This window comes from Salipiger sp., from assembly GCF_048261495.1.
Lineage (GTDB): Bacteria > Pseudomonadota > Alphaproteobacteria > Rhodobacterales > Rhodobacteraceae > Salipiger.
The window spans coordinates 1-50,029 of record NZ_JBLXFX010000020.1 but is presented as its reverse complement, the minus strand read 5'-3'; the positions used below and the strand labels follow the sequence as shown (position 1 = coordinate 50,029).

General features: G+C 65.1%; 63 protein-coding genes, 1 tRNA gene and 1 pseudogene. 19 read left to right on the top strand and 46 right to left on the bottom strand.

Annotated elements, in window-relative coordinates; all coding sequences use genetic code 11:
• The first annotated feature begins 180 nt into the window (after positions 1 to 180).
• The 6 genes from ACN0RJ_RS22520 (at position 181) to ACN0RJ_RS22495 (ending at position 5,397) form a co-directional block, all read left to right on the top strand.
• On the top strand, positions 181 to 807 hold the full coding sequence (locus ACN0RJ_RS22520; RefSeq protein ID WP_417725737.1) for a hypothetical protein: 627 nt from the start codon (positions 181 to 183) through the stop codon (positions 805 to 807).
• Positions 808 to 902: 95 nt separating this feature from the next.
• Positions 903 to 1,253 carry a helix-turn-helix transcriptional regulator gene (locus ACN0RJ_RS22515; protein ID WP_417725736.1) on the top strand — a complete coding sequence of 117 codons (351 nt, stop codon included), beginning with the start codon at positions 903 to 905 and terminating at the stop codon, positions 1,251 to 1,253.
• A 176-nt stretch (positions 1,254 to 1,429) separates the two neighbouring features.
• On the top strand, positions 1,430 to 2,110 hold the full coding sequence (locus ACN0RJ_RS22510; protein WP_417725735.1) for a hypothetical protein: 681 nt from the start codon (positions 1,430 to 1,432) through the stop codon (positions 2,108 to 2,110).
• On the top strand, positions 2,110 to 3,147 hold the full coding sequence (locus tag ACN0RJ_RS22505; protein ID WP_417725734.1) for a hypothetical protein: 1,038 nt from the start codon (positions 2,110 to 2,112) through the stop codon (positions 3,145 to 3,147). Before ACN0RJ_RS22510 ends, ACN0RJ_RS22505 begins: the two co-directional genes overlap by 1 nt.
• Before the next feature lie 566 nt (positions 3,148 to 3,713).
• Positions 3,714 to 3,959 (top strand): hypothetical protein, encoded by a 246-nt coding sequence (locus ACN0RJ_RS22500; protein ID WP_417725733.1) that lies wholly within the window; start codon positions 3,714 to 3,716, stop codon positions 3,957 to 3,959.
• Positions 3,960 to 4,527: 568 nt separating this feature from the next.
• Positions 4,528 to 5,397: a tyrosine-type recombinase/integrase gene (locus ACN0RJ_RS22495; protein ID WP_417725732.1), complete on the top strand. Its 870-nt coding sequence runs from the start codon at positions 4,528 to 4,530 to the stop codon at positions 5,395 to 5,397.
• A gap of 3 nt (positions 5,398 to 5,400) precedes the next feature.
• Here ACN0RJ_RS22495 and ACN0RJ_RS22490 read toward each other — a convergent pair.
• The 4 genes from ACN0RJ_RS22490 to ACN0RJ_RS22475 form a co-directional block, all read right to left on the bottom strand.
• Positions 5,401 to 5,477 (bottom strand) — tRNA-Arg (locus tag ACN0RJ_RS22490).
• 64 nt (positions 5,478 to 5,541) lie between these two features.
• On the bottom strand, positions 5,542 to 6,924 hold the full coding sequence (locus tag ACN0RJ_RS22485) for a sensor histidine kinase (protein WP_417722209.1): 1,383 nt from the start codon (positions 6,922 to 6,924) through the stop codon (positions 5,542 to 5,544).
• 25 nt (positions 6,925 to 6,949) lie between these two features.
• A complete protein-coding gene (locus ACN0RJ_RS22480; protein WP_417725731.1) occupies positions 6,950 to 8,368 on the bottom strand; it encodes a dihydrolipoyl dehydrogenase family protein in 1,419 nt (472 codons plus the stop codon).
• A complete protein-coding gene (locus tag ACN0RJ_RS22475) occupies positions 8,368 to 9,090 on the bottom strand; it encodes a TVP38/TMEM64 family protein (RefSeq protein ID WP_417722207.1) in 723 nt (240 codons plus the stop codon). The genes ACN0RJ_RS22480 and ACN0RJ_RS22475 overlap by 1 nt, the downstream gene beginning before the upstream one ends.
• Positions 9,091 to 9,413: 323 nt before the next feature.
• Here ACN0RJ_RS22475 and rpmH point away from each other — a divergent pair, with 323 nt between their 5' ends.
• The 11 genes from rpmH (at position 9,414) to ACN0RJ_RS22420 (ending at position 18,428) form a co-directional block, all read left to right on the top strand.
• Positions 9,414 to 9,548, top strand: coding sequence for a 50S ribosomal protein L34 (gene rpmH, locus ACN0RJ_RS22470; protein ID WP_028092427.1), 135 nt, complete (start codon positions 9,414 to 9,416; stop codon positions 9,546 to 9,548).
• A gap of 101 nt (positions 9,549 to 9,649) precedes the next feature.
• On the top strand, positions 9,650 to 9,988 hold the full coding sequence (rnpA, locus tag ACN0RJ_RS22465) for a ribonuclease P protein component (RefSeq protein ID WP_417725730.1): 339 nt from the start codon (positions 9,650 to 9,652) through the stop codon (positions 9,986 to 9,988).
• Positions 9,985 to 10,206 carry a membrane protein insertion efficiency factor YidD gene (yidD, locus tag ACN0RJ_RS22460; protein ID WP_417722205.1) on the top strand — a complete coding sequence of 74 codons (222 nt, stop codon included), beginning with the start codon at positions 9,985 to 9,987 and terminating at the stop codon, positions 10,204 to 10,206. The genes rnpA and yidD overlap by 4 nt, the downstream gene beginning before the upstream one ends.
• Positions 10,207 to 10,243: 37 nt before the next feature.
• A complete protein-coding gene (gene ttcA / locus ACN0RJ_RS22455) occupies positions 10,244 to 11,104 on the top strand; it encodes a tRNA 2-thiocytidine(32) synthetase TtcA (protein ID WP_417725729.1) in 861 nt (286 codons plus the stop codon).
• Between the two features lie 135 nt (positions 11,105 to 11,239).
• A complete protein-coding gene (locus ACN0RJ_RS22450) occupies positions 11,240 to 12,718 on the top strand; it encodes a putative bifunctional diguanylate cyclase/phosphodiesterase (protein WP_417725728.1) in 1,479 nt (492 codons plus the stop codon).
• 317 nt (positions 12,719 to 13,035) lie between these two features.
• Positions 13,036 to 14,862: a membrane protein insertase YidC gene (gene yidC / locus ACN0RJ_RS22445; protein ID WP_417722202.1), complete on the top strand. Its 1,827-nt coding sequence runs from the start codon at positions 13,036 to 13,038 to the stop codon at positions 14,860 to 14,862.
• Entirely contained in the window at positions 14,859 to 15,599 is a 741-nt protein-coding gene (locus tag ACN0RJ_RS22440; protein WP_417725727.1) for an MOSC domain-containing protein, read from the top strand. The genes yidC and ACN0RJ_RS22440 overlap by 4 nt, the downstream gene beginning before the upstream one ends.
• Positions 15,596 to 16,249, top strand: a complete 654-nt coding sequence (yihA, locus tag ACN0RJ_RS22435; RefSeq protein ID WP_417725726.1) for a ribosome biogenesis GTP-binding protein YihA/YsxC — start codon at positions 15,596 to 15,598, stop codon at positions 16,247 to 16,249. Before ACN0RJ_RS22440 ends, yihA begins: the two co-directional genes overlap by 4 nt.
• A gap of 135 nt (positions 16,250 to 16,384) precedes the next feature.
• Entirely contained in the window at positions 16,385 to 17,278 is an 894-nt protein-coding gene (argB, locus tag ACN0RJ_RS22430; protein WP_417725725.1) for an acetylglutamate kinase, read from the top strand.
• The gene (locus tag ACN0RJ_RS22425) at positions 17,275 to 17,940 is read left to right on the top strand and encodes a ferredoxin (protein WP_417725724.1); all 666 of its coding nucleotides are present in this window, start codon (positions 17,275 to 17,277) and stop codon (positions 17,938 to 17,940) included. The genes argB and ACN0RJ_RS22425 overlap by 4 nt, the downstream gene beginning before the upstream one ends.
• The gene (locus ACN0RJ_RS22420) at positions 17,937 to 18,428 is read left to right on the top strand and encodes a SixA phosphatase family protein (RefSeq protein ID WP_417725723.1); all 492 of its coding nucleotides are present in this window, start codon (positions 17,937 to 17,939) and stop codon (positions 18,426 to 18,428) included. Before ACN0RJ_RS22425 ends, ACN0RJ_RS22420 begins: the two co-directional genes overlap by 4 nt.
• 12 nt (positions 18,429 to 18,440) lie before the next feature.
• Here the strand turns inward: ACN0RJ_RS22420 and ACN0RJ_RS22415 are convergent, their stop codons facing one another.
• The 14 genes from ACN0RJ_RS22415 to rpsM all read right to left on the bottom strand — a co-directional run bounded on the left by ACN0RJ_RS22415 (position 18,441) and on the right by rpsM (position 31,493).
• Positions 18,441 to 19,232, bottom strand: coding sequence for an amino acid ABC transporter ATP-binding protein (locus ACN0RJ_RS22415; protein ID WP_417722196.1), 792 nt, complete (start codon positions 19,230 to 19,232; stop codon positions 18,441 to 18,443).
• A gap of 11 nt (positions 19,233 to 19,243) precedes the next feature.
• Positions 19,244 to 20,560: an amino acid ABC transporter permease gene (locus tag ACN0RJ_RS22410; RefSeq protein ID WP_417722195.1), complete on the bottom strand. Its 1,317-nt coding sequence runs from the start codon at positions 20,558 to 20,560 to the stop codon at positions 19,244 to 19,246.
• 28 nt (positions 20,561 to 20,588) lie between these two features.
• Positions 20,589 to 21,821: an amino acid ABC transporter permease gene (locus ACN0RJ_RS22405; protein WP_417725722.1), complete on the bottom strand. Its 1,233-nt coding sequence runs from the start codon at positions 21,819 to 21,821 to the stop codon at positions 20,589 to 20,591.
• A gap of 162 nt (positions 21,822 to 21,983) precedes the next feature.
• Positions 21,984 to 23,003: an amino acid ABC transporter substrate-binding protein gene (locus ACN0RJ_RS22400; protein ID WP_417722193.1), complete on the bottom strand. Its 1,020-nt coding sequence runs from the start codon at positions 23,001 to 23,003 to the stop codon at positions 21,984 to 21,986.
• Between the two features lie 190 nt (positions 23,004 to 23,193).
• Entirely contained in the window at positions 23,194 to 23,904 is a 711-nt protein-coding gene (locus tag ACN0RJ_RS22395; protein WP_417722192.1) for an ATP12 family chaperone protein, read from the bottom strand.
• Positions 23,901 to 24,584: an HAD-IA family hydrolase gene (locus tag ACN0RJ_RS22390; RefSeq protein WP_417725721.1), complete on the bottom strand. Its 684-nt coding sequence runs from the start codon at positions 24,582 to 24,584 to the stop codon at positions 23,901 to 23,903. Before ACN0RJ_RS22390 ends, ACN0RJ_RS22395 begins: the two co-directional genes overlap by 4 nt.
• Positions 24,581 to 25,633 carry an RluA family pseudouridine synthase gene (locus ACN0RJ_RS22385; protein WP_417725720.1) on the bottom strand — a complete coding sequence of 351 codons (1,053 nt, stop codon included), beginning with the start codon at positions 25,631 to 25,633 and terminating at the stop codon, positions 24,581 to 24,583. The genes ACN0RJ_RS22390 and ACN0RJ_RS22385 overlap by 4 nt, the downstream gene beginning before the upstream one ends.
• The gene (gene crcB / locus ACN0RJ_RS22380) at positions 25,630 to 26,007 is read right to left on the bottom strand and encodes a fluoride efflux transporter CrcB (RefSeq protein ID WP_417722189.1); all 378 of its coding nucleotides are present in this window, start codon (positions 26,005 to 26,007) and stop codon (positions 25,630 to 25,632) included. The genes ACN0RJ_RS22385 and crcB overlap by 4 nt, the downstream gene beginning before the upstream one ends.
• Positions 26,008 to 26,109: 102 nt before the next feature.
• Positions 26,110 to 27,426, bottom strand: coding sequence for a replication-associated recombination protein A (locus tag ACN0RJ_RS22375; RefSeq protein ID WP_417725719.1), 1,317 nt, complete (start codon positions 27,424 to 27,426; stop codon positions 26,110 to 26,112).
• 3 nt (positions 27,427 to 27,429) lie between these two features.
• Complete coding sequence (locus ACN0RJ_RS22370) at positions 27,430 to 28,803, bottom strand: trypsin-like peptidase domain-containing protein (RefSeq protein ID WP_417722187.1); 1,374 nt, start codon at positions 28,801 to 28,803, stop codon at positions 27,430 to 27,432.
• 208 nt (positions 28,804 to 29,011) lie between these two features.
• Positions 29,012 to 29,434 carry a 50S ribosomal protein L17 gene (gene rplQ, locus ACN0RJ_RS22365; protein WP_417722186.1) on the bottom strand — a complete coding sequence of 141 codons (423 nt, stop codon included), beginning with the start codon at positions 29,432 to 29,434 and terminating at the stop codon, positions 29,012 to 29,014.
• A 143-nt stretch (positions 29,435 to 29,577) separates the two neighbouring features.
• Positions 29,578 to 30,594 carry a DNA-directed RNA polymerase subunit alpha gene (locus ACN0RJ_RS22360; protein ID WP_417722185.1) on the bottom strand — a complete coding sequence of 339 codons (1,017 nt, stop codon included), beginning with the start codon at positions 30,592 to 30,594 and terminating at the stop codon, positions 29,578 to 29,580.
• Positions 30,595 to 30,713: 119 nt separating this feature from the next.
• Entirely contained in the window at positions 30,714 to 31,109 is a 396-nt protein-coding gene (gene rpsK / locus ACN0RJ_RS22355; protein ID WP_417722184.1) for a 30S ribosomal protein S11, read from the bottom strand.
• Between the two features lie 15 nt (positions 31,110 to 31,124).
• Positions 31,125 to 31,493 carry a 30S ribosomal protein S13 gene (rpsM, locus tag ACN0RJ_RS22350; RefSeq protein WP_417722183.1) on the bottom strand — a complete coding sequence of 123 codons (369 nt, stop codon included), beginning with the start codon at positions 31,491 to 31,493 and terminating at the stop codon, positions 31,125 to 31,127.
• Between the two features lie 292 nt (positions 31,494 to 31,785).
• Here rpsM and ACN0RJ_RS22345 point away from each other — a divergent pair, with 292 nt between their 5' ends.
• Positions 31,786 to 32,187 carry a BLUF domain-containing protein gene (locus ACN0RJ_RS22345; protein ID WP_417722182.1) on the top strand — a complete coding sequence of 134 codons (402 nt, stop codon included), beginning with the start codon at positions 31,786 to 31,788 and terminating at the stop codon, positions 32,185 to 32,187.
• A 95-nt stretch (positions 32,188 to 32,282) separates the two neighbouring features.
• On the opposite strand, the gene ACN0RJ_RS22340 is transcribed toward ACN0RJ_RS22345, so the two are convergent.
• The 3 genes from ACN0RJ_RS22340 to rplO form a co-directional block, all read right to left on the bottom strand.
• On the bottom strand, positions 32,283 to 32,927 hold the full coding sequence (locus tag ACN0RJ_RS22340; RefSeq protein ID WP_417725718.1) for an adenylate kinase: 645 nt from the start codon (positions 32,925 to 32,927) through the stop codon (positions 32,283 to 32,285).
• Positions 32,924 to 34,288: a preprotein translocase subunit SecY gene (gene secY, locus ACN0RJ_RS22335; protein WP_417725717.1), complete on the bottom strand. Its 1,365-nt coding sequence runs from the start codon at positions 34,286 to 34,288 to the stop codon at positions 32,924 to 32,926. The genes ACN0RJ_RS22340 and secY overlap by 4 nt, the downstream gene beginning before the upstream one ends.
• 109 nt (positions 34,289 to 34,397) lie before the next feature.
• Entirely contained in the window at positions 34,398 to 34,862 is a 465-nt protein-coding gene (rplO, locus tag ACN0RJ_RS22330) for a 50S ribosomal protein L15 (protein WP_417722179.1), read from the bottom strand.
• A gap of 454 nt (positions 34,863 to 35,316) precedes the next feature.
• Between rplO and ACN0RJ_RS22325 the strand changes: the two genes are divergently transcribed.
• Complete coding sequence (locus ACN0RJ_RS22325; protein WP_417722178.1) at positions 35,317 to 36,618, top strand: DEAD/DEAH box helicase; 1,302 nt, start codon at positions 35,317 to 35,319, stop codon at positions 36,616 to 36,618.
• 68 nt (positions 36,619 to 36,686) lie between these two features.
• Here the strand turns inward: ACN0RJ_RS22325 and map are convergent, their stop codons facing one another.
• The 25 genes and pseudogenes from map to tuf form a co-directional block, all read right to left on the bottom strand.
• On the bottom strand, positions 36,687 to 37,436 hold the full coding sequence (gene map / locus ACN0RJ_RS22320; protein ID WP_417725716.1) for a type I methionyl aminopeptidase: 750 nt from the start codon (positions 37,434 to 37,436) through the stop codon (positions 36,687 to 36,689).
• A 135-nt stretch (positions 37,437 to 37,571) separates the two neighbouring features.
• Positions 37,572 to 38,351 (bottom strand): MBL fold metallo-hydrolase, encoded by a 780-nt coding sequence (locus tag ACN0RJ_RS22315; protein WP_417722176.1) that lies wholly within the window; start codon positions 38,349 to 38,351, stop codon positions 37,572 to 37,574.
• A 144-nt stretch (positions 38,352 to 38,495) separates the two neighbouring features.
• Positions 38,496 to 38,684, bottom strand: coding sequence for a 50S ribosomal protein L30 (gene rpmD / locus ACN0RJ_RS22310; RefSeq protein ID WP_417722175.1), 189 nt, complete (start codon positions 38,682 to 38,684; stop codon positions 38,496 to 38,498).
• Between the two features lie 2 nt (positions 38,685 to 38,686).
• Complete coding sequence (rpsE, locus tag ACN0RJ_RS22305) at positions 38,687 to 39,271, bottom strand: 30S ribosomal protein S5 (protein WP_417722174.1); 585 nt, start codon at positions 39,269 to 39,271, stop codon at positions 38,687 to 38,689.
• A 183-nt stretch (positions 39,272 to 39,454) separates the two neighbouring features.
• The gene (gene rplR / locus ACN0RJ_RS22300) at positions 39,455 to 39,814 is read right to left on the bottom strand and encodes a 50S ribosomal protein L18 (RefSeq protein ID WP_417722173.1); all 360 of its coding nucleotides are present in this window, start codon (positions 39,812 to 39,814) and stop codon (positions 39,455 to 39,457) included.
• 11 nt (positions 39,815 to 39,825) lie between these two features.
• Positions 39,826 to 40,359 (bottom strand): 50S ribosomal protein L6, encoded by a 534-nt coding sequence (gene rplF, locus ACN0RJ_RS22295; protein WP_417722172.1) that lies wholly within the window; start codon positions 40,357 to 40,359, stop codon positions 39,826 to 39,828.
• 12 nt (positions 40,360 to 40,371) lie between these two features.
• On the bottom strand, positions 40,372 to 40,764 hold the full coding sequence (gene rpsH / locus ACN0RJ_RS22290) for a 30S ribosomal protein S8 (RefSeq protein ID WP_417722171.1): 393 nt from the start codon (positions 40,762 to 40,764) through the stop codon (positions 40,372 to 40,374).
• A gap of 13 nt (positions 40,765 to 40,777) precedes the next feature.
• Positions 40,778 to 41,083, bottom strand: a complete 306-nt coding sequence (rpsN, locus tag ACN0RJ_RS22285; protein ID WP_417722170.1) for a 30S ribosomal protein S14 — start codon at positions 41,081 to 41,083, stop codon at positions 40,778 to 40,780.
• 13 nt (positions 41,084 to 41,096) lie between these two features.
• Positions 41,097 to 41,657 (bottom strand): 50S ribosomal protein L5, encoded by a 561-nt coding sequence (rplE, locus tag ACN0RJ_RS22280; protein ID WP_417722169.1) that lies wholly within the window; start codon positions 41,655 to 41,657, stop codon positions 41,097 to 41,099.
• The gene (gene rplX, locus ACN0RJ_RS22275) at positions 41,650 to 41,961 is read right to left on the bottom strand and encodes a 50S ribosomal protein L24 (RefSeq protein ID WP_417722168.1); all 312 of its coding nucleotides are present in this window, start codon (positions 41,959 to 41,961) and stop codon (positions 41,650 to 41,652) included. Before rplX ends, rplE begins: the two co-directional genes overlap by 8 nt.
• On the bottom strand, positions 41,961 to 42,329 hold the full coding sequence (gene rplN / locus ACN0RJ_RS22270) for a 50S ribosomal protein L14 (protein WP_005854833.1): 369 nt from the start codon (positions 42,327 to 42,329) through the stop codon (positions 41,961 to 41,963). The genes rplX and rplN overlap by 1 nt, the downstream gene beginning before the upstream one ends.
• Before the next feature lie 75 nt (positions 42,330 to 42,404).
• A complete protein-coding gene (gene rpsQ / locus ACN0RJ_RS22265; RefSeq protein WP_417722167.1) occupies positions 42,405 to 42,635 on the bottom strand; it encodes a 30S ribosomal protein S17 in 231 nt (76 codons plus the stop codon).
• Between the two features lie 12 nt (positions 42,636 to 42,647).
• Positions 42,648 to 42,854, bottom strand: coding sequence for a 50S ribosomal protein L29 (gene rpmC, locus ACN0RJ_RS22260; RefSeq protein WP_417722166.1), 207 nt, complete (start codon positions 42,852 to 42,854; stop codon positions 42,648 to 42,650).
• Positions 42,855 to 43,082: 228 nt separating this feature from the next.
• On the bottom strand, positions 43,083 to 43,703 hold the full coding sequence (locus ACN0RJ_RS22255) for a TIGR02466 family protein (protein ID WP_417725715.1): 621 nt from the start codon (positions 43,701 to 43,703) through the stop codon (positions 43,083 to 43,085).
• Positions 43,704 to 43,871: 168 nt separating this feature from the next.
• On the bottom strand, positions 43,872 to 44,285 hold the full coding sequence (gene rplP, locus ACN0RJ_RS22250) for a 50S ribosomal protein L16 (protein ID WP_417722164.1): 414 nt from the start codon (positions 44,283 to 44,285) through the stop codon (positions 43,872 to 43,874).
• A 13-nt stretch (positions 44,286 to 44,298) separates the two neighbouring features.
• The gene (rpsC, locus tag ACN0RJ_RS22245) at positions 44,299 to 45,009 is read right to left on the bottom strand and encodes a 30S ribosomal protein S3 (RefSeq protein WP_417722163.1); all 711 of its coding nucleotides are present in this window, start codon (positions 45,007 to 45,009) and stop codon (positions 44,299 to 44,301) included.
• Entirely contained in the window at positions 45,009 to 45,389 is a 381-nt protein-coding gene (gene rplV, locus ACN0RJ_RS22240) for a 50S ribosomal protein L22 (RefSeq protein WP_417722162.1), read from the bottom strand. Before rplV ends, rpsC begins: the two co-directional genes overlap by 1 nt.
• A gap of 3 nt (positions 45,390 to 45,392) precedes the next feature.
• Positions 45,393 to 45,671, bottom strand: coding sequence for a 30S ribosomal protein S19 (rpsS, locus tag ACN0RJ_RS22235; protein ID WP_417722161.1), 279 nt, complete (start codon positions 45,669 to 45,671; stop codon positions 45,393 to 45,395).
• 3 nt (positions 45,672 to 45,674) lie between these two features.
• Positions 45,675 to 46,517, bottom strand: a complete 843-nt coding sequence (gene rplB / locus ACN0RJ_RS22230; protein ID WP_417725714.1) for a 50S ribosomal protein L2 — start codon at positions 46,515 to 46,517, stop codon at positions 45,675 to 45,677.
• A gap of 232 nt (positions 46,518 to 46,749) precedes the next feature.
• Positions 46,750 to 47,328: a VPLPA-CTERM sorting domain-containing protein gene (locus ACN0RJ_RS22225; protein ID WP_417722159.1), complete on the bottom strand. Its 579-nt coding sequence runs from the start codon at positions 47,326 to 47,328 to the stop codon at positions 46,750 to 46,752.
• A gap of 289 nt (positions 47,329 to 47,617) precedes the next feature.
• Positions 47,618 to 47,914, bottom strand: coding sequence for a 50S ribosomal protein L23 (locus ACN0RJ_RS22220; protein ID WP_417722158.1), 297 nt, complete (start codon positions 47,912 to 47,914; stop codon positions 47,618 to 47,620).
• The gene (gene rplD / locus ACN0RJ_RS22215) at positions 47,911 to 48,528 is read right to left on the bottom strand and encodes a 50S ribosomal protein L4 (protein ID WP_417722157.1); all 618 of its coding nucleotides are present in this window, start codon (positions 48,526 to 48,528) and stop codon (positions 47,911 to 47,913) included. The genes ACN0RJ_RS22220 and rplD overlap by 4 nt, the downstream gene beginning before the upstream one ends.
• Positions 48,525 to 49,388: a 50S ribosomal protein L3 gene (gene rplC / locus ACN0RJ_RS22210; RefSeq protein WP_417722156.1), complete on the bottom strand. Its 864-nt coding sequence runs from the start codon at positions 49,386 to 49,388 to the stop codon at positions 48,525 to 48,527. The genes rplD and rplC overlap by 4 nt, the downstream gene beginning before the upstream one ends.
• 12 nt (positions 49,389 to 49,400) lie before the next feature.
• Entirely contained in the window at positions 49,401 to 49,709 is a 309-nt protein-coding gene (gene rpsJ, locus ACN0RJ_RS22205) for a 30S ribosomal protein S10 (RefSeq protein WP_417722155.1), read from the bottom strand.
• Between the two features lie 181 nt (positions 49,710 to 49,890).
• Positions 49,891 to 50,029 (bottom strand): annotated as a pseudogene (tuf, locus tag ACN0RJ_RS22200) (elongation factor Tu); the annotation flags it as partial.

Sequence of the window (50,029 nt, the reverse complement as noted above, 5' to 3'; positions counted from 1 at the left end):
TGTTCGAGTACATAGAGATGTTCTACAATCCGAAGCGCAAGCACACGAACAACGGCATGCTGTCGCCCGTTGATTTCGAGATCAGACAGCAGAAACCGAAAGAGGCAGGTGTCTAGAAAACTAGGGGCACCTCACACCGTTCTATACCCCAGGGGCATATAGCTCCTCTCCACTGGCAAAATGCTCGAAAACACCAAGATACCGAGCATCATGAACGCCAAAGATCACATCGTTACCCTCATCGAGACCGAAGCCGTAAACTCCAGGCTCCCCTATATCAAGGCGGCGCGCAAGGTCGTGAATGATCCTGCCCGACGCGACCTCTTTCTCGCCGCCATTGGTGGTCACTGGAAGGGCAAGCCTCCATCCGACGCTACGCTCCGTCGTTGGCGCAACCCTGCCAAACTGGCTTTGGCCGGAAGATTTCCAAACATCACCGCACATGAGTACAAAGAGGCTCTGCCCTACATCCCGGTCAAACACCGACATCGCGAACAGAACCCGGTAATGCGTCAAGCGTGCGATCAGGTGTGGAACAAGGGCGTCCCCCGCAAGACCGTCGCCGAGCAGATGGGGATCTCCTTGTCCACAATCTATCGGTGGACCAAAGCGCCCACCAAACGGAAGAAGCTGCCTGACGGCTACCTCGACAAGGCTCGCGAACTCCTTGCAACTGGTGAGCACTCCATCGAGATCGTAGCAAAACTCCTCCGTGTGCCACGCTCAACCCTCTATCGAAACCTCAAGCGACATTTCGATGCTCATTCCCTCACCTTGCAGGAGGCCGAAGTTGGTGCCCCCTGCTGAAGGGTCAATGGAACGAGCCGGGTCTTACTGGACCACCGGAACCTGATCGCATCCCAGCGATCAGGCGACGGTTCCCGTGTCTGGAGCGAAGCACCATGCAGAATCTCAAACACCTCCTGGCCGACCGCGCAGAGTGCCTCGCCAGCGAAGCCATGTCCAACCCCGACCCGATTTGGCGCCTGCTGACCACCCGCGAGCTATCCAAGGTACTGGGCGTCTCGGTCCAGGTCCTCGCCAACTGGCGGGTCCGTGACCTCGGACCGCCGTACCGGCATGCCCGCCCCCGGGAAGGTCACAAGTGCTTCTACAGGATGGATGAGGTCCTCCAGTGGCTCACAGGCCGCCCCGCCTGGGAGTTCAGCCGGTCCTGGCTTGCCCATCGCGGTCTGGCCCCCGCCGACGCGGAGCAGGACTACGTTGAGTGGGCTGAAGGCTGCTTCGGGTAGGCAGACCGACGTAGCTAGGCCTCGGCACCGGACCATGCTCCCAAGCAGAATTTTGGGCATCGGGGCAGCCAAGACACAGGCGGCTCCATCGGGCACAAAAAGCACACCAAACATCTTGCGAAGCACCCCGCATACGGGAGAAGAAATGCCCCTCATACATTGGTCAGGAAGATCGCATGACCGTTTCACAGCTCCCGCCGCGCCTCGACACCGCTACCGAACTCCAGCTGATCCGATGGAAACAGGCCCAGTTCGCCCGGATTTCCGAGCAGGTGGAAGACGCTCTGCCCGACCTCATGGCCGAAATCGAAAGGACGGTCTCCGAGATGTCCTCTCTTGCCGCCGGTAAGGCACAGGTTCGGATCGACCCAGTGTGGAAGACCATCTTTGAACCTTGGGCACACAAGCTTGCCACCAGCGTGGAGGTGCAGTTTAAACAGGAGGTCGGCGAACTGACGGCAGCCCTCACCGAGAAAGGAACCAGCAAGGACGCCTTGCGGGCTGCCCTTCCTGCCCTAGCGACAGCCGGAGTGCTGGCCGCCTCGCTGGCCGCCATCCCCTCTGTCCTCGGCCTGGCAACCGTGACAACGACTTCTTTTTTCGTTTTCTCCAGCGCGAGCATTTCCTGGCCCATCCTTGCAGCGGGAGGTGCGGGCCTTGCCGTGGCGACCTTGACCGGCAGCCGGGTCATCGACCGCTTGGCGGATCGCAACCGTGTCCACCTCGTAACCCGTCTCCAGAGCCGTGTTCGCACCGCCGTCTTTGGGTACGGACTGGCCGCGGGCGAACGTAGCCTCGTTACAGATCTGCAGGCTGCCGCCCTGCGCACCCTTGAAGCCCAACTGGAAATCACTTGATGCCGCTTCTCTATGCCATCCCCGCTGCCCTTCAGGCACTGGTCACGTCCGGTCAGGCTCAGCTGGTCGGAGCAATCATCAAGGATGTCTCGACGGGGCAGATCCTGGGCCACGTTCAACAGACCCGGGGATTCCTGCAGGCCATGGCCCAGGTTGGCGGCACTGCAGCACAGGGCGGTTTTGCGCCCCTTGGCGTGATCAGCGCCATCCAGAACGAACAGATCAAATCCACCCTCGGGCAGCTTCAGCAGGGCATGGCCCTGATGCAGAACCTGCAGTTCGTCAACCTGGCGCTCTCGGGCATCGGCATCGGGGTTTCGGTGGCGGGCTTCGCGATGATGAACATGCGCCTGAACGCCATCGAGCGCCACATCGGGGCGCTGCGGGAAGACGTCCGCGAGATCGGCAAGATGATACGGGAAACGGAGCTTCGCCGGTTGTTCGGCGACATACGCTCGGCGCTCAAGGACCTGGACAGCGTCGCCACCCGCAACGACCACCTGGCTTTGGCCAGCAGCCTGCAACGGCAGCTCTCGACACATGTCAGCGCCCTCTCTGACTTGCTGCGGGAAGCCATGCTCCCCGGCAAGGCCGCCTCGCTATCGATGGAGCACCTCGATCTGATCTGGACCCTGAGTTCCGCGTTGCGCCTATGCGAAGACGCCGAGGTGCGTGCGCTCCTGGTCTCCGAGGACTTGGCCCATGCCCGGGACTACGCCTCAGGATACCAGGTCGAAAACCTGGAGCGGCTGCGTGATCTCAACCCGGACTCGCTGGCGCGCCTAGTGGCTGCCTCTGCATCCGACCTGACCACCTCCGTAGCCCTCAGGCGTGAGGCGGCCCGGAACCTTGACCGGATCGCAGACGGTATCGGAGGCACGGTGGAAAGCCTCGGCCAGCAGGCGGCCCTGGCACAGATGCTGATCGACGGAGGTGTCAGCGGGCGCGAGTTCGTCCATGCCGCTTCGACAGAAACCGACCGCCCCTTCCTCTTCGTCACGCCGGGAGCCCAACCGGACACACCGGCGGAAACGTGACAACCCTCTTGCACTCAGGCGCCCAGGCCACCAGCAGCCACATTTGAAGGCGTGTGGCGCACCGCGAAGCTTGGGAGCCCCTGTCACCGCCCCGTCCGCGTGGACATGCATGACTGTACCTGGGCCGATGGCGTCGGGCACGGGTCTCAGGGCTCGGTCGAGCCTATCCACTGATGAAATCCGGGGAAATTGGCTCTCCACCCCGATTGTGCCTGACTCTATTTAGCGTCAAGTCCTGATCTTCCCTGCAAAAATCGTCTACCCCCCTTGAGCCTGCCTGCGTGGTCCCCTGAGCGCGCGCTCGGCCTCAAGGACCGCGAGGACGGAAAAATCCGGCAGGCCCTCGGCCGGAGGCCCTGGTACCCCGCTCTTCGCCCCTGCCCTCCCCGGAACGCCGCACAACATTTTTTTCTTGCCATCCTCATTTTTGGGATTCACGGCTGATTCGGATCTGTGCTACACACCTCGGCAGTCACCTATACATCCAGTCAGCTTTCACCCTTTGACACCTGGCCCGCGCTCTCGCCGCCAGCGTCCCCTCCCCTGACAAAACCATAGGTGACCCAATGACCAGCCTTCACAACGCCCTGGACCTTATCTCCAAGCTCGCCTGCCACCTCGCGACGGAGCTGGACCTCCACTACGACGACCTGAACGAAGACCATCTCGAAGACGAGTTCCGGCAGATTGAAATCGCCAAGGCGTTCCTCATCGCCGGTGAACACCCTGTCCCCGATGTCGTCGATCACATCCTCTCCCGGCGGGCCGACAATCGTATCTATACCCCTGGGGCATCGGACCTGAAGCACTGATGCAGGGTCCGACGGGCCGCTATGTCAATGTTGTTCCACCACCGGAGACAACGACATGAGCAACACCAACAGGTCCAAGCGCAGGCCTATCACCCCCCAGCACATCGCAGTGGGGGAGAAGACCGAAGATCAGCCGAAACGGACGTTGCAGCATGGCTAACGTCCCCGGTACGCGTACGTCAGGAGCCCCGAAGTGGCTCCAAGAGGCGGCGTTCGTAGCGCGGGCTGCAGGCGTTCCCATCACCATCGAAGTTGGTGCCCGGGTTTACAGAATTGGCCGTGCTACGGAAGCTACTTCATCAGAAAGCGAGGGGAACTCGTGCGACGGGTTATTCGGGGACGCATCCGTTTGAAGCACCTGAACCAATCCGCTCTCTGGCCCAGTGGCAACCCCCGATGGTACTTCCGCCCCAAGGGTCAGAAGGGTAAGCCGCTGCCAGACCTGCCAGCCAACCATCCCGACTGGTTGGACGCATACAACGTGCTCCTGCGAGCCCACGATGGCTCTAAGGCGCCACCGACCGCAAGGCACGCCACAGGAACCATAGGCGCGGCGCTGCGGGCCTACATGGCCTCCGACCACTTCCTGAGCCTCGCACGTTCAACGCGGGCCGTGTGGCGGCGGATGCTTGAGGACATGGAGGCGCGTGGGGGAAAAGGGCGACTTGCCGATCTGCGCTCGCGGCACATCCGCCAGGACCTCGCCCGTTTGCCTCCGCACCCGGCAAACAACCGGCTCAAGGTCTGGCGTGCTTTCGGGCGCTGGTGTGTGGAAGTGGGCTTGATCGACGTAGACCCGGCCCGCGATGTTCGGCGACACAAGACACCGGAAAGCGACGGACACACGGCATGGACTCGGGAGGACGTTGCCGCCTTCCGGGCGCGCTGGCCCCACGACACGGCGCAGCGGCCGGCCTTCGAGCTTATGTACCGGACCTGCGCCAGCATCGGAGACGCATGCCACCTCGGACCAGGCATGGTCAAGGACGGCTGGATAACCTACAAGCGACAGAAGAGCGGAAGCGAGGCAACCTCTCCGGTTACCGCGTCAGCACCGGCGTGGTTCGAAGCTGACGACAACCTCGCACGCTGCCTCGCGCTGGCACCGCGCCACATGACGTACATGGTTACTGCAGCAGGAGCCCCCCGGTCGCGCAAGGCAGCAGCGCAATGGTTCAGCCGGGCATGCACGGAGGCCGGTCTGCCCCATCTGTCTGCTCACGGCATCAGGAAGCACCGGGCCAGCGTGTTCAAGGAAAACGGCGCGACGGCGGAACAGCGCATGGCGGTTCTCGGCCACGAGACCGAGTCGGAGGCAGCGCGCTATAGCAAGTCGGCGGACTTGAAACGGATCATTCGCGGAACAGAAGTTCCAACTGCTCCAGAACCAAGTTCCAAATCTGATGATTTTTCCATTGAAATCAAGGGCACCCGGTGAGGGTGGCGGACCGAGGAGGATTCGAACCCCCGACCCCTTGATTCGTAGTCAAGTACTCTATCCAGCTGAGCTATCGGTCCGTGGAGGCGGGATTTAGACTCACCCGCGCGGCAATGCAAGGGCAATCGGCGAAGAATTTTCGCCTCAGCCGACATCCCCCATCGGCAGGCGGATTTCGAAACAGGTTCCCTCGGGACCGCTGCGTTTCAGGCAGAGGGTGCCGCCGTGATGGCGAACCAGTTCGGCCACGATGGCAAGGCCGAGCCCGGTTCCGCCCTTGCGCGCGCCGCCCTGGAAGGGCTGGAACAGGTGTTCGCGCGCCTTGGGGGGCAGGCCGGGGCCGGTATCGGCCACCTCGATGCGCCATTCGTCCTCTTCCGCCCAGGCGGCGACGCTGATCTCGCCGCCCCCGGCCGTGCCGGTGATGGCCTGACGCGCGTTGCGCACGAGGTTGGCCACGACGCGGTAGATCTGCTCCGGATCGCCGCGCATCTGCATGGAGGCCGGAATGTCTTCGGACAGGCTCACGTCGTGGTCGCCGATGGCGAGGCGCTCGGCCTCGAGCACCTCATTGACGAGATTGGCGAGGTTGAACTGGGTCAGCACCGGGGCCGGTTCCTCTGCCTTGCCGAAGGCGAGCGTGCTTTCGCACAGCGACACCGCGCGGGTGATGGAGCCGACGAGTTTCGGCGCCATGCGCTTGACGGTCGGATCCTCGGACATCTCGATCCGGTCGGTGAACAGTTGCGCCGATGTCAGGATGTTGCGCAGGTCGTGGCTGACGCGCGCCACGGCGCCGCCGAGCTGCGCCAACCGCTCCTTCTGACGCAAACTCTGGGCGAGCTGGGTTTCGAGCGACTTCAGCGCCTCCTCGGCCTCGCGCAGTTCGGTGATCCCGGCGGTGGGGGTGATGATGCGGCGCGCATCCTCGGGCGCCTCGGCAAAGCTCTGCATCTGGGAGACGACGCTCTTGATCGGGCGGACGAGAAAACGGCGGACCGCAAAGAACAGCATGCAGGCGGTGATGACCGAGATGACCGCGGAGAGCAGCAGGATCCGCAGCCCGTAGTCGATCATCGCGACCCGCAGCGGGGCGCTGTCCATGGTGATCTCGATGAGCTGGCCGCCGTCGCGGGTGGGATAGCCGACGACGCGGATGAGGCGCGGCTGCGTGTCGACCAGCCGCACCACCGCGTCGCGGATCAGAACCCATGCCCCGGCGCGGCGCAGATCATAGGTGGTGTCGACCGGACCCGGCATCGGCGAGGACAGCATCAGTTCGCGCGCCGAATTGCGTTGCAGGGCGACGTTGTAGACCCCCGCATTGTCGAGAAGCTCCTGCTCCAGCGCAGGGTCGAGCACCACGTCCGCGAGCAGCGCGAGCGAGGCGATCTGGGCCCGTTCCAGGTGATCCAGAAGGTAATCCTCCCGGTATCGGGCGACGGAGGGCAGGAAGATCAAAACCTCCGCCAGCATCACGAAAACGCTCGTGAGGATGAGGAAACGGCCGGACAGCGAATTCAGCATGACGCCTTTGCAGTACTCTCGGATCTCAGGGCAGCCAGCGTTGCACCAGCCTGACCACGGTCTTCACCGTATTGTTATCGAACAATCTGGGAGAGAAGTAAGTTCCTGCGGCGCGTTTGTTAAGTTCCCCGATTGTCGGATAGGGGGAAACCATACCTGCGATCTGGCCCATCTTGAGACCGGCAGAGAGCGCAAGCGCCCAGGTGTTGACGATCTCCCCGGCCTGCGCCCCGGCGATGGAGGCGCCGACGGGCCGTCCCTTGACCACCATGATCTTCAGCAGACCTTCGGTTTCGCGCTCCGCGATGGCGCGGTCGTTGTGCTCCCAGCCCTGGCGGACCACCTCTACCTTGTCGCCGTGGATCTCGCGGGCCTCGGATTCGGTCAGGCCGACCTGGGCCAGTTCCGGACGGGTGTAGGTCGCGCGGGGGATGATGTCCGGGCGGGTCTTCACCGGCAGCCCGAACAGGGCGTTCCGGATCACCAGCCCGGCGTGATACCCGGCGAGGTGGGTGAACTGCCCCTGCCCCGCCACGTCTCCGACGGCATAGACCCGGCGATTGGTGCTGCGCAGCCCGGCATCGACCTTGATCCCGGCCCTTGTCGTCTCGATTCCCGCCACCTCCAGACCGAGGCCGTCGATGTTGGGCGTCCGGCCGACCGCCACGAGCAGATGCGAGCCGCGATAGGTCGTCCCGCCCTTGGTCTCCACCTCGATGGCGCCGTCGCGGCCGCGGACATGGCTGGCGGCGGTCTCCTCGGCGATCTCGACACCCTCCGCGCGCAGGGCGTCTAGCGCGAAGGCGGCGATCTCCGGGTCCTCGCGGCCCAGCGCCTTGCCGGCCTCGATCACCGTGACCCGCGAACCGAGGCGGCGGTGCGCCTGCGCCATCTCCATCCCGATGGGACCGCCGCCGATGACCAGCAGATGCTCCGGCAGGGTACGCAGATCCCAGAGGGTCTCGTTGGTGAGAAAGGGCGTGTCCGCGAGCCCGGGAATCGGCGGCACGAAGGGCGACGACCCGGTCGCCACGACGATGCGGCGCGCGGTGATCCGGTGGCTGCCCGCCTCGACCTCGGTCGGGGAGACGAAAGTGCCGCTGTCGCGGATCACCCGGACGCCGAAGCCCTCGAACCGTTCCTGGCTGTCGACGGGGACGATGCGGGCGATGGCCCCGGCCACATGCGCCTGCACCGCGGCGTAGTCGACCACGGGGGTGACATCCGCCACGCCGAAGGCCGACGCCCGGGTCATGTCATGCGCCCGGTGCGCCGCCGCGATCAGCGCCTTGGACGGCACGCAGCCGTAGTTGAGGCAGTCGCCGCCCATCAGGTGACGCTCCAGCAGCACCACATCCGCCCCCATCTGCGCCGCTCCCGCCGCGACGGAGAGCCCTCCGGAGCCCGCACCGATGACGAGCAGGTCGGTCTTGATCCGGTCCATCAGATCTCCTTCCGGCCGCGCAGGGCCTTGATGACAAGCGGAAGTGCCGCGAGCGCCGCCAGTCCCAGAAGCGGCAGAAGAACCTCCGGCGACCAGAGCAGCGACAGGTCCGGCTGTTCGCCCCGGTCGAAGACGTCGCCGACCCCGACGCCGATCGAGGTGAAGACCAGCGCACCGGGGATGATTCCCAGCGCCGTGGTCCAGGTGAAGTTCCACAGCCCCACCCCGACCAGTGCCGGCAGGAGATTGGCGACGAAGAACGGCACCGCGGGGATGAGGCGCAGCAGGAACATCACGCTGACCTCGTTTTCCCGCAGACGTTCCCGCAGGCGGCGCAGCGTGCCGTCCGACGAATCGAGCCGCGCGGCCAGGGTGCGCCCCAGCCCGGCGCGGGCGGCGAGAAAGATCGCCACCGCGCCGACCGTTGCCGAGAGCACGTTGAGGGCGGTTCCGGCGGTCAGCCCGAACAGGAACCCCCCGGTGACCGAGGCGACCGCCGCCCCCGGCAGGGAAAACGCGACGATCAGCACGTAGAGCCCCACGAACCCCGCCGCCATCAGGAGGAAATGACTGTCCCGCAGCGCCAGCAGCGACTCGCGATTCTCCCGCAGGGTTTCGAAACTCAGGTAGTCGCGCAGGGTAAAGAACCCGACGGCCGCGACGACGAGAATCGTCAGCAGCGGGATGTGTCGGGCGAGGCCCGGTGTGGCGGCATCTGCCATGGTGGTGGTCCGATCTTGGGTCCGGGGGCGGGGCGATGCCACAGGATGCGCCGGACAGCCCCGCCGCGACAGCCCCCTCACGTTGCCTTGATCCGAGGTGACCGCTACGGGCCCCCTCTGCGGGGATCGGGCGCCGCCTGTAACAATCCGCCTCCGGGGCGCGGCCGGAAATGTTGCAGATTCCCCCGGATAGAGGTTTGACATGGCCCGGTCACCTCCCTATAGACCGGGCTTCGAATAGCCCCGGCCCGGCGAATCCGTCGCTCGTGCCGCACCCCTGACCGCCGGAACCGCTCCGGCGCCCGAGAACGGAGTAGAGCGCGATGAAACGCACCTTCCAGCCTTCGAACCTGGTTCGCAAGCGCCGCCACGGCTTCCGCGCCCGTATGGCGACCAAAGCAGGCCGCAAGGTCCTGAACGCGCGCCGCGCACGCGGCCGCAAGAGCCTGAGCGCCTGAGCCGCGCGCTCTGCCCCATGGCGGAGCGGGTGAGCCGAGATCTCGACAGGGCCGTTTCGGATACGTCCGAAGCGGCCCTTGATCTTGTCCGGGGGTCAGCGGTGATCACCTTGCGCAAGCGCGCCGACTTCCTGGCGGCGGCCCGTGCCCGGCGCCAGCCGGCGGGGGCGATGCTGGTTCAGGCCCGGTTTCGGGACGATGGAGATCCGGCCGTCCGCGTCGGCTTCACCTGCTCGAAGAAGGTCGGCAATGCCGTCGCGCGCAACCGTGCAAAGCGCCGGTTGCGCGAAGTGGCGCGTCTGGCCCTGCCCGACATCGGGCGGCCGGGATGGGATTACGTCCTGATCGGGCGGGCCGAGCAGACCGCCGCCCGGCCGTTCGCCCTGCTGCAGGGGGATTTCGCCGGGGCGCTGCGCAAGCTGCACGGCCCGGATTCGTGAGCCCCCTCGCCCATATCCTTGCCCTGCCGGTGCGGACCTACCGCCTGCTCTGGTCGCCCTGGGTCGGACATGGGTGCCGCTTTCAGCCCACCTGTTCCGCCTATGCGCTCGAAGCGCTCGAGAAACACGGCGCGCTGCGGGGAGGCTGGCTTGCCGCGCGGCGCATTCTGCGCTGTCATCCGATGGGCGGGTCCGGGATCGACAATGTTCCCGACTGATCTTGCCCGAACCACCGTCCTGCCCTAGGCCGATCCCATGCTCGATGATCCCGACGACATCCACCCGCTGTTCTACGGCGCTCCGAAAAGCACCGAATTCAAGAAGTTGCGCAAGCGAATCGTGCAGCATGTCCGCGAGGCAATCGACCAGTACAGGATGGTCGAACCGGGCGGCAAATGGCTGGTCTGCCTTTCGGGCGGCAAGGACAGCTACACGCTTTTGGCGGTCCTGCACGAGCTGAAGTGGCGCGGGCTGCTCCCGGTGGAGCTTCTGGCCTGCAACCTCGATCAGGGTCAGCCGGGGTTTCCCGCGACGGTCCTGCCGGAATTCCTTGAAAAGATGGGCGTTCCGCATCGGATCGAATACCAGGACACCTATTCGATCGTCGTCGACAAGGTTCCGCAGGGCCGGACGTTCTGCGCGCTTTGCTCGCGTCTGCGACGCGGCAATCTCTACCGGGTCGCGCGCGAAGAGGGCTGCACGGCCGTGGTGCTCGGCCATCATCGCGACGATATTCTGGAAACATTTTTCATGAATTTGTTTCACGGTGGCCGGCTCGCCACCATGCCGCCGAAGCTGGTCAACGAGGAGGGCGACCTTTTCGTCTATCGCCCGCTTGCCCACGTCGCCGAGGTCGATTGCGAAAAGTTCGCGACCGCAATGCGTTATCCGATCATTCCCTGCGATCTCTGCGGGTCCCAGGACGGGTTGCAGCGCCAGCAGGTCAAGCAGATCCTCGACGGCTGGGAGCGCAACAGCCCCGGCCGCCGGCAGGTGATGTTCCGCGCGCTGACGAATATCCGGCCCTCGCATATGCTCGACCCGAAGTTGTTCGACTTTTCGGAACTCAGTCTAGGGGCGAGCGATCCCGACGGGGAAATTCCCGTTCTGCGTTAAGTTTCGAGTCATGTCGTTGCTCTAGTCCTGATCGCCATCGGAAACTGCGAACGGGACGGCGCCATGAAATTCCGGCGACTTACGGGGCGTGGCACCCTGCGTGCCTCATTCGGCAAATGGGTGCAGGGACCACATATGCTGGCCTTCCTGCCCGCGCTTTCGCTCGCCGGCTTCTGGCTGGGGGGGGAGGCAGTCCTCGTCGCTGTCGCACTCGGCCTGCCCGCGATCTATTCCGTGGTCTATCCCCATGGCGTGCATCGCGCCGAGCACCTCGCCCGGCTGCCCCTGTCCTCCGACCTTGTCGACATTTCCTCGGCGCAGGCGATGGCAGAGCAGGTGGTCGAGCGCGCCAGAACGGCCAATCTCTCGACCGCCTGTTTCATGATCGAGGCGGAGGGGCTCGACACCATCGGGCGACGCTCCGGCAACGACTCCGTGGAAGTGCTGCGCGACATGATTCTCGGCCGCCTGCGCGGGATGCTCCGGCGCGACGATTCCGCCGTCCGCGTCGGGGATTCGCGATTCATTGTGCTGCTCGGCCCCTCCCTGCGCCACGATCTCGAAACCATGCTGACGCTGGCCGCCCGGTTTCAGCGCGGCCTCGAAGAACCGCTCGAGACCGGGACCGGCACGCATTTCCTGTCGGTCAGCCTCGGCTTTCACGCGGTGCCCGCCTCCGTGACGGATGCGACCGGGTCGCGGCTTGTCGATGCCGCCCAAACCGCCCTGTCGGAGGCGATGGCAAACGGCCCCTCGGCCATCCGCGCCTGGTCCGACAGCATGCGCGCGGAACGCTCCGCCCGACTGTCGCTTCTGGGCGAGATCGACCGCGCCCTTGCCCGCGGCCAGATCCAGCCCTGGTTCCAACCGCAGATCTGCACCTCCACCGGCAAGATCAGCGGCGTGGAGGCGTTGGCTCGCTGGATCCATCCGGAGCGCGGCATCATCCCGCCCGGTCAGTTTCTCGGCGCGCTGGAGGAGGCCGGACAGATGGACCGCCTGGGAGAGGTCGTCCTCCAGCACAGCCTTACCGCCCTGCGCGGATGGGACGAAGCCGGGATCGACATCCCCCGCATCAGCGTGAACTTTTCCGGTACGGAGCTGCGCAACCCCCAACTGGTCGAGCGGATCAAATGGGAACTGGACCGCTTCGGCCTCATGCCCGGCCGATTGGGGATCGAGGTACTGGAAACGGTGATCGCGGATTCGCCCGAAGGCGTGGTTGCGCGCAACATCATGGAACTCTCCGATCTCGGCTGCCATATCGACCTCGACGACTTCGGAACCGGCCACGCCTCAATCACGGCCTTGCGCCGGTTCCCCGTCAACCGGCTGAAGATCGACCGCAGCTTCGTCTCGCATGTCGACCGTGACGAGGAACAGCGCCGCATGCTGGCAGCCATTCTCGGGCTCGCGGATCGGCTCGGCCTCGAGACCCTCGCGGAGGGCGTGGAAAGCGTCGGCGAACATGCCCTGCTGGCGCAGCTCGGCTGCGATCACGTTCAGGGCTTCGGCATCGCCCGCCCGCTGCCGCTGGAAAAGGTCGCCGACTGGGCCCGCGCCCATACCGCCCGCATCGCAGAGGCCCAGAACCTCGGTCGCAGCACCGGTTGAGCCGCCAGTCCGGCGCCCGATCCGCCGATGCGGCCGCCGCGTTCCTTCGCCGAAGACGCGGCCGGAACCGCCCCGAAGAACGGGATCGCCCCCCACCACGGCCCACCCCTTCAGGGCCCCGTTCGGCAGGCTGTTTGAGCGCCACCGGCACTGCCGTGCGATGCAGGAGGGTTTCGTCTCCACCGGCCTCGGGAAACTTGGAGATATTTGGCTCAAATGGTCACAAAACCGGGTTGCGGGGCTGAATCGGCTTGACCTTCGGGGGTGCGGGCTGTTGAACCCGGCGATGACTTTCTAAGGACAGGTGGCAGTCCCCCATGGACGATCAGAACAAGAACCTGCTTATCGCAACCGCGCTGAGCTTTGTCGTGATTCTCGCCTGGTTCCTGCTGTTCCCGCCACCCGACAAGCCTGTCGAAGATACGGCCGTTCCGGCCGCGTCGACCGAGACCGGCGCGCCCGTCGCCTCCGTTCCCGGCACCGCGCCGCAGAGCGCCGCGACCGGGACAAACGGCCAGCCGGTCGAGGCCGCGACCGCCCCGCGTCTGCCGATCGACACCGTGCGCATGCAGGGTTCGATCTCTCTCACCGGCGGGCGCATCGACGAGCTGAAACTCAAGGACTATCGCGAGACCCTCGATCCGACCTCGCCCATCGTCGACGTGCTCGAGCCCGTCGGCACCGAACACGCCTATTACGCCCTCTACGGCTGGGCGCCGGGCGCCGGACTTTCCCCGAGCGAAGTGCCGGGTGCCAACACCGAATGGCAGGTCGAGAGCGGTCGGACCCTCACCACCGAAACCCCGGTCGTGCTGCGCTGGGAAAGCCCCGCCGGCCTGATCTTCCGCCGCACCATTTCCGTCGACGAAAACTTCATGTTCTCCGTCAAGCAGTCGATCGAGAACACCGGTTCGGCCCAGATCAAGGCCGCCCCCTACGGCATCATCGCCCGCCACGGCGAGCCGGCGGATCGCAAGAAATTCTTCGTCCTGCACGAGGGTGTCGTCGCCATGGCCGACGGCAAGCTGGCCGAGATCGACTACGGCGACATGGTGGACATGGATGTCGTGCCGAGCGAGGGCACGCGCGCCGATGTAACCCAGGTGACGTCGAACGGCTGGGTCGGCTTCACCGATCACTACTGGATGACCACGCTGATCCCCGCTCCGGGCGCCGCCTTCAAGCAGGTCGCCAAGTACGACGAGGCGCGCGACATCTACCAGACCGAGGCCGTCCTGCCGACGATGACGATCGAACCCGGCGCCTCGGCCGAGGTCACGACGCAACTCTTTGCCGGTGCCAAGGAATGGGAAACCATCCGCGACTACCAGGCCGCAGGCGTCGACAGGTTCATCGACAGCATCGACTGGGGCTGGTTCTTCTTCCTGACCAAGCCGATCTTCTGGGTGCTGCACCACCTGCACCAGCTGATCGGCAACATGGGCTGGTCGATCATCGCGCTGACCATATTCCTCAAGGCTCTGCTCTTCCCGCTGGCCTACAAATCCTACGTCTCCATGGCGAAGATGAAGGAATTGCAGCCGGAGATGGAGAAGCTCAAGGAACGCGCGGGCGACGACCGCCAGAAGATGCAGCAGGAAATGATGGCGCTCTACAAGCGGGAAAAGGTCAACCCCGCCTCGGGCTGTCTGCCCATCCTGCTGCAGATTCCGATTTTCTTCTCGCTCTACAAGGTGATCTTCGTGACCTTCGAGCTGCGGCAGGCGGCCTGGTTCGGCCCGTTCCAGGATCTCTCCCAGCCCGATCCGACCTCCCTGTTCAACCTGTTCGGCCTGCTGCCCTGGGCCGCGCCCGATCCCGGCTCGACCCTGGCGCTGGTCTTCATCGGGATTCTTCCGCTGCTGCTCGGCATTTCGATGTTCCTCCAGCAGAAGCTGAACCCTGCACCGACCGATCCGACGCAGCAGATGATCTTTGCCTGGATGCCCTGGGTGTTCATGTTCATGCTCGGCGGTTTCGCCAGCGGCCTGGTGCTCTACTGGATCACCAACAACACGATCACCTTCACCCAGCAGTACATCATCATGCGCAGCCAGGGGTTCAAACCGGACGTCTTCGGCAACATCAAGTCGACGTTCAAGCGCAAGTCCAAGGCCGAAAAGCCCGCTCCGGGCAAGAAATGACGGCACGCGTCGCGGAGATCTGGCGCCACCCGATCAAGGGGATCGGGCGGGAGGCTCTGAACTCCGTGACGCTGGACGCCGGGCGGCCCCTGCCCGGCGACCGGGCCTGGGCGCTGCTGCACGACAACGCCGCAGATGCCGAGGGCTGGCAACCGCGCCGGAATTTTCTTGTGGTGGCCTCGGGACCGCGGCTGGCCCGGATCAGTGCCGAAACCCTCGCGCACGGCCGGATCGCCCTCAGCCACCCCGACCGCCCGCGTATCGAGATTTCGCCCCTCGAGGACGAAGCGGCGCTGATCGACTGGGTCCTGCCGCTCTGGCCCGCCGACCGGCCGGCCCCGCGCCGGCTGGTGCAGGCCCCGCCACAGGGCATGGCCGACAACGGTGCGGCGCAGCTGGCGATCCTGAACCGGGCGAGCCTTGCGGAACTCGGCGAGGCGGTGGGACAGGTGCTGGACATCGGACGGTTTCGCGGCAATCTGGTTCTCGACGGCCTCGCCCCCCGGGAGGAGTTCGACTGGATCGGCCGCGAACTGGCCATCGGCGACATCCGCCTCGCGGTGACGGACCGCATCGAACGCTGCCGCGCGACCGAGGCGAACCCGGCAACCGGGCTGCGCGACGCCAATATCCTCCGGGCGCTCGAAGACACCCGGGGGCACCGCGATTTCGGCGTCTATGCGACTGTGCGCAGCGGCGGCTTCCTGACCACAGACACTCCGGTGACCCTGATATGACCACGCTTCCCTTTCCCCTGGCAGAAGATCCCGACGAAGCCACCGTCGAAGCCGCGCGCAAGCTGTTCGTCGGCGATGTCGAATTCCTGAAGGGCGTCGTGGCGATGGACGGCCTGCCGCCGGACGACCGGGCCGAGGTCTGCTTTGCCGGCCGCTCGAACGTGGGCAAGTCGAGCCTCATCAACGCGCTGACCTGCCGCAAGGGCCTCGCGCGGGCGTCCAACACGCCGGGCCGGACGCAGGAGATCAACTATTTCTCGCTCGGCGAAAGCCGCTATCTCGTCGACCTTCCCGGCTACGGCTTTGCCAATGCGCCGGTGGCCGTGGTCGAGAAATGGCAGCGGCTGCTGAAACAGTATCTTTCGGGCCGCGCCTCGTTGCGCCGCGCCTTCGTGCTGATCGACGCCCGGCACGGCATCAAGGCGGTGGACGAAGAGATCATGACCCTGCTCGACCGCTCTGCCGTGACCTTCCAGGCGGTGCTGACCAAGGTTGACAAGATCAAGGTCACCGAACGGGACAAGGTGCTTGCTCAGGTGCGGGAAAAACTTGCCCGTCACCCGGCCGCCTATCCCGAACTGGTGCTCACCAGTTCTGAAAAGGGCGAAGGCATCGCCACCCTGCGCGCCATCATCGCCACCCTCGCCTGACTCCGGATTTTCGTCGAAAATTCGTTGCCCCCGGCGGCGGTCGCCCCATTTGTCGACGAAACGGCTTGCGTCCTGAAAGGCAATCTCCCATTCAGGAAGACCAGGAACACCTGACCCCAGGGAATTTTCACCGCAATGAAGAAGCAGACGATGAATCGAGACTGGATCGCCACCGCCCGCACGCTCAACGAAGCCCTGCCCTACATGCAGCGATACACCGGCGCGGTCGTGGTGGTGAAATTCGGCGGCAATGCCATGGGCGATGCCGATGCCATGGCGGAATTCGCGCGCGACGTCGTGCTGATGCGGCAGGTCGGGGTCAACCCGGTCGTGGTGCACGGCGGCGGCCCGATGATCAACAACATGCTCAAGAAGCTGGGGATCGAGAGCCGCTTCGTGCGCGGCAAGCGCGTGACCGATCAGGCCACCGTCGAGGTGGTCGAAATGGTGCTGACCGGACTCGTCAACAAGCGCATCGTTCAGGCGATCATGGATGAAGGGGGCCGCGCCGTCGGGCTTTCGGGCAAGGACGACGATCTCATCGTCTGCGAGGCGGACGACCCCGAACTCGGCTTTGTCGGAAAGCCGGTGGAATGCAACGTGCAGGTGCTGCGCGACCTGTTCACGGCCGGGATCATTCCCGTGGTAGCCCCGGTGGCGACGGGCATGGATTACTTGGAAACCTTCAACGTCAACGGCGACACCGCCGCCGGTGCGCTGGCCGGCGCGCTCAAGGCCGACCGCCTTCTGCTGCTGACGGATGTTTCCGGCGTGAAGAACGCGGCGGGCGAGATCGTGACCCAGATGACCCCCGAGGACGTGCGCGCGATGATCGCCGACGGCACCATCGCGGGCGGCATGATCCCCAAGACCGAAACCGCCCTCAAGGCGGTCGAGGAAGGTGTGCGCGCGGTGGTCATCCTCGACGGACGGGTGCCGAACGCCTGTCTGCTGGAACTCTTCACCGAGCACGGCGCCGGATCTCTGATCCGCCGTGCGGACCTGCCCCCGGTTCAGGCCCGCGATTGAGCGCAGCGCGGGATGCCGTGGCCACGGCGGCGCGGGAGGTGTCCCTCGTCATCCGTGGCGCACTGCATGACGACGGCTGCACGATCCTGCTGCTCGGCCCGGACGAACCCGGTTTCTGGGCGGTGTTTTCCGCTTCCGGCGAATACGGCGACGGGGGGGCCGATCCGCTCGACCGCTGGTCGAAGCGGGTGATCCGCGCCATCGCCGCGCCGCTCGGCGGGCGTGCGGTGTTTCCTTCGGACGGTCCGCCCTATCCGCCATTCCTCGACTGGGCGCAGGCGGCAGGCAATGCCTGGCCCTCTCCGGTCGGGCCGCTGGTCCATGACACCGCCGGGTTGCTGATAAGCTACCGCGGGGCCATCGTCCTGCCGGGAGAAGAAACCCTGACGGACGCGCGGCCCCCGTCCCCCTGCCCCGCTTGCCCGCGCCCCTGTGCCACCGCCTGCCCGGTCGGCGCCATGCGGGCGGGACAGGTCTATGACGTCGCCACCTGCCAGAGCTTTCTGCGCACGGAGGAGGGGCGCGTCTGCCGCACCCGAGGCTGCCGCGTGCGCCATGCCTGCCCGGCCTCGGCAGCCATGCGCCGTACCGACCAACAGGCGGCTTTCCACATGTCCGCCTTCATGGGAAGCTGGCCTCCACCACAGGGAGGAACGGCATGAAACGACTCGTTCTCATGCGCCACGCCAAGTCCGACTGGACCGCAGGTGGCCCCGATCACGCGCGCACGCTGAATGAACGCGGCCGTGCAAGCGCCGCCGCGCTGGGGGACTGGCTGCGGGCCCAGGCTCTGCTGCCGGACGAAGTGCTCTGCTCCACCTCGACACGTACGCGCGAGACGCTGGCGGCGCTGGCGCTCGACGCCCCGACACGGTTCGAGGATCGCCTCTACCACGCGGGACCGGTCGCGATGATGAAAAGCCTGCGGGACGCGGATGGCGACACGGTGCTGATGATCGCCCACAATCCCGGTATCGCCGAATTCGCGCACGAGATCGTCGCGCGCGCGCCCCAGCATCCCCGCTTCCGCGACTACCCTACCGGCGCCACCCTCGTGGCCGAATTCGACATCGAGACCTGGGCCGACATGAAAGAAGGCTCGGGGGTTGCCCGAGCCTTCGTCATTCCGCGCGAGTTGATCGAGGCCTGACGCCCCGACGGGTCAATGCCCCAGGATCTGGCTGAGGAACAGCTTGGTCCGCTCGTGCTGCGGGTTGTTGAAGAACTCCTTCGGTTCGTTCTGTTCCACGATCTGCCCCGCGTCCATGAAGATCACGCGGTTCGCCACAGCCTGGGCAAAGCCCATCTCGTGGGTCACGCAGAGCATGGTCATGCCCTCTTCGGCGAGCTCAACCATGGTGTCGAGAACCTCCTTGATCATCTCGGGGTCGAGCGCCGAGGTCGGTTCGTCGAACAGCATGATCCGCGGCTTCATGCAGAGCGAGCGGGCGATGGCCACGCGCTGCTGCTGACCGCCGGAAAGCTGGCCGGGGTACTTGTTGGCCTGCTCGGGGATCTTCACCTTTTCGAGGAAGTGCATGGCCGTGGCCTCGGCTTCCTTCTTGGGAACCTTGCGGACCCAGATCGGCGCGAGGGTGCAGTTCTCGAGGATCGTCAGATGCGGGAAGAGGTTGAAGTGCTGAAAGCACATCCCGACCTCGGAGCGGATCTTGTCGATGTTCTTGAGATCCGAGGACAGCTCCGTGCCGTCGACGATGATGCTGCCCGCCTGATGTTCCTCCAGGCGGTTGATGCAGCGGATCATCGTCGACTTGCCGGAGCCCGAAGGCCCGGCGATGACGATACGTTCCCCGCGATGCACGGTCAGATCGATGTCGCGCAGCACGTGAAAGGTCCCGTACCACTTGTTCATCTTGGTGATCTGGATGGCGACCTCGTCAGAGACCTTCATCTGGCTGCGGTCGATATCGCGATCTGTTGCGAGTTCGGACATGGATGGTCTCCTTAGCGGTGCTCTCGACGGAGCTTTTTCTCGAGGAAGAGGGAATAGCGGCCCATGCTGAAGCAGAAGATGAAGAACATCAGGCCGATGAAGACGAACAGCTCCCAGTAGATGCCGTTCCAGTCGGTGGTCGCGCGGATCGTGTTGGCAAAGCCCAGCGGGTCCAGCATCCCGATCAGAACCACCAGCGTCGTGTCCTTGAACAGGCCGATGAAGGTGTTCACGATCCCCGGAATCGCGATCTTGAGCGATTGCGGCAGGATGATGAGACGCATGGATTTCCAGTAATCCAGCCCCAGCGCGTCGGCGGCCTCGTACTGCCCCTTGGGCAGCGCGGCAAGGCCCCCGCGGACCACCTCGGCGATATAGGCCGAGGAGAACAGCGTCACCATGATGATGACCCGCAGCATGAGGTCGAAGTTGGTGCCCGGCGGCAGGAAGTAGTTCAGCAGCAGCGAGGCGGTGAACAGCCAGACGATCAGCGGCACGCCGCGGATCACCTCGATGAAGATCACCGAGCACTTGTTGATGATGAACATGTCCGACTGACGCCCCAGCGCCAGCACGATGCCCAGCGGCAGCGACAGGGTGATACCCGCGATACCGATGATGAGCGCCAGCATGAAGCCGCCGATGTCGTTGCTGCGCACCGATTCGAGTCCGATGGGCAGGATGGCTGCCAGCGTCGAGGCCAGCGGCCCGGCGATGAAGAGCCAGTAGATCACCGGCACGACGATCGCCCCGATCACCGCCGGAAGCACGCCGATGGCGGGGGCGGCAAAGGTCATCACCGCCCAGCCGAGGACGAACCCGGCCGCGACCGCGATGGGTGCCCAGATCGACCCGCCCCAGATCAGCCAGAAGATCAGGAACGGCGCGGCGAGCGAGAACCAGATCATCTTGCGCGGCAGGGACGAGAACAGCACCGGCGCGATGGCGATCAGGAAGACCACGAAGGCCACCACCGGGCGCCAGTAGAGTTCGGACGGGTAGAAGCCGAACATCAGCTGCGACCAGCGGTCCGAGATCACGGCCCAGCACGCCACCGACGCGCCTTCGCCGTAGATCCGGTCGCGGACCTCGCGGCACTCGGCCAGGCTGCTCGCGTCCCAGATGCCGAAGACGGCCCAGGGAATGACGTGGCTGAGGATGACCCAGACCACCCAGATCGACACCACCGACAGGATGATGTTGAGCCAGGACGAGAACATGTTCTCGCGCATCCATTTGATCGCACCGGATTGGGCGATGGGCGGGTCGCGCTGTTCGACCATGGAATCCCGCACGAAGGGGACTGTCTGTGCATGTGTGTCGGACATCAGTTGCGCTCCTTTCGACCGGTCATGCTCAGCGCTCCTTCAGCTTGACGCTGGAATTGTAGAGGTTCATCGCACCGGAGATGACGATGCTCAGCACCAGGTAGAACAGGCCCAGGAGGAGGATGCCCTCCAGCTCGCGCCCGGTCTGGTTGATGGTGATGCCCCCGAGGGTCGAGCGCGCATCCATGTAGCCGACGGCGATGGCGAGCGAGCTGTTCTTGGTCAGGTTCAGGAATTGCGAGATCAGCGGCGGGATGATGACCCGCAGCGCCTGCGGCAGGATGACCAGTTTCATGGTCGTTCCGGGGCGCAGTCCGAGCGCGAAGGCCGCTTCCGTCTGGCCCTTGGAAACGGCGAGGATACCGCCCCGCACGATCTCTGCGATGAAGGCGCCGGTATAGAGCGACAGCGCCAGCCAGAGCGCGATCAGCGAGTTGCGCAGATGCGTGCCGCCGGCAAAGTTGAAGCCCTTGAGTTCGGGCATGTTGAGATGCGCACCCATGACGACAAAGACGATGCCGACGGGGATGACGAGCAGGCCGAGGGTGAAGTACCAGGTGGTCGGGCGGACGCCGGTGGCCTCCTGCTTGACCGCCGCGGCATGGGCGAGGCGCCGGATCCCGAAGATCGACGCGACCAGCACGGCGATGACCAGCAGCCAGTTGTAGAAGCCGTTCTCGGAGACCGGATTGGCGAACTGGATCGACGGGATATAGACGCCGCGGTTGGTGACGGCGACGGCATCCAGAATCATCGAGGAGGTCGCATCTTCGCCCCGGAAGGCGCTGGGGGCCGGCATGGATTCGGTCATCAGCGCAAAGATCAGGATGATCCAGAGCAGCAGCGGAACGTTGCGGAAGCCCTCGACGTAGACCGCCATCAGCCGCGAGACGATCCAGTTGTTCGAGAGGCGCAGAACCCCGGCAATCACCCCGAGGATGGTGGCCAGCGCGCAACCCAGCACCGCCACCAGCAGCGTGTTGAGGATGCCGACCAGCGCCGCGCGGCCGTGGGTCATCTGGCTGTTGTATTCGATCAGCCGCTGGTTGATGTCATATCCCGAAGGCTGCCAGAGGAAGCCGAAATCGAAATCCTTGCCCAGCGCGGCAAGGTTCGCGATCGTGTTCGAGATCAGCCACGAGAACATCAGCGCCAGAATGATCATCGCGACGATCTGGATCGTCATCGAGCGGTAGCGCGTGTCGTAGATAAGCTGAGAAAGCCGGAAGCTCTGCTCCGGCGGGTCCGTCAAGGTCGCCATTTTATTCTCCCCGGCGGTTTCCGTTCTTCCTAGGGTCCCGCACCGGTTTGCCCGGCGTCCTGCCCTCACTCGGAAACTCTGTCTGTTTTGGTAGGCGTTTGTCGTCTTGAGGTGGAAAGGGGCGCGGGGGATGTCCCCTCGCGCCCCTCGCCCTGTCAGGTCTTAGCGGAACGGCGGGCTGTAGAGCAGGCCGCCATCGGTCCACTGCGCGTTCAGGCCGCGCGACAGGCCGATCGGGGTGTTCTCGCCGATGTTCTTCTCGAACAGTTCACCGTAGTTGCCGCCCGCCATGATGGCGTTCTTGGCCCAGCCGGCGTCGAGACCGAGCATCGCGCCCAGTTCGCCTTCGGTGCCGAGGATGCGGTTGATTTCGGGATTGTCACCGGCCGCTGCCGACAGCTCGGCGATGTTGGCCGAGGTGATGCCGTATTCTTCGGCCGCGATCAGCGCGTTGATCGTCCAGCGTGCCACGTCGGCCCATTCGCTATCGCCATGACGGACGAGCGGTGCCAGCGGCTCCTTGGAGATGATTTCCGGCAGGATCACGTGATCGCCCGGCGCTTCGAAGGTGGCGCGGGTGGCGGCGAGGCCCGATGCGTCGGTGGTGTAGACGTCGCAGGCACCGGCAAGGTACTGCTGCTGCGCTTCGGCGTTGGTTTCGATCGGCACGGGCTCGTAGCTGATGTTGTTCACGCGGAAGAAGTCAGCGAGGTTGAGCTCGGTCGTGGTGCCGGTCTGGATGCAGACGGTCGCGCCGTCGAGTTCCTTGGCCGAGGACACGCCCAGTGCCTTGGGCACCATGAAGCCCTGACCGTCATAGTAGTTCACGCCGACGAATTCGAACTTGAGGTCGACATCGCGCGAGAAGGTCCAGGTGGTGTTGCGGGCCAGCAGGTCGATTTCGCCCGAGGCCAGCGCGGTGAAACGGGTCTGGCCGGTGGTGGGAACGAATTCCACTGCCATCGGATCGCCGAAGACGGCAGCGGCGACGGCGCGGCAGATGCCGACGTCGAAACCCTGCCACACACCGTTCGCATCCGGAGCGGCAAAGCCCGTCAGGCCGGTGGTGACACCGCAGTTCAGCTTGCCGCGTGCCTTGACGTCGTCGAGCGTGCCCGCGCTGGCGGCTCCAGCCGCCAGACCGGCAAAGGTCAACGCGCCGAGAATTACGGTTTTGTTCATTTTTTACCTCTTCCTGTTGTCCGATCCCTCTTGGATCGGTTTGCGACCCGATAGGGATTTCCCCTGTTCGGGTTCCCCGTCTAGTGCCCGGAGTGTGGGAGCAAACCTCTTGGGAGGTCAAGCCGTTCGGGCCTGAAAAACGGAAGGATTCGCTCAGGATTTACGCAAAGGCAGATACGCCGCTCCGCGATTAGGCGGCCCGGCAAAGCCTCAGGAAGCGCTCTGCCTGCAGAAAGGCGGTGCGTTTGATTTCAGAGACTTCGGCGGCCTCTTCGTCGGCGCCCCACATCTCTTCCTGCCAGGATTCGTCGATCCGGGAGAGGTGCCATATCTCGGCGGCGGGGTGACCGTGGCTTACCGCAAGCCCCAGAACCAGCGATCCGGACAGCGCCACGAGGTCGTGGAAGGGTGCGAGTTCGAAAGAATCAAGCTTGTGGACCTCTGCCCGCAGCGCCGCCAGCGCGCCGGGATCCTGCGGTTCGTGCATCACGCCGACTCGGGGCGCGAGGCGCGCGCCGAGGGCTTCGGCAGCCCAGGTCAGCATCGGATCCCAGCCCTGCTGCTGGCGCTGCACCAGCTCGTCGGGATGATCCGCGCGATAGCACAGCAGGTCGCTGTCGCCGTATTCGGCGAGCATGTCGGCCACTGCCGCCTTTTGCGGCGCAACCTTCTCGATGGCGCTGTTGGCCGTGCGGGTCAGCGGCATCACGGTCGGGTCGATCTTGCCGGTCTGGGCGTTCCACTCCTCGGCCACGGCCTCGGCCAGAGGCAGGGTCGGGACGATCAGGGCCGATTTCCCCGGCGTGCGCAGCGGGCGCGCGTCGAGATGCACCGTCCAGCCGCCCTCGGCGGATTCCACCGTGGCGGATTTGTAGAACCGTTTCGGCGCCCACTCGCTCATGCGATCTGCCCCCAGACCTGTTGCAACAGCCCCGGAAGCAGACGGATGTCGTCGATCAGCATATGCGCATCCGACAACCGGGCGGCATCGTGATAGCCCCAGGTGACGCCGATGGCCAGCATTCCGGCCGCACGCGCCATTTCCATGTCGAAGCTGGTGTCGCCGATCATCACCGCGTGGCGCGGCTCGACCCCGGTTGCGGACAGTGCCGCCTGCAGCATCGCGGGATGGGGTTTCGACGGATGATCGTCGGCGCATTGCTGCGTCACGAAAAGATGGCGGATGCCGTGGCCGTCCACCAGCTTGTCAAGCCCGCGGCGGGATTTGCCGGTGGCGATGGCCAGCAGGGTCTCGGGCTCGTCGTGAAGCTGGTTCAGGACGCCCAGCACATGCGGATAGAGCGGCGAGGACATCTCTGCTCCGGCGGCGGCACGCAGTTCCATGTAGCGGGACTTGTAGGCATCGACCATCGCCGCGCGCAGCCCGGCCTCCGCCCCCGGAGCTAGCTGCGCCACGGCTTCGGGAAGCGACAGGCCGACGATGGAAAGGATCACCTCGCGCGGCGGGACCGGCAGCGAGGCGCCCTCGAAGGCCGCCGTCATCGAGGCGACGATATCGGCCTGACTGTCGACCAGCGTGCCGTCGACGTCGAAGATGACAAGGCGCAGCGGTGCGCTCATTGCAGCGACTCGAAGGGATCGTCGGCGGCAAGATCCTCGGTCCAGCCGAAGGTGTTCCAGGTCTCGACCATGTGATCGGGAAGCGGCGCGGTCACGGTGACGGGCTTTTTCGTCACCGGGTGCAGGAAGGTGATGGAGCGCGCGTGCAGGTGCAGCTTGCGCGAGATGATTCCGCCCAACTGCGCGCCCCAGCCGTCGCCCATGTTCTCCTGCCCGGAGCCACCGTATTTGCCGTCGCCCGCAATGGGATGGCCGATGGCGGCCATGTGCGCGCGCAACTGGTGGGTGCGGCCCGTCACCGGCTCCATCGCGACCCAGGCGGCACGCCCGGCGACGCGGTAGAGCGTGGCATAGAGCGTGTGGGCGCGCTGCGCGCCGGGGGTCGAGTCGATCTCGCGCGGGTGAAGGGTGCGCATCTTCTCGCCCTCCCCGCCCTTGCCGTGGCCCGGCGCCTTGACGAGGCCGTACTTGATCTCGCCGAGGTACGGCGTCGGAACGCCCGCGACGACGGCCCAGTAGATCTTGCGCGTCTGGCGGTTGCGGATGGCGTCGGTCAGCGCCTTGGCCATCTCGCGGGTCCGCGCCAGCAGCAGGACGCCCGAGGTGTCCTTGTCGAGGCGGTGCACGAGACGGGGCTTGTCCTCGAACCCGAAACGGAGCGCCTCGGCCAGCCCGTCGACATGGCGGGTCTGCTTGCTGCCGCCCTGCGTCGGCAGGCCCGGCGGCTTGTTCAGCGCGATGATGTGGTCGTCGCGCCAGAGCACGCAGGACTGGATCAGCTTCGTGTCGGCATCGGAGACGCGCGGCGTGGCGACGGGCCGTTCGGCCGGGGTTTCCGAGGGTTCGGGCAGCGGCGGGATCCGCACCTGGTTGCCGACTTCGAGCCGGGTCGAGGCCTTGACCCGCCCGCCGTCGACACGGATTTCACCCTTGCGGCACATCTTTTCGATGGAGCCCTGCTGGACATGGGGAAAGTGGCGCTTGAGCCAGCGGTCGAGGCGCTGGTCGCCGTCGCCGGGGCCGACGGTCACGGTCTGCACACGGCTCATTGCCAGATCTCCCTTGCCACCAAAAGTCCCGCGAACAGTGCCGCGATCGAGACCAGAACCGAAACGGCCACATACCCCAGCGCCGCCACCGTGTCACCGCGTTCCCAAAGGGTCGCGACATCCAGCGAGAAGGCCGAGAAGGTGGTGAACCCGCCGAGCACGCCCGTCATCAGGAACGGCGCGAAACGGTTGGCCGAGAGATGCGCCAGCGCCACGACGATGAGCCCCATCGCGAAGGAACCGAGGATGTTCACCGTCAGCGTTCCCCAGGGGAATCCCTTGCCCAGCAGCCGCGCCATGGCGATGCCGGTGAGATAGCGCCCGCTGGCGCCGATCGCGCCCCCGAGGGCGACCTGGAGAAGGGTGAGGCTCATTGCGCGGGAATGTCGCGGGGCGCGCGGGATGTCAAGGCAGAGGGGGCGCTGCCCCCATCGCCGTCGGCGATTCCCCCGGGATATTTGCCGCCAGAAGAGGCCTCAGGCGTTTCTTTCGCGGCGCAGCCGGGCGAAATAGTCGACGCGTTTCTTCAGTTCGCGTTCGAAGCCGCGTTCGACCGGCGTGTAGAATTCCGTCCGCCCCATGGATTCCGGGAAGTAGTCCTGCCCCGAGAAGCCGTCTTCGGCATCGTGGTCGTAGTTGTAGCCCTTGCCGTAGCCCTGGTCCTTCATCAGCCCGGTGGGCGCGTTGAGGATATGCTTTGGCGGCATCAGGGAGCCGGTGCGCCTGGCCGCGGCGCGGGCGGCCTTGTAGGCGACGTAGGCGCCGTTGGATTTGGGCGCGAGGGCGAGGTAGATCACCGCCTGAGCCAGCGCCAGTTCGCCCTCGGGCGAGCCGAGACGTTCGTACGTCTGCCAGCTGTCGATGCAATGGGCCTGCGCCTGCGGATCCGCGAGGCCGATGTCCTCGACCGCCATGCGGGTCAGGCGGCGGGCAAGGAAGCGGGGGTCCTCTCCGGCTTCGAGCATCCGCGCGAACCAGTAGAGCGCCGCGTCCGGGTCCGAGCCGCGGATGGATTTGTGCAGGGCCGAGATCAGGTTGTAATGGCCGTCGCCGCTCTTGTCGTATTGCGCCGCGCGCCGCATCAGCCGGTGGGTCAGCGCCTCGGTGTCGAGCTTGCCGGTGACCGGCCAGGCGAGCACCTGCTCGGCTAGGTTCAGCAGGGCGCGGCCGTCGCCGTCGCACATCTCGAGCAGCGCCTCGCGGGCGGGACCGTCGAGCGGCAGGGCGCGGCCGGTTTCCCGTTCGGCCCGCTGCGCGAGGCGTTCGAGGTCGGCCGGGGACAGGCGTTCCAGCACGAGCACCTGGGCTCGGGAAAGCAGCGCCGCGTTCAGTTCGAAGGACGGGTTCTCGGTCGTCGCGCCGACGAGGAGGATCGTCCCGTCCTCCATATGGGGGAGGAACCCGTCCTGCTGCGCCTTGTTGAAGCGGTGGATCTCGTCGACGAACAGCAGCGTGCCCTGGCCGTTGCCGTGGCGGATGCGGGCGGCCTCGAAGACCTTGCGCAGGTCCTGTACGCCGGTGAAGATCGCGCTGATCTGGACGAAATGCAGATCCGTCGCATTGGCGAGAAGGCGGGCGATGGTGGTCTTGCCGACGCCCGGCGGGCCCCAGAACACCAGCGAGGACAGCGACCCCGAGGCCAGCATGGTGCCGAGCGGGGCGTCCGGGCCCAGCACCTGTTCCTGACCGATGACCTCGTCCAGGGTCTTCGGCCGCAGGCGGTCGGCGAGCGGTCGCTTGCCCGGCTCGGGGCGCGCCGCCGGCGCGGGATCGGTGTCGAACAGGTCGGACATCGTTCAGAGGCGGATGCGCAGGGTGATGCGCGCATTGCCGCGCTGTGCGTCGAGCCTGATCCGCGGCACCGCTGCCTCGAGCATGGGGGCGACATCGGCGGGGGATCCGATCGCGTCGCCGTTGATCGCGCGGAGCACATCGCCCCGCTGCAGACCGGCCCGGGCGCCGTAGGGACCGGGATCGGTCACGACGATGCCTTCTCCCGCAAGCGGGAGACCGAGTTCCTCGATCACCGCGGGATTGAGGCGCGAAATCGCGAGGCCGGGCAGGACGGCGCCGTCGGGGAGGGTCACCGCCTCGCGGTCGGGCAGATCCGGGGCGGTGATCATCCGCACCTCGGCCTCGCGGCTTTCTCCGTCGCGCAGAAAGCGGATGCGAGCGTCGTGGCCGATGCCCGCGACGGACATTCGGAACAGCATCTCGGGCGGCGTGTTCACCGGGAGGCCGTCGACCGCGAGCACCACGTCGCCGACCTGCAGCCCGGCGCTCGCGAAGGAACTCTGCGCGTCGAGACGGGAGATCAGGACGCCGCCCGGCAGAGCTAGCCCGAGACTTTCCGTGAGGCCGGAATCGACGACCTGACCGGTCATGCCCGCCCAGGGACGCTGGAACCGGGTGTTGCCGTCGCGCGCCTGTTCGAGGAACTCGGCCACGAGCGCCGACGGAATGGCGAAGCCGATGCCGTTCGACCCGCCAGACCGGGTCAGGATGGAGGTATTGACGCCCACGAGCTGCCCGGAGACATCGATCAGCGCGCCGCCGGAGTTGCCGGGGTTGATCGGTGCATCGGTCTGGATGAAGTAGCCGCGCGCGTTGCCGGTCGCCGTGCCGGAGCGCGCGAGGCCCGAGACGATCCCCGAGGTCACGGTCTGGCCCACGCCGAAGGGATTGCCGATGGCGAGCACCAGTTCTCCGACCTCGACGGAGTCGCTGTCGCGCAGCGGCAGCGACGGCATGTCCTCGGCGCCGTCCAGTTTCAGGATCGCGAGATCGGCCTCCTCGTCGCCCAGCAACACGTCCGCCCGGAATTCCGCGCCGTTGTTGAGCACGACGCGGATGTCGGTCGCCTGCCCCACCACGTGGTAGTTCGAGACCACGTAGCCGTCCGCGGACAGGATGACACCCGACCCGAGCGAGTTCTGCACCTGCGGGCGCCCGCCCGGGTCGCGGAATAGCCGACCGAACAGCGGATCCCCCGCGAAGGGGCTCCGGGACTGGACGACACGCCGGGCGTAGATGTTCACCACGGCCGGGGTCGCCTGCTTGACCAACGGCACGAAGCTGAGGGACATTTCGGCCTGCGACGCGGGAACGCGGGTCTCCGCAAATAGCGGGGAGGCGGTCAAAACAAGGACGAGAAGGCAATTGCGGAACATGCGGGGATCCTCTTCAGGACCCCGATATGTTCCCAAGCCGGCGCGATTGCAAGGGCGCGGGCGTGGAGGATTGCCGGCGCCGCAGGCGCAAATCTCTTTCAAGAGATTTGCAAATTCCTTGGAAGGAATTTGCGCCCCGCACCGGTCGCAGGATGAAAAAAGGCCCCGCCGGTCGGGGCGGGGCCTTGGTTCTCATGCCGGGGCGGGATCATTCCGCGTCGGCGAATTCCTCGGATGCGAGGCGGGCCTTGTCGGCGGCACCTTTGGCATCGGCATCCCGGTCGACCAGTTCGATGATCGCCATGGGCGCCATGTCACCGTAGCGGAACCCGGCCTTCAGGACGCGGCAATAGCCACCCTGACGCTCGGCGTAGCGTGGTCCGAGCACTTCGAACAGCTTCGCGACGTGGATGTCCTGCTTCAGCTGGGCTGCGGCCTGACGGCGGGCATGCACGTCGCCGCGCTTGCCGAGCGTGATCAGCTTGTCGATGATCCGCTTCAGTTCCTTGGCCTTGGGCAGGGTTGTCTTGATCTGTTCGTGCTCGATCAGCGAGCCGGACATGTTGGCCCAGAGCGCCTTGCGGTGTTCATGGGTGCGGTTGAGGCGGCGGTATCCGCGAGCGTGACGCATGTTGTTTCTCCGTAGCGTGTTTTGCTTTGTCCGGGGTGCCCTGCGTTCGGGCGCCCTCTCCTTGGGGCATCATGCCCTGATCTTCCCGCCCATGATGGCGGCATCGGGTGCGGGGCGCCCTCTCCAGTACGCCCCGCGAAGGCTCAGAACTGGTCTTCCAGTTTCTTTGCCAGATCCTCGATGTTGTCCGGCGGCCAGTCCTCGACATCCATGCCGAGGTGCAGGCCCATTCCGGACAGCACTTCCTTGATCTCGTTCAGCGACTTGCGGCCGAAGTTCGGGGTGCGGAGCATCTCGGCTTCGGTCTTCTGGATCAGGTCGCCGATATAGACGATGTTGTCGTTCTTCAGGCAGTTCGCCGAACGCACCGACAGCTCCAGCTCGTCGACCTTCTTGAGCAGCAGCGGGTTGAATTCCAGCCCGTCGTCGTCATCCGACCGCGAGGAGGATTCCGGCTCGTCGAAGTTGACGAAGATCGACAGCTGGTCCTGGAGGATGCGCGCCGCGAAGGCGATGGCATCTTCCGGGGTGACCGAACCGTCGGTCTCGATCTTCATGGTCAGCTTGTCGTAGTCGAGCACCTGGCCCTCGCGGGTGGGGACGACTTCGTAGGCGACCTTCTTGACCGGCGAATAGATCGCGTCGATCGGCATCAGGCCGATGGGGGCGTCTTCCGGCTTGTTCTTGTCGGCCGAAACGTAGCCCTTGCCGGTGTTGACGGTCAGCTCCATGTAGAGATCCGCGCCCTCGTCGAGGTGGCAGATCACGTGGTCCTTGTTCAGGACCTCGATGCCGTTCGTCTCGGTGATGCTGGCGGCGGTGACGACGCCCGGACCCTTGGCATTGACGGAAAGGCGCTTCGGCCCCTCGACTTCCATGCGCAGCGCCACACCCTTGAGGTTCAGCACGACATCGGTCACGTCTTCACGGACACCGGCAACCGAGGAAAACTCGTGCAGGACGTTGTCGATCTGGACGCTGGTGATGGCGGCGCCCTGAAGGCTCGACAGCAGAACCCGGCGCAGGGCGTTGCCGAGGGTCAGACCGAAACCACGCTCCAGCGGCTCGGCGACGAGCGTGGCGACGCGGGTGGGATCGGCGCCGGGGCGCACCTCCAGCTGGGTCGGCTTGATAAGTTCAGCCCAGTTCTTGTGGATCATGCAAGGCCTCCATTCTTGTCTCCCGCCCCATGTCCGTAAGGCGGGAAACTCCCGAGGGTACAAACGAACACAGGCCCGCGTGGAAATAACCACGCGGCCCTGCGGTAATAGTCACCCGATCAGACGCGACGACGCTTCGGCGGGCGGCAGCCGTTGTGGGCAATCGGCGTCACGTCGCGGATGGACGTGATGTTGAAGCCGGCAGCGGCCAGCGCGCGGAGCGCCGATTCACGGCCCGAACCGGGGCCCTGAACTTCGACTTCCAGCGTCTTGACGCCGTGTTCCTGTGCCTTCTTGCCGGCATCTTCGGCGGCAAGCTGTGCGGCATAGGGGGTCGATTTCCGCGAACCCTTGAAGCCCATGGTGCCGGCGGACGACCAGGAGATCGCGTTGCCCTGCACGTCGGAGATCAGGATCTTGGTGTTGTTGAAGCTGGAGTTCACATGTGCGACGCCAGCTGCGATGTTCTTGGAGACCTTCTTCTTGGTGCCTCCGCGACGGGTATCACGTGCCATTGGTGCAGACCTCCCTTACTTCTTCTTGCCGGCGATGGCCTTTGCGGGGCCTTTGCGGGTGCGGGCGTTCGTATGCGTACGCTGACCGCGCACGGGGAGGTTGCGGCGATGACGCAGGCCGCGGTAGCAGCCGAGGTCCATCAGGCGCTTGATGTTCATCTGCGTTTCACGACGCAGGTCGCCTTCGACGGTGTAGTTCGCGTCGATATGCTCGCGGATGGCGAGGACTTCGGCATCCGACAGCTCGTTCACGCGACGGGTTGCGTCGATGTTCACGGCTTCGCAGATGGCCTTGGCCGAAGTGTGGCCGATTCCGGTGATGTAGGTGAGGGCGATGGGCACCCGCTTGGAGGTCGGGATGTTGACGCCGGCAATACGTGCCAAGTCTCTGTTCCTTTGCGTTGCGGTTCCGTGGTTCCAGAACCTTTTTTCACAACTTGAGCCCGAGGCCATGCGACCATCGGGCTGTCCGCTGATGAGGTGATCCGCGAGGGGGGAGCGACCCTCCCCGCTAGGCGATTCTCACTTGGAGATGGGGGTGGGTATGAGGATTCGCATGGGGCGTCAAGGGCCTTCGGAACCCGCGGGCCATACAAGACGTTGTATCACGCATGAGCCACAGGAAAAACACCCCTTGCCGGGAGGCGGCATCGCACAGCACCCGCCGCGCCGTATCATGATACACCAGCTTCTTTACACAAGCCAGTCACGATACCCGCGCGGGCATCGCACGGACCTCGACATTCTGCACGAGGCCGTGAACCGCAACCGCTGGCTCGGCATCTCGGGCTATCTGCTGCGCGAGCGCAACGGCTTCTGCCAGGTGCTCGAAGGGGACGAGGCCAATGTGCGGGATCTCTTCCGCCGCATCCGCAAGGATCGCCGCCATTTTCAGGTCATCCAGAGGATGTCGCGCACGGCGGACGTCAGGGACTTCGACGGCTGGCGCATGGGCTACGCCTCGCTCAGCGATCAGGACAGCCGGTTCCTGAACAATCGCCTGTCCGAAGGTGACTGGGGTCAGGTCGTCGCGCTGGACAGCATTCGCAGGCTCGCCCGCCCCTCGGGCCGGGCCTGAAGCCCCCCGCGCCGCCGACCGGACAGCAGAAGGGGCGCCCGTTGGCGCCCCTTCATGATCACCCCGGGGGTGACCGCATCCCATGCGCCTATGGCTCAGCCGTCGAGTTTTTCGGCGATGCCGGCCTTGACGGCGTCGATCTCGCCCATGCCGTCGGTGCGGCTGTACTGGCCCTTGGCATAGTAGTAACCGACCAGCGGAGAGGTCTGCTTGTAATATTCCATCAGACGCTTCTTGAGGCTGTCCTCGTTGTCGTCCGCCCGGCGCTTGAATTCGGTCCCGCCGCAGTTCGTGCAGGTCCCGTCCGACGGGATCGGCTTGGTCAGGTCGTTGTAGACCTCGCCGCAGGTGCTGCAGGTCGAACGTGCGGTGATCCGGCTCACCAGAGCCTCGTCATCCACGCGCAGCTCGACGACGCGATCCAGCGTCAGCCCCTGCTCGTCCAGCAGTTCCGCCAGCGCATCCGCCTGCTTCAGCGTGCGGGGAAAGCCGTCGAAGATGTACCCGCGGGTCGGGTCCGCCTCGAGCTTCTCGCGGATCAGGCCGATCACGATCTCGTCCGTGACCAGTTCCCCGCGCGCCATGACTTCGGCGACCTTCTTGCCCATTTCCGTGCCGCTGTCCTTGGCCTCGCGCAGCATGTCCCCGGTCGAGAGCTGGGTCATGCCCCGCTCGTCCACCAGAATGCGTGCCTGAGTGCCTTTGCCCGCGCCGGGCGGTCCAAGAAGTATGATGTTCATCGCCGAGCCGGTCCCTTCCGCTTGCGTGCCTTACCTTTGCCGCGAAGCTGCGACTTCTGAATAAGACCTTCGTATTGATGTGCCAGCAAGTGGCTTTGGATCTGCTGGATCGTGTCCATCGTCACCGAGACGACGATCAGGACGGAGGTGCCGCCGAAGTAGAACGGAATCGCATATTGCGACCGCAGCACCTCGGGCAGAAGGCAGACGGCCGCGAGGTAGGCCGAGCCCAGCACCAGGATCCGGTTCACCACGTAGGTGAGGTGTTCCTCGGTCTTCTTGCCGGGACGGATGCCCGGGATGAAGCCGTTCTGGTTCTTGAGGTTCTCCGCAACGTCATCCGGTTTGAACGAGACGTTGAAGGTGTAGAAATACGCGAAGAACACGATCATCGCCGCGAAGAGCAGCAGGTAGAGCGGCTGCCCCGGCCCGAAATAGGCGAGGATGGTCGACATCACCGGACCGGTGGCGCCGGCCTGGCTGAAGGTCGCGATGGTGGTCGGCAGCAGCAGCAGCGAGCTGGCGAAGATCGCCGGGATCACGCCCGCCGGGTTGACCTTGACCGGCAGGTGGGATTGCTGCGCTTCGGTCATGCGCAGACCGACCTGGCGGCGGGGATACTGGATGGTGATCTTGCGCAGGGCGCGCTCCATGAACACCACGAAGAGGATCACCGCGATTACCATGACGATCACGCCGAGGATCACCGCCGGGCTGATCGCGCCGGAACGGCCCGAGGCAAAGAACTGCGCGAGGTTGGCCGGGATTTCCGCCACGATGCCGACGAAGATGATCAGCGAGATGCCGTTGCCGACGCCGCGTGCCGTGATCTGTTCGCCCAGCCACATCAGGAACATCGTGCCGCCGACGAGGGTGATCACGCAGGCCGCGCGGAAATAGAGGCCCGGATCGTGGGCGAGATCGCCCGCCTCCAGCGATACCGCAAGCCCGTAGGCCTGGAACAGCGCCAGCGCCACGGTGCCGTAGCGCGTGTACTGGTTGATCTTCTTCTGGCCCTGCTGGCCCTCTTTCTTCAGCTGCTCCAGCGCGGGCACCATGGCCGCGAGAAGCTGCACGATGATCGAGGCCGAGATATAGGGCATGATCCCGAGGGCGAAGATGCCCATCCGCCCGAGGGCGCCGCCGGTGAACATCGACACGATGCCGCCGATCCCCTGCCCCGCCTGCTCCATGAAATCACGCAGCGCGGCGCCGTCGATGCCCGGAACCGGGATGTAGGTGCCGAGGCGGTAGACCAGCAGGAGACCGAGCGTGAAGAAGATACGGTTGCGAAGGTCGGTTGCCTTCCCGAGCGCCGCCCAGCTCGTGTTGGCGGCCATTTGTTCCACAGCGGATGCCATGAGGGTCCTCTCTGACGAGAAACGCCGCCGGTAGCGCATTCCGGCTCCGGCGGCGTTCCTGGAAAACGTGGGGCCTATGTAAGCGGCTCAGAAGCCGCTCACAACCCGCTTATTCTGCGGCAGCCGCAACAGTGAGCGCGCCGCCGGCATTGGCGACCGCGTCAACGGCGGATTTGGAGGCGCCGGTCACCGCGATGGTCAGCGCGACGGTCACGTCGCCCTTGGCCAGGACGCGGATGCCGTCGAGCTTGCGGCGCACGAGACCCGAAGCCACCAGCGATTCCTCGGTGATCGAGCCGGCGTCGAGCTTGCCCGCGTCGACGAACTTCTGGATCAGGCCGAGGTTGACCACGGCGTAGGACTTCCGGTTCGGCTTGGTGAAGCCGCGCTTGGGAAGACGCTGGTAGAGCGGCATCTGGCCGCCTTCGTAGCCGTTGATGGCCACGCCCGAACGGGATTTCTGACCCTTGATACCCCGGCCACCGGTCTTGCCCATGCCGGAACCCGGACCACGGCCGACGCGCTTGCGGGGTTTGGTTGCGCCGGGATTGTCGCGCAGTTCGTTCAGTTTCATGTCGCTTCTCCTTGCCGGATGCGGCCCCCAGCGACGGGAGCGGCCGAACACGGCGTGCTGAATGATGTGAATCGCGGCCCATCGGGCCACCGGGGGCGTATAGACCCGTGCAGGCCCGCGTGCAAGCGCAACATGGCCCGCCGCCGCGACGCGGCATTGACATTGACGGACGCTTGCCCCATATCCCCGATCACTGCCGCACCCGCCGCGTGAGCGGGGCAGCCGGACAAACGACGATACGACCGTATCAGGGGCCCGCACGGCAGACATCACAACATTGGTTCCCATTTCACGCGGGGGTCCGGCGCCTTGACGTTCCGCGGCAATACGGTCGCGTGGCGGATCCCGGCGTAACCCACGAGTGACGCCCTGCGGCCGAGAGCCCAGGTGCCCGCTTGCCTGCGGCTGGCCTTCTGCCATCCGCCAGAAAAGGACGATCCTTTTGGATTTCGACATGCTGGGACTGCCGTCCCGTCTCCAGGCCAACCTGGCCGAACTGAACATCACCGAACCGACCCCGATCCAGAAACAGGCCATCCCCCACGCCATGAACGGGCGCGACGTGATGGGCCTTGCACAGACCGGCACCGGCAAGACCGCCGCCTTCGGGCTTCCCATCGTCTCGGCCATCATGCGGATGGAGGGGCGCCCTGCCCCCAAGTCGGTGCGCGGCCTCGTGCTTGCCCCGACCCGTGAACTCGCCAAGCAGATCCTCGACAACCTGCGCGCCTATGCCGAAGGCACCAGCGTGCGCATCGGCCTGGTCGTCGGTGGCGGTTCGGTCAACGCGCAGGTGCAGCGGATGCACAAGGGCATCGACATTCTCGTCGCCACGCCCGGCCGCCTCATCGACCTGCTCGACCGCAAGGCGGTCCGCCTCGACACGACCAGCTTCCTCGTGCTCGACGAGGCCGACCAGATGCTCGACCTCGGCTTCATCCACGCGCTGCGCCGCATCGCGCCGCTGCTGCCGAAGGATCGCCAGACCATGCTGTTCTCGGCCACCATGCCGAAGCAGATGAACGAACTGGCGCAGGCCTATCTCACCGATCCCATCCGGGTCGAGGTCGCCGCCCCCGGCAAGCCGGTCGAGAAGATCGACCAGTCGGTGCACTTCGTCCAGCAGTCGGACAAGACCGGCCTGCTGAAGGCGCATCTCGACGGGCACCGCAGCGACGCGGCGCTGGTCTTTGCCCGCACCAAGCATGGTGCCGAGCGGCTGATGAAATCCCTCGTCGCCTCCGGCTTCGCGGCCAGCTCGATCCACGGCAACAAGAGCCAGGGTCAGCGCGACCGCGCGCTCAAGGCCTTCCGCGACGGCGAGCTGACCGTTCTGGTCGCCACCGACGTGGCCGCGCGCGGCATCGACATCCCCTCGGTGCGCTACGTCTACAACTACGACCTGCCGAACGTGCCCGACAACTACGTGCACCGCATCGGCCGCACGGCACGCGCCGGACGCGACGGCACCGCCGTGGCCTATTGCGCGCCCGAGGAAATGTCGGAACTGCGCGCGATCCAGAAGGTCATGGGCCGCGACATCCATGTCGCCGGGGGCGAAGCCTGGGAAGGCGTGCGCAAACCGGCCAAGGGCGGCGGTCGCGGCGGCCCGCGCGGTGGCGGCGGCGGCAAGCCCGGCGGGTTCAAGCAGGGCGGCTTCAAGCAGGGCGCCCAGAAGCACGGTGGCGGGCGTCCCGAAGGCGCCAAGCAGCGCCGGCCGAGACGTTCCGGCGCGCGCTCCAGCAACGCGGCCTGATCTGCGCTCGTGACATAGAAACGCCCCGGTCTCAGGCCGGGGCGTTTTGCGTTCCATGGCCCGGCCGCTCAGCCCGGCAGCGTCACCACGATGGCGCCGCGATCGGTCGCGACGACGGTATGTTCGTATTGCACCACCGGCGCCACGGGGTCGCCGTAGAGCGTCCAGCCGTCCCGGCCTTCGATCGCCTGCTGCGCCCCCGTGGACAGGAATGGCTCCACCGTCAGGACCAGCCCCCTGTCGATGCGCCGCCGGTCGCTGCGGGTCGGCCAGGTCGCGATCTCCTCGGGGTATTCGTGCAGTGACCGACCGACGCCGTGGCTGGCCAGGTTGCGCACGAGGGTGTAGCCCCGCGCCTCGGCAAACCGGCCGATGGCGTTGCCGATCCCGGCAAGCGGGCGGTTGCTGCAGACCCTGGCGATCCCCACCTCCATGGCGCGCCGCCCGTCCCGGCAGAGACGGTCGATCCGAGGCGACACCGGCCCCACCCGAAAGCTGGCGCCGGTATCGGCAAAGAAGTCGTTCTTCGACGCCGACACGTCGATGTTCACCAGGTCGCCCGCCGCGATCCTGCGCGGTCCGGGAATGCCGTGGGCGATCTCCTCGTTCACGCTGATGCAGGTGGTTCCGGGAAAGTCATAGACCGCCTGCGGGGCCGAGACCGCGCCCGCACGGTCGAGACAGGCCCGCCCGATCTCGTCCAGTTCCCGGGTCGTCATGCCGGGCTCCATCGCGCGGGCCATGGCCTGCAGCGTGTTGGCGACGATCCGGCCGATCTCCTTCAGCCCGTCGAGTTCGTCCTGCCTCGTGATCGTCATGCGACCGCTCCTGCCGTGTGCATCTCGCCCCCGTGAAATCAGACACCCGCCGGTTACGCAACCGGCGGGTGTCGGTTCTTGCCCGGCCGTTTCCCCGCCCCTCCCGTCAGGGAAAGGACTCGGGGAGCGCGGTCCTCAGATCTCGCCTTCCTTGTACCAGCCGGCCATCTTCACCGAAGAGGCATCCCCGACCATTTCGGCAAAGGCCTCCGGATCCTGGGTGCCGTCGTCCCTGCCGCGATAGTGATAGGGATAGACGAAGGTCGGCTTGAACTCCTGCACGGCGGCGGCGGCCTGCTCGGCGGTCATGGTGAAGGGCAGGTTCATGCAGAGGAAGCACAGGTCGATGTTCTCGAGCGCCAGCATCTCGTGCGTCGGTTCGGTATCCCCGGAGATGTAGACCCGGAAACCGTCGAAGCTCAGCACATAGCCGTTGTCGCGCCCGACCGGATGGAAGTTCATCCGCTCCTCCGTGGTGTTGTGCGCGGGGATCGCCTCGATGTTGACGCCTTCCCAGTCGGTGCTCGCCCCGTTGTCGAGCATCTTGGCGCCGTCCTTCATCTCGGCCGGGAGCATCGCGTTCACCGCGGGATTGGTCAGCAGCACCGTACCGTCGCCGATCAGCGCGGCCAGCGTTTCAGCATTGTAGTGATCGCCGTGTTCATGCGTCACCAGGATCAGATCCGGCGGCGGCAGATCGGCATATTCTGCGGCCTCGCCCACCGGATCGACATAGATCACCCCGGCCGGGGTCTCCATCACGAAGGAGGCGTGGTGCACCGGATGCACGGTGATCGCGCCGTCGTGGAAGGTGTCGGAGGTGTGGGCCTCCGCATGGGCGGCGAACGGCAGCACGGTGATTGCGGACGCGCCCGCAGCCATGCGGGCGATGAAGGTTCTGCGGGTCTGTGTCATGTCTTGTCTGGCTCCCTTGTCGATACTCCGGACATAGGCCGGGCAAGGGGCGCGACAATGACCACGACCGCGATCCCACAAAGCAAGACGCCCCGGAGCAAGCTCCGGGGCGTCGATGCGGTTCACGAGGACCGAAGGCAGGCGTCAGCCGCGCTCTTCGATGATCTGGACCAGGTGCGGGATCTTGGCGACCATGCCGCGCACGGACGGCGTGTCTTCCAGTTCCCGGGTCTTGTGCATCTTGTTCAGACCCAGACCGATCAGCGTACGGCGCTGGATGTCGGGGCGACGGATCGGCGAGCCGATCTGCTTCACTACGATGGTCTTAGCCATGATCAGGCCTCCTCGGCAACGTGCGACGATTCGGCGGGGGCGTCATCGCGCTTGGGCAGGATGTCGGCCACCTTCTTGCCACGACGCTGAGCGACGTTGCGGGGCGACTGGTTCTTGGTCAGCGCTTCGAGCGTCGCGCGGATCATGTTGTAGGGGTTCTGCGAGCCGATCGACTTGGCGACCACGTCCTGAACGCCCAGCATCTCGAACACGGCACGCATCGGACCACCGGCGATGATCCCGGTACCCTGAGGCGCGGTGCGCATCACGACGCGGCCCGCGCCGTGGCGACCTTCGATGTCGTGGTGCAGCGTGCGGCCTTCGCGCAGCGGCACGCGGATCATCTTGCGCTTGGCCTGCTCGGTGGCCTTGCGGATGGCCTCGGGGACCTCCTTGGCCTTGCCCTTGCCGAAGCCGACGCGGCCCTTCTGGTCACCGACGACCACGAGAGCTGCGAAGCCGAAGCGCTTGCCGCCCTTGACGGTCTTGGACACGCGGTTGATCGCGACGAGGCGATCGGCGAATTCCGGCGTTTCTTCACGATCGCGGCGGTTGCCACCACGACGGTTGTTGTCACGTTCTGCCATCAGGCATTCCTTTTCACGTCGGCGCGCAGGTCGCAGGGACCGGGGCGCCTGTCTGGGCCAATCCAGGTGAGGCGCGCTGCGTCTCCCGGATCATCGAGGCGTTGCCGCCTTCAAAATGCGCAAGGCGGGCACCGGCCCGCCCCGCGGCGAATGGGAAAGGCGGACCGAAGCCCGCCCCACCCGTCAGATCTTCAGACCACCTTCACGCGCTGCGTCGGCCAGAGCCTTCACACGCCCGTGGAAGAGGAAGCCGCCGCGGTCGAAGTACGCTGCTTCGACGCCGGCCGCTTTCGCACGCTCGGCAATCGCCGCGCCGACCTTCTGGGCCGCCTCGACATTGCCTTTGCCGACGACGCCCAGGTCCTTCTCCATCGAGGAGGCCGAGACCAGGGTCACGCCCTGGATGTCGTCGATCAGCTGTGCGCTGATGTTCTTGTTCGAGCGGTGCACCGAAAGCCGCACGCGGCCTGCGTTCACCTTGCGAAGCTTGTTCCGAACGCGCAGGCGGCGCTTCTGGAACAGTTCCCGTTTGCTGAGTGCCATTGTCCGCGTCCTTACTTCTTCTTGCCTTCTTTGGAGAAGATGTATTCGCCTTTGTAGCGGATACCCTTCCCCTTGTACGGCTCCGGACGGCGCCAGTCGCGGATGTTCGCCGCAACCTGGCCGACCTGCTGGATGTCGTTGCCTTCGATGATGATTTCCGTCGGCTTCGGCGTGGTGACCGAGATGCCCTGCGGAATGTCGAAGTTCACGTCATGCGAGTAGCCGAGGTTCAGCTTCAGGGTGGAACCCTGAACCGCCGCCCGGTAACCCACACCCTGGATCTCCAGCTCTTTCTTGAAGGTGTTGGACACCCCGTGGACCATGTTGGCCACGACGGTGCGCGACATGCCCCACTGCTGGCGGGCGCGCTTGGAATTGCCGCGCGGCGCAACGGTGATGGCGTTGTCGGCGACCGTGATGGTCACATCATCGGTAGCATTGAAGGTCTGGGTGCCTTTCGGCCCCTTCACTTCGACGGTCTGACCGGAGACGGATGCAGAGACACCCGACGGCAGCTCGACCGGTTTTTTCCCAATACGAGACATGGAAGCCCCTCCTTAGAAGACCGTGCAGAGCACCTCGCCGCCGACATTGGCAGCGCGGGCGTTTGCGTCCGACATCACGCCCTTCGGCGTGCTGACAATCGACACACCCAGGCCCTGACGGACCGAGGGGATATCCTTGACACCCATGTAGACGCGGCGGCCGGGACGGGAGACCCGCTTGACCTCGCGAATGACGGGGGTGCCGTCAAAGTACTTCAGGCTGATTTCCAGCGTCGGGTGACCGTTCGTGTCGGTCCCCTTTTCGTAGCCGCGGATGTAGCCTTCGTCCGCAAGGACGTCGAGCACCCAGGCACGCAGCTTCGAGGCGGGGGTCGAGACGACCGACTTGCCGCGCATCTGCGAGTTACGGATACGGGTGAGCATATCGCCGATAGGATCGTTCATATCATACCCTCCCTTACCAGCTGGATTTCACGACACCGGGAAGCTGGCCGTTCGAGCCGAGTTCGCGCAGGGCGATACGGCTGATCTTGAGCTTGCGGTAGTAGGCGTGCGGACGGCCCGTGATCTGGCACCGGTTGTGCAGACGGGTCGGCGACGAGTTGCGCGGCAGTTTCGCCAGTTCGAGGCGAGCCTTGAAACGCTCTTCCATCGGCTTGCTTTCGTCGTTCGCGATGACTTTCAGCGCAGCACGCTTGGCGGCATACTTCTCCACCAGCGCCTGACGCTTCTTCTCGCGTTCGATCATGGATTTCTTGGCCATGTGATCTCGCTCCTCAGGCGTTGAAGGGCATGTTGAAATGCTTCAACAGCGCCTTGGCTTCCGCGTCGGACGCGGCAGTGGTGGTGATGATGATGTCCATGCCCCAGACCTCGTCGACCTTGTCGAAATCGATCTCGGGGAAGACGATGTGTTCCTTGATGCCCATGGCAAAGTTGCCACGACCATCGAAGGACGGCTTCACACCACGGAAGTCGCGGATGCGGGGCATCGCGATGGTGATCAGGCGGTCCAGGAAGTCATACATCCGGTCACCACGGAGGGTCACCTTGGCACCGAGCGGCATCTCTTCGCGCACCCGGAAGCCCGCGATGGACTTCTTGGCCTTGGTGGTGACGGCACGCTGTCCGGCGATGGTGGTCAGATCCTCGACGGCCGACTTGGCCTTCTTGGAATCGCGCACCGCTTCGGCGCCGCAGCCGATGTTCAGAACGATCTTGTCCAGACGCGGGATCTGCATGTCGTTCTTGTAGCCGAACTCTTCTTTCAGAGCGGGCTTGATCGTCTCGCGGAACAGGCCTTTGAGGCGCGGGGTGTAGTTGGCGGAATCAAGCATCGATCACGTCCCCCGTGGTCTTGGCGAAGCGGACCTTCTTGTCGCCTTCCATGCGGAAGCCGACGCGGGTCGCCTTGCCGTTTGCATCGACGAGGGCGAGGTTGCTCAGGTCGATCGGCATTGCCTGGGGCAGACGGCCGCCCTGGGCGGTCTGGCTCTGGCGGGTGTGACGGATGGCCATGTTCAGGCCGCCGACGACGGCCTTGCCGGCCTTGGGCGCGACGGACTCGATCGTCCCGGTCTTGCCCTTGTCCTTGCCGGTGAGCACGACGACCTTGTCACCTTTGCGGAGTTTGGCAGCCATTACAGCACCTCCGGAGCAAGCGAGATGATCTTCATGAAGTTCTTCGCACGCAGCTCGCGAACGACCGGCCCGAAGATACGGGTGCCGACCGGCTCGCCCGAGTTGTTCAGGATGACGGCCGCGTTGCGGTCGAAGCGGATGGAGGTGCCGTCTTCACGGCGGACTTCCTTGGCGGTGCGCACGACGACGGCCTTGCGGACGTCACCCTTCTTCACGCGGCCGCGCGGAATGGCCTCCTTCACCGATACGACGATGATGTCGCCGACCGATGCGTAGCGGCGATGCGAGCCGCCGAGGACCTTGATGCACTGAACCTTCCGGGCACCGGAATTGTCAGCCACATCCAGATTGGTCTGCATCTGGATCATTTGGTTTCTCCCGACCTTTGGGGGTTGTTCTTGGTCTACCCCCCAGGGTTTCGATCAAACTGTGTCGTGCGCGGATTACTCCGCGAGCACTTCCCAGCGTTTCGTCTTCGACTTCGGCGCGCATTCGATGATGCGGACCGTATCGCCGACAGCGAACTTCTCCGCCTCGTCATGAGCACGGTATTTCTTCGACTTCCGGATCGTCTTCTGAAGAACCGGGTGCTTGAAGCGACGCTCGACCGACACGGTGACGGTCTGGGCGTTGGCGGTGGAGGTCACGGTGCCTTGCAGGATACGCTTGGGCATGGGGGTCTCTCCTTATTCCGCCGAAGCTGCGGCAGCAGCTTTCTGGTTCAGCACGGTGTTCACGCGTGCCACGTCACGACGCACCTGGCGGATGCGCGCGGTGTTCTCGATCGCGCCGGTGGCTTTCTGGAAGCGGAGGTTGAAGGCCTCCTTCTTCAGCGCCACAAGCTCGTCCCGGAGCTGGTCCGGCGTCTTGTTCAGCAGTTCCTTGGCGTCCATCTGGATCGCTCCTTCTGTCAACATCACCGGAGAGCCCCGTCGTTGAGCGGGTCACCCTGATTCCCGGTGGAGGTGGATGAGAGGCGCGTATAGGCGGGATCGGCCGAAAGGGCAAGGACTATCGCCCCGGCCCCGCCGCGAGCGCCCCCTGCCCGGCTTCTCAGCGCGAGGGACGCGGCTTCGAGAGCGTCGAAGCCACGTCCGGACGGTCGCGACCGGAGATCCCGGTCACTCCCACTTGTAGTTGAAACTCACCGAGATCCGCTCGTCCTCGGCCATGTTCATCGGGACCTCGTGGCGCAGCCAGCTTTCCCAGAGCAGCACGTCGCCCACCTTCGGCGCCTCGTAGACGAAGGTCTTCAACTCCTCCCGGCAACCCTTCCGGCGCACCGGGGCGGCCATCATGAACGGCAGGCGCGGATCTTCGAGCTTCAGGGCCGAGGTGCCCGCGGGCATCGCGACATAGGTCGTGCCCGAGATCACCGAATGCGGATGGATGTGCGAGGCATGCATCCCGCCCTCGGGCAGGATGTTGATCCAGATGTCCTCGAGCACCAGCGCCTTGTCGCCCAGGTCGAATTCCAGATCCCCGGCGAACGCCGCGACATGGGCATCCAGTGACTTGACCAGATCGCCGAAGATGGGGAACCGCCACGGCAGGTCGGTGAGCGAGGCATAGCTCGTGTAACCGGGATAGTCGTTGGCCTCGCACCATTCCTGCCCGGCCTCGTCATCCTCGGCGATGGAATAGCAGGACGATGCCATCTCGTCGGCATCGATGGACGGACCGTGCTCGGAGAGCGCGGCGCGGTAGAGGCGGGTCGCAAAGAGGGAACGGATGTTGGCCATGGCCGGGTCTTTAGCGCGAGTCGCGCCGCCTGGCGAGGGGGCATCGAGGCCAGCGGCAGCGCGCGGAACCCGGCGCGGGCACGGGCGGCGCGGAAGGGAAAGACCCCCGCCGGTTTCCCGGCGGGGGTCTTCTGTCTCATCGGTCGGCCGTCGGAGACGGCGGGCCGCTTACCAGTCCTCGCGGACCACGACGCGCGACTTGATCGGCAGCTTCATGGCAGCGAGACGCAGCGCCTCGCGGGCTGTCTCCTCGTCCACGCCGTCGATCTCGAACATCACGCGACCCGGCTTCACCTTGCAGGCCCAGTAATCCACGGAACCCTTGCCCTTGCCCATCCGGACTTCGGTGGGCTTGGAGGTCACGGGAGTATCCGGGAAGATCCGGATCCAGACCCGGCCCTGGCGCTTCATGTGGCGGGTCATCGCGCGGCGGGCCGCTTCGATCTGCCGCGCAGTCACGCGCTCGGGCTGGAGAGCCTTGAGGCCGTAGTGGCCGAAGTTGAGGTCGGAACCGCCTTTTGCCTCGCCGGAGATCCGGCCCTTGAACATCTTGCGGAATTTGGTGCGTTTCGGTTGAAGCATCTGTCAAACCTCCTCAGCGACGATTGCCCATGGCACCACGAGGGGCCGGGCCGTCCTGAATTTCCTGCGCCTTGCGGTCACGGGCCTGGGGGTCGTGCTCCATGATCTCGCCTTTGAAGATCCAGACCTTGATGCCGATGATACCATAGGCGGTCGTGGCTTCGACATTGGCGTAATCGATGTCGGCACGCAGGGTATGCAGAGGCACGCGGCCTTCACGATACCATTCGGTCCGCGCGATCTCGGCGCCGCCGAGGCGGCCCGCGACGTTCACGCGGATGCCCAGTGCACCCATACGCATGGCATTCTGCACGGCGCGCTTCATGGCACGACGGAAGGACACCCGGCGTTCCAGCTGCTGCGCGATGCTCTCGCCCACGAGGCGGGCGTCCAGCTCGGGCTTGCGAACCTCGACGATGTTGAGGTGCAGTTCCGAGTCGGTCAGCTTGCCGAGCTTCTTGCGGAGCGTCTCGATGTCCGCGCCCTTCTTGCCGATGATGACACCCGGACGTGCGGTGTGGATCGTGACGCGGCACTTCTTGTGCGGACGCTCGATGATCACGCGGGCCACGCCGGCCTGCTTGCACTCGTCATGGATGAAATCGCGGATCGCGAGATCTTCGAGAAGAAGATCGCCGTAATCCTTGGTGTCGGCGTACCAGCGGCTGTCCCAGGTGCGGTTGACCTGAAGGCGCATGCCGATCGGATTGGTCTTGTTACCCATCAGGCTTGCTCCTCGACTTGACGCACTTTGATGGTCAGCTCCGAGAACGGCTTGTTGATGCGACCGAACCGGCCACGTGCCCGCGGACGGCCACGCTTCATCACAAGGTTCTTGCCCACGAAGGCCTCGGCGACGACGAGTTCGTCGACGTCCAGACCGTGGTTGTTCTCGGCGTTCGCAATGGCGGACTGAAGGCACTTCTTCACATCCTCGGCGATCCGCTTCTTGGAGAAGGTCAGGTCCGTGAGCGCACGTTCCACCTTCTTGCCGCGGATCAGCGCGGCCACCAGGTTCAGCTTCTGCGGCGAAGTGCGCAGCATGCGCAGCTTGGCCATCGCCTCGTTGTCCGCCACGCGGCGGGGATTCTTATCCTTGCCCATGGCTTACTTCCTCTTGGCTTTCTTGTCGGCCGCGTGACCGTAATAGGTACGGGTCGGTGCGTATTCGCCGAACTTCTGGCCGATCATGTCTTCGGAGACGTTGACCGGCACGTGCTTCTGACCGTTGTAGACCGCAAACGTCAGGCCCACGAACTGGGGCAGGATCGTCGAACGGCGCGACCAGATCTTGATGACTTCGTTCTTGCCCGACTCGCGAACCTTCTCGGCCTTCTTCAGGACGTAGGCGTCGACGAACGGACCCTTCCAAACAGAGCGCGTCATGGATTACCGCCCTTTCTTCTTGGCGTGACGCGAGCGGATGATCAGCTTCTGCGACGCTTTGTTGGGATTGCGGGTCTTCTTGCCCTTGGTCGGCTTGCCCCACGGGGTCACCGGGTGACGGCCACCGGAGGTCCGGCCTTCACCACCACCGTGCGGGTGGTCGATCGGGTTCATGACGACGCCGCGGACGGAGGGACGCTTGCCGTAGTGGCGGTTGCGCCCGGCCTTGCCGAGGTTCTGGTTGGAGTTGTCGGGGTTCGACACGGCACCGACGGTGGCCATGCATTCCTGACGCACCATGCGCAGTTCGCCCGAGGACAGGCGGATCTGGGCGTAACCGCCGTCACGACCGACGAACTGGGCGTAGGTACCCGCCGCGCGGGCGATCTGGCCGCCCTTGCCGGGCTTCAGTTCGATGTTGTGGACGATCGTGCCGATCGGCAGGCCCGAGAAGGGCATCGCGTTGCCGGGCTTGATGTCGGCCTTGGCCGAGGCCACGACCTTGTCGCCGATGGCGAGACGCTGCGGCGCGAGGATGTAGGCCTGCTCGCCGTCATCGTATTGGATGAGCGCGATGAAGGCGGTGCGGTTGGGATCGTATTCGATCCGGGCCACGATGCCGTTGACGTCGAATTTCGAGCGTTTGAAATCGACGATCCGGTAGAGACGCTTTGCGCCACCGCCGCGACGGCGGGAGGTGATACGTCCGGTGTTGTTCCGGCCGCCCGATTTCGTCAGACCCTCGGTGAGGGCCTTGACGGGACGTCCTTTGTACAGCTCCGAACGGTCGATCAGCACCAGCCCGCGCTGGCCCGGCGTCGTCGGCTTATACGACTTGAGTGCCATGCTTTCTGTCTTCCGTTTACAGACAGGCGGAGAGTTCCGCCCTATGTGATAGCCCCCTCGACTGTGGTCCGCAGGTGGCCGGTCTTGTAGGCCCCCGAAGGTGCCCGGTTCGATGTTCGCGACATGGGCCCCGAACAAAAGCAGAGCCCCGGACGAATCCGGGGCTTTGCGGATGGGGTTCTTTAGGCGCAGGTCATACCATAGTCAAGCGGGTCCCGCGCCAGCCCGTGGCCTACCGCCGGGAACGTCGCCGGCGGATGGCGGCAAGCCCGCCCAGGCCGGAGAGAAGCAGCGCCATTCCGGCAGGTACGGGCACGGTGGCCGCGCTGTATTCCACCACGTAGGACAGGGTGGAACCGCCGCCGAGATCGTTCCAGGTGTCGTTCGAGTTCCACCAGGTAAAGCCGTGCAGCGCATTCTCGGTATTGCTGTTGTTGGGTTCTCCGGGTTCCCAGTTGCAGAAGGTCAGGCAGGTACCTGCCTGATAGAATATCTGCCCTGCTTCGGGGCCGGTGATCCAGGCCCACGTTTCCTCGCTTGCGGCATCGGACCCGCCGAGCCAGTAGGAAGAACCGATACCGCTCCCCGTATGCAGAGCAGCGACAAAGGCGCTCTCGCCCGCAGACGTCACGGTGGCCAGGTATCCCTGCATCCCCAGATAGGACATGCCCGCGGCTTGCGCCAACGCGGTGTCGAAATCGACGGAGGCCGAGATGTATTCGTAGTAGTGACCGTTGTCGCCGTACTGGACAGGCAAAGCCTCGGATCCTTGCGCCAATACGGCCACGCTACAGGCGGCAAGCGCGATCATGCAAATTTTCATACTTTTTCTTCCCCACAAAGGACCGGCGAAATACCCGGAACCGCTAACAAGACTCAATTGCCCTGACATCTAAACAGAGAACCGCGATTCGCCGGAAGAGGTTTTGATGACAAGGGACACAGCAGATGGTCGAAGGCGTGGCAGGGAAATTCGGCAGACCGCCCGCCTTGCCCCGCACCAAGACGCTCGAAAGCGCGATCGACATTTTCAAATCTACAAAAAGGAAGAGCCCCGCCAGAAACTGGCGAGGCTCAAAGCCATGGACTGGCGACGGAGATCAAAGACCGGTGGTCACGTCGATCGTGTTGCCGTCTTCGAGCGTCACGTAGGCCTTCTTGACATCGTTCCGCTTGCCGAGCTGGCCGCGGAAGCGCTTGACCTTGCCCTTGGTGATGGTGGTGTTGACCGCCTTCACCTTCACGCCGAAGAGCGCCTCGACGGCCTCCTTGACCTGGGGTTTGGTCGCGTCGATCGACACTTCGAAGACAACCGCGCCGGACTCGCCCGCCATGGTGGTTTTCTCGGTGATGATCGGCTTGCGGATCACGTCGTAATGTTGCGGCTTCGCACTCATTTCAGTCGAGCCTCCAGAGCTTCGACACCCGCCTTCGTGAGCACGAGGGTGTCACGCTTGAGGATGTCATACACGTTGGCGCCCATGCTGGGCAGCACGTCCAGACCGTCGATGTTGGCCGCGGCACGAGCGAAGTTCTCGTTGACCGAGGCGCCGTCGATGATCAGCGCGCGCTTCCAGCCCAGGCTCTTGACCTGTGCCGCGAGCGACTTGGTCTTGCCGTCGCTGTCCGCCGTGTTGATCACGACGAGCGAGCCGGTCTTGGCCTTGGCCGACAGGGCCAGCTTCAGACCCAGGGCGCGGACCTTCTTGGGAAGATCGTGGGCGTGCGACCGCGGGGTCGGGCCCTTGTAGATGCCACCCTTGCGGAAGATCGGTGCCTTGCGGGAGCCGTGGCGTGCGCCGCCGGTGCCCTTCTGGCGATAGATCTTCTTGGTCGAGTAGCTCACTTCCGAGCGGCCCTTGACCTTGTGGGTCCCGGCCTGCGCCTTGTTGCGCTGCCAGCGAACGACGCGGTGCAGGATGTCGGCGCGCGGCTCGAGACCGAACAGGGCCTCGTCCAGCTCGACTTCGCCCGCGGCCGAGCCGTCGAGGTTGATCACGTCGAGTTTCATTCGTCGCCTTCCTTCTTCTCGGCATCGCCCTCGGCCTTGTCGGCCTCGATCGACGCTTCGGCTTCGTTCAGCGCAGCGGCTTCCTGGGCGGCCTGCTCTTCGGCAAGACGCTTGGCTTCCGCTTCGGCTTCGGCGGCAGCGGCAGCGGCGGCCTCTTCGGCAGCACGTGCGGCTTCCTCGGCGGCCGATTTCAGCGCGGCGGGCAGGATCACGTTCTCGGGCGTGGCCTTCTTGACCGCGTCCTTGATCGTCACCCAGCCACCCTTGGAGCCGGGAACGGCGCCCTTGATCATGATGATGCCACGGTCGGCATCGGTCTTCACGACCTGCAGGTTCTGCGTGGTGACGCGGACGGCACCCATATGGCCAGCCATCTTCTTGCCTTTGAAGACCTTGCCGGGATCCTGACACTGACCGGTCGAGCCGTGCGAACGGTGCGAGATCGACACACCGTGCGATGCCCGCAGGCCGCCGAAGTTGTGCCGCTTCATGGCACCGGCAAAGCCCTTGCCGATGGTCGTGCCCGCCACGTCGACGAACTGGCCTTCGAAGTAATGGTTGGCGGTGATTTCCTCACCGACACCGATCAGGTTCTCGGCGTCGACGCGGAATTCCGCGATCTTCCGCTTCGGTTCGACCTTGGCAACGGCAAAGTGGCCGCGCATCGCCTTGCTGGTGTTCTTGGCCTTGGCGGTACCCGAGCCGAGCTGGACGGCGGTGTAGCCATCCTTTTCAGCGGTCCGCTGGGCCACCACCTGGCAACCGTCGAGCTGGAGGACGGTCACAGGAATCTGCTTGCCGTCTTCCATGAACAGCCGGGTCATGCCCAGCTTCTTTGCGATAACTCCAGAGCGCAACATCGGTAGCCCTCCTTATACCTTGATCTCGACATCCACGCCGGCGGCGAGGTCGAGCTTCATCAGCGCGTCCACCGTCTGCGGGGTCGGATCCACGATATCCAGGAGCCGCTTGTGGGTGCGGATCTCGAACTGGTCGCGGGATTTCTTGTTCACGTGGGGGCCACGCAGAACGGTGAATTTCTCGATCTTGTTCGGCAGCGGGATCGGCCCGCGCACGGTCGCGCCGGTCCGCTTGGCGGTGTTCACGATTTCCTGCGTGGAGGCATCCAGCACGCGGAAATCGAACGCCTTGAGCCGGATGCGAATGTTCTGGCTTTGCATTGTTCGGTCTGCCTTATCATAGGCGTTGGAGTTGAGAGGAGGAGACAGGACCACCCTGTCCCCTCATCGAACCCGATCGGGTAGGGGCGCTGCCCCGCCCCAAGAGGCGATGGGTGCCGAAGCACCCATCCGAAGTCTTGTCCGGCGGGCCGGATAGATCCGGCACCGCCCGCTGTCAAGATCAGGCGAGGATCTTGGAGACCACGCCGGAGCCGACGGTGCGGCCGCCTTCGCGGATGGCGAAGCGGAGGCCGTCTTCCATCGCGATCGGGGCGATCAGCTCGACTTCGAACTTCAGGTTGTCGCCCGGCATCACCATC

Bases quoted from the DNA above. Each gene is read 5' to 3' on its own strand.
- ACN0RJ_RS22480 (WP_417725731.1), bottom strand. From the start codon at position 8,368: ATGGACCGGATCAAGACCGACCTGCTCGTCATCGGTGCGGGCTCCGGA.
- crcB (WP_417722189.1), bottom strand. From the start codon at position 26,007: ATGAGCCTCACCCTTCTCCAGGTCGCCCTCGGGGGCGCGATCGGCGCC.
- ACN0RJ_RS22375 (WP_417725719.1), bottom strand. From the start codon at position 27,426: ATGTCCGACCTGTTCGACACCGATCCCGCGCCGGCGGCGCGCCCCGAG.
- rplX (WP_417722168.1), bottom strand. From the start codon at position 41,961: ATGGCTGCCAAACTCCGCAAAGGTGACAAGGTCGTCGTGCTCACCGGC.
- ACN0RJ_RS22390 (WP_417725721.1), bottom strand. From the start codon at position 24,584: ATGAGCGCACCGCTGCGCCTTGTCATCTTCGACGTCGACGGCACGCTG.
- ACN0RJ_RS22415 (WP_417722196.1), bottom strand. From the start codon at position 19,232: ATGTCCGAACTCGCAACAGATCGCGATATCGACCGCAGCCAGATGAAG.
- rplV (WP_417722162.1), bottom strand. From the start codon at position 45,389: ATGGGCAAGGATAAGAATCCCCGCCGCGTGGCGGACAACGAGGCGATG.
- ACN0RJ_RS22370 (WP_417722187.1), bottom strand. From the start codon at position 28,803: ATGTTCCGCAATTGCCTTCTCGTCCTTGTTTTGACCGCCTCCCCGCTA.
- rplO (WP_417722179.1), bottom strand. From the start codon at position 34,862: ATGAAACTGAACGAACTGCGCGACAATCCCGGCGCAACCAAACCCCGC.
- ACN0RJ_RS22420 (WP_417725723.1), top strand. From the start codon at position 17,937: ATGAAACGACTCGTTCTCATGCGCCACGCCAAGTCCGACTGGACCGCA.
- ACN0RJ_RS22400 (WP_417722193.1), bottom strand. From the start codon at position 23,003: ATGAACAAAACCGTAATTCTCGGCGCGTTGACCTTTGCCGGTCTGGCG.
- rplD (WP_417722157.1), bottom strand. From the start codon at position 48,528: ATGAAACTCGACGTGATCAACCTCGACGGCTCGGCCGCGGGCGAAGTC.
- rplR (WP_417722173.1), bottom strand. From the start codon at position 39,814: ATGGCACTCAGCAAACGGGAACTGTTCCAGAAGCGCCGCCTGCGCGTT.
- rplC (WP_417722156.1), bottom strand. From the start codon at position 49,388: ATGTTGCGCTCTGGAGTTATCGCAAAGAAGCTGGGCATGACCCGGCTG.
- map (WP_417725716.1), bottom strand. From the start codon at position 37,436: ATGACGATCACGAGGCAGGACGAACTCGACGGGCTGAAGGAGATCGGC.
- ACN0RJ_RS22315 (WP_417722176.1), bottom strand. From the start codon at position 38,351: ATGACACAGACCCGCAGAACCTTCATCGCCCGCATGGCTGCGGGCGCG.
- ACN0RJ_RS22475 (WP_417722207.1), bottom strand. From the start codon at position 9,090: ATGGCAGATGCCGCCACACCGGGCCTCGCCCGACACATCCCGCTGCTG.
- ACN0RJ_RS22325 (WP_417722178.1), top strand. From the start codon at position 35,317: ATGCTGGGACTGCCGTCCCGTCTCCAGGCCAACCTGGCCGAACTGAAC.
- rpmC (WP_417722166.1), bottom strand. From the start codon at position 42,854: ATGGACGCCAAGGAACTGCTGAACAAGACGCCGGACCAGCTCCGGGAC.
- ACN0RJ_RS22345 (WP_417722182.1), top strand. From the start codon at position 31,786: ATGATACACCAGCTTCTTTACACAAGCCAGTCACGATACCCGCGCGGG.
- rplN (WP_005854833.1), bottom strand. From the start codon at position 42,329: ATGATCCAGATGCAGACCAATCTGGATGTGGCTGACAATTCCGGTGCC.
- ACN0RJ_RS22450 (WP_417725728.1), top strand. From the start codon at position 11,240: ATGCTGGCCTTCCTGCCCGCGCTTTCGCTCGCCGGCTTCTGGCTGGGG.
- rpmH (WP_028092427.1), top strand. From the start codon at position 9,414: ATGAAACGCACCTTCCAGCCTTCGAACCTGGTTCGCAAGCGCCGCCAC.
- rpsK (WP_417722184.1), bottom strand. From the start codon at position 31,109: ATGGCACGTGATACCCGTCGCGGAGGCACCAAGAAGAAGGTCTCCAAG.
- rplE (WP_417722169.1), bottom strand. From the start codon at position 41,657: ATGCTTGATTCCGCCAACTACACCCCGCGCCTCAAAGGCCTGTTCCGC.
- rplP (WP_417722164.1), bottom strand. From the start codon at position 44,285: ATGCTTCAACCGAAACGCACCAAATTCCGCAAGATGTTCAAGGGCCGG.
- ACN0RJ_RS22410 (WP_417722195.1), bottom strand. From the start codon at position 20,560: ATGTCCGACACACATGCACAGACAGTCCCCTTCGTGCGGGATTCCATG.
- ACN0RJ_RS22485 (WP_417722209.1), bottom strand. From the start codon at position 6,924: ATGCTGAATTCGCTGTCCGGCCGTTTCCTCATCCTCACGAGCGTTTTC.
- ACN0RJ_RS22255 (WP_417725715.1), bottom strand. From the start codon at position 43,703: ATGGCCAACATCCGTTCCCTCTTTGCGACCCGCCTCTACCGCGCCGCG.
- rpsC (WP_417722163.1), bottom strand. From the start codon at position 45,009: ATGGGTAACAAGACCAATCCGATCGGCATGCGCCTTCAGGTCAACCGC.
- rpsQ (WP_417722167.1), bottom strand. From the start codon at position 42,635: ATGCCCAAGCGTATCCTGCAAGGCACCGTGACCTCCACCGCCAACGCC.
- rpsS (WP_417722161.1), bottom strand. From the start codon at position 45,671: ATGACGCGCTCTGTTTGGAAGGGTCCGTTCGTCGACGCCTACGTCCTG.
- ACN0RJ_RS22385 (WP_417725720.1), bottom strand. From the start codon at position 25,633: ATGAGCCGTGTGCAGACCGTGACCGTCGGCCCCGGCGACGGCGACCAG.
- ACN0RJ_RS22440 (WP_417725727.1), top strand. From the start codon at position 14,859: ATGACGGCACGCGTCGCGGAGATCTGGCGCCACCCGATCAAGGGGATC.
- rpsJ (WP_417722155.1), bottom strand. From the start codon at position 49,709: ATGCAAAGCCAGAACATTCGCATCCGGCTCAAGGCGTTCGATTTCCGC.
- ACN0RJ_RS22495 (WP_417725732.1), top strand. From the start codon at position 4,528: ATGGCCTCCGACCACTTCCTGAGCCTCGCACGTTCAACGCGGGCCGTG.
- ACN0RJ_RS22220 (WP_417722158.1), bottom strand. From the start codon at position 47,914: ATGAGTGCGAAGCCGCAACATTACGACGTGATCCGCAAGCCGATCATC.
- ttcA (WP_417725729.1), top strand. From the start codon at position 10,244: ATGCTCGATGATCCCGACGACATCCACCCGCTGTTCTACGGCGCTCCG.
- rplQ (WP_417722186.1), bottom strand. From the start codon at position 29,434: ATGCGTCACGCTCGCGGATACCGCCGCCTCAACCGCACCCATGAACAC.
- ACN0RJ_RS22515 (WP_417725736.1), top strand. From the start codon at position 903: ATGCAGAATCTCAAACACCTCCTGGCCGACCGCGCAGAGTGCCTCGCC.
- ACN0RJ_RS22500 (WP_417725733.1), top strand. From the start codon at position 3,714: ATGACCAGCCTTCACAACGCCCTGGACCTTATCTCCAAGCTCGCCTGC.
- argB (WP_417725725.1), top strand. From the start codon at position 16,385: ATGAAGAAGCAGACGATGAATCGAGACTGGATCGCCACCGCCCGCACG.
- ACN0RJ_RS22405 (WP_417725722.1), bottom strand. From the start codon at position 21,821: ATGGCGACCTTGACGGACCCGCCGGAGCAGAGCTTCCGGCTTTCTCAG.
- rplB (WP_417725714.1), bottom strand. From the start codon at position 46,517: ATGGCACTCAAGTCGTATAAGCCGACGACGCCGGGCCAGCGCGGGCTG.
- rpsE (WP_417722174.1), bottom strand. From the start codon at position 39,271: ATGGCAGAACGTGACAACAACCGTCGTGGTGGCAACCGCCGCGATCGT.
- ACN0RJ_RS22395 (WP_417722192.1), bottom strand. From the start codon at position 23,904: ATGAGCGAGTGGGCGCCGAAACGGTTCTACAAATCCGCCACGGTGGAA.
- rplF (WP_417722172.1), bottom strand. From the start codon at position 40,359: ATGTCTCGTATTGGGAAAAAACCGGTCGAGCTGCCGTCGGGTGTCTCT.
- ACN0RJ_RS22340 (WP_417725718.1), bottom strand. From the start codon at position 32,927: ATGAACATCATACTTCTTGGACCGCCCGGCGCGGGCAAAGGCACTCAG.
- rpsN (WP_417722170.1), bottom strand. From the start codon at position 41,083: ATGGCCAAGAAATCCATGATCGAACGCGAGAAGAAGCGTCAGGCGCTG.
- rpsH (WP_417722171.1), bottom strand. From the start codon at position 40,764: ATGAACGATCCTATCGGCGATATGCTCACCCGTATCCGTAACTCGCAG.
- ACN0RJ_RS22520 (WP_417725737.1), top strand. From the start codon at position 181: ATGCTCGAAAACACCAAGATACCGAGCATCATGAACGCCAAAGATCAC.
- yihA (WP_417725726.1), top strand. From the start codon at position 15,596: ATGACCACGCTTCCCTTTCCCCTGGCAGAAGATCCCGACGAAGCCACC.
- ACN0RJ_RS22505 (WP_417725734.1), top strand. From the start codon at position 2,110: ATGCCGCTTCTCTATGCCATCCCCGCTGCCCTTCAGGCACTGGTCACG.
- ACN0RJ_RS22510 (WP_417725735.1), top strand. From the start codon at position 1,430: ATGACCGTTTCACAGCTCCCGCCGCGCCTCGACACCGCTACCGAACTC.
- ACN0RJ_RS22360 (WP_417722185.1), bottom strand. From the start codon at position 30,594: ATGATCCACAAGAACTGGGCTGAACTTATCAAGCCGACCCAGCTGGAG.
- secY (WP_417725717.1), bottom strand. From the start codon at position 34,288: ATGGCATCCGCTGTGGAACAAATGGCCGCCAACACGAGCTGGGCGGCG.
- rpmD (WP_417722175.1), bottom strand. From the start codon at position 38,684: ATGGCTAAGACCATCGTAGTGAAGCAGATCGGCTCGCCGATCCGTCGC.
- ACN0RJ_RS22225 (WP_417722159.1), bottom strand. From the start codon at position 47,328: ATGATCGCGCTTGCCGCCTGTAGCGTGGCCGTATTGGCGCAAGGATCC.
- yidC (WP_417722202.1), top strand. From the start codon at position 13,036: ATGGACGATCAGAACAAGAACCTGCTTATCGCAACCGCGCTGAGCTTT.